Here is a 57,671-nt window from a genome sequence, read left to right as displayed (position 1 = left end):
TGTTTTCGGGCTCGGCGGTGTCCCGCCGGGCCAGATCATGCCAGCGCGGAATCCACCCGGCCAGCCAGCGGCCGCGGGCGCCGGCCAGAAGCAGGGCCGCCTCGCGCGTTCCGCTGTTACCCGAGGCGAATTCGAGCAGTGTTCCCACCAGCCGGTGCGGGGCGCGGTATTCGTGCGGCGCGGCGGCGGCGAACCATTCGGGCAGGAATTCGGGCCGGGATTCGATCAACAGGGCCAGCCGGTCGGCGGCCGCGCGGGGGAGTTCCGGCCGTGGGTCGTCGGCGGCCGGCGCACCGGATACCTCGACCCGGCGGGGCAGATAGCCGCCGCGCGCCCAGGCCGTTTGGAGCGCGGTGGTCGCGAGCAGGCGCTCGGCGGCGTCTCGCTCCGGAAGGGCCGCGACGGCCGCGGCGACCTGCTCGCCGATTCCCGCCGGAGTGGCCGTACCGCGCGCGGTGCCCAGCAGGGCGATGGACGCCGCCTCCGGTGTCGCTGTCACCGCGGAACCGGCGGTCTCCGTGGCGGGCCCGGCATCGTGGAATTCCCCGTCGGCGAGGACGGAGATCAGCTCGAGCCGCCGGCCCGTCCAGAGGCCGAAAACGCTCACCGGCCGGCCGCCGGACAGCGCGAGCAGTCGCCACGGTTGTGCGGGCTCGGCCAGCGGTAGCGCGGTACCGGCGGATTCGCCGATCAGCCAGTCCTCGCCCTGCCGGGCCGGTGTCACCCCGTGCAGCAGCACGGGCCAGGACTCCAGCCAGGGATCGGCGGCCACCGCCGTCGCGAAATCCGCCAGGGCCGCGGCGATGGTCCCCGCCCCGGTGGTTTCCGGCGGCTCCGCGGCAGCGGGCGCCGCGTCCTCCCGAACGGATCCGGCCACCGCGCGCAGCGGCGCCGCGACCGGATAGAAGTGCACCCCGTATTCGGCCGCGAGGCCGATCGGCGGGGTGCTCGCGGCGAATACGGGGGAGCCGAAGGAATGTTCCACCAGCAATGCCCAGCGGCCGGTGCGCATACCCAGGAGCCAGGTCCGGCGGGTGTGCAACCGGTCTTCTTCCTCGGTACGCATGCCCACGGTCAGCCACCGATCGGTCACCGCGGGCTCGGCCTGCACCGTCTCCGCCGGGACGGGATAACCGATATGACCCCGGACGGCGGCCGCCAGGGGCGCGGGTAGCGCGTCCGATCTCGTATGGGCGGTGATGAGCAGGTGCAGCCAGGCGAACCGGCCCAGCAGCACCTCCGGCCAATTCGCCCGGCGCACCACCGCGTCGGGCAGGCGGCGCACCGCGGCGGCCGGGCCGGGCGCCTGGGCGTCCACCAGCCGCGCTGCCACCGCTTCGAAGGCCGCGTGGGAACGATCTGTCTGGGCCAGACCGGTGCGGATCTGATCGGTGAGCCAGGTATCGAGTTCGGCCAGGCCTGCCTTCACCCGCTCCCGCCGCTGCTGTGCGGTGGCCGGATCGCCCCCGCGCGGCTGCTTCGGCGGTGCGGCCGCCTTCGCGGCGCGCCGGCCGATCCATTCGGCGGCGAAATCGGCGGTTTCGGCGGACTCCGCCACCGTGCCCGCCGACCAGATCAGCAGCAGGGACAGGGCGTGTTTGCAGGGGAATTTGCGGCTCGGGCAGGAGCAGCGAAACGCGGGCCCGGCCAGATCGACGATCGTCTGGTACGGGGTTTTTCCGCTGCCCTTGCACAGTCCCCACAGCGTGGTCGCGGACCAGCCGGTGCCGGACCATTTCCCGGCCAGTTTGCGGGCGGCGGTGAGCGAACTCGTATCGGGCGCGAGTGCGCTCACCTGGTTCTCGGTCCACCGCTGTGTCATCCGGCGGACTCGTTTCGATCGGTCATGATGCCCCCGTCTCTCGGTCGAGAGATTTCTATCGCACCGCACCGACAGAATCTCCCCGCGGCATGGTCGCCGATGGAAGAGCTTGTCGCCGAGTCGTATTCGAGCTCGCGGGCCTTCTCGTAAATGTTGCGGGATCCGTTCGAGTCTGGCATTCTGTCCTGTTCGGCCAGACCGAGCCACCCCTGAAGGGTGACACACCGACGAGCTGCCCGACGGGGTTGGCGAGGGGTGGCCATCGGCAGCCGGTCGGGTCGGCCGATGACCAGATCCCATCCCCGCGGGCATGTTCGAGCCGCCGGCCGTGCGTACTTCCCCGCGCTCGGTTCCGGCGCGGTGTACCGCCACCGTCCGGGACGGAGCCGCGAACCGGCTCTGTCCGGAACGGTGGCTATCGGGTAGCGTTTCGCACAGCTTTCGACCGTACGACCACACACGGGGGCTCGACAGGCGTGTGGCCCGAGGGGGTGGAGAACTTTCGTGAACGCTGTGCGTGAGGAATCCGGGGCGACGTTCGTCCGGCCCGCCGAGCTGATAAGCCGCCGTATCGATGAGGACCCCGAGATTCCCGCCCCGGTGGCGGCGCTGGTGCGTGCGGCCCTGGATCCGCCGCCCGGCTCCGCCGAATCGGTTCCGGGCGCGGCGGGTTCCGGCCTCGACGGCGTCTTCCTCAGCACCATCCGGGTTCGGGGGTTTCGCGGAATCGGTCCGGAGACCACGCTCGATCTGCCCACCGGCCCGGGGCTGACACTGGTGACCGGCCGTAACGGCAGCGGGAAATCGAGTTTCGCCGAAGCCGCGGAACTCGCGTTGACCGGAGGGAACCGCCGCTGGGACGGCCGTTCCAGCGCCTGGCGCGAGGGCTGGCGCAACCTGCACCTGTCCGGCCCGGTGCGGGTGGAACTGGAAATGCGCACCGACGGCCCGGAATCCGCGCTGACCGTCGCCCGGGAATGGGACGCCGAGGAACAGCTGCCCGGCGGCACCTGGACCCAGCGGCGCGGGGACGGACCCGAGCAGGTGTTCGCGAGCGGCGACTGGGTACTGCCCATGGAGTTGTACCGGCCGTTCCTGTCCTACAGCGAGCTCGGCGCGCTGGTGGACGGGAAGCCCAGCGAACTGTTCGACGCGCTGCACCAATTGCTCGGCCTGGACGAACTGATCATCGCGCATGAGCGGATCCGGGTCCGTCGCCTGGACCTGGAGCGCGCGGCCCGGACCGCGCGCCGGGACCGGCAGACCCTGCTGGCCGAACTCGCCGAGGTCACCGATCACCGCGCGCGGCGCGCGATCGGGCTGTTGCGCGAGCCGGTCCCCGATCTCGTCGCACTCGAGGAACTGGTGGGCGATACCGCCGGCGGGCCGGAACCGGCCGCGTTGCGCGCGGTACTCGCGCTGGAGTTGCCGTCGGCCGAGCGGGTCGCGGCGCTGGCGGACCGGATCTCCACCGCGGCGGCCGCCGTCGCCGCGGCAACCGTGCCCGAAGTGGCCGCGGATCTGCGCGTTCTCGAAGTGCTGCGTGCTGCGTACGCGCACGTCACGACACACGGGCGGGCCGCCGATCCGGCATCGTTCCCGGAGAGGGCGCGCCCGGGCCCCGATTCCGGCGATCACGACACCGCGCCGTGTCCTGTATGCGGTGGCGGCACCCTCGATCGGCAATGGTTGCGCGATACCGCGACCGCGATCGACGCGCTGTCGCTGCGGACGGCGGATCTCGTCCGGGCCCGCGCGGATCTCTCCCGGGCACTGGCGGAACTGCGGGTGCTCACCGGTGACCTTCCGCCGTCCCTGGCCGCGGCGGCCACGGCAGGCCTGGACACCGTCGCTCTGGGCGAAGCCTGGGCCCGCTGGGTCGCGCTACCCGAATCCGGGGAACCACGCGAATTGCCCGACCGGTTACGCGCCGAACACGAGCACCTCTGCGCCGAACTGGATTTCGCCAAACAATGCGCCGGTAAGGAGCTGGACCGGCTCGACGAGGCGTGGGCGCCGTTCGCGCCGCGCCTGCGGACCTGGCTCGAACTCACCCGTACGGTCACCGCCCAGGCTGCGGAACGGCAGACCGCCCGTGCGGCCGAGGAGTGGCTGAAAGCGGCCACCGCCCGAGTGCGCGACGAGCGGCTGGCCCCATTGGCCGGGACCGCCCGATGGGTGTGGCAGACCCTGCGCCAGCAGAGCAGCGTCGAACTGGGCGGAATCCATTTGCAGGGCAACGCGAACAGTGCGCGCCGGGTGCAGCTGGAGGTCACCGTGGACGATGTGGACGGCGCGGCGCTCGGGGTGATGAGCCAGGGTGAGTTGCACGCGCTCGGGTTGGCCCTGTTCCTGCCGCGGGCGACCGTCGCGGCGAGCCCGTTCCGTTTCGTGGTGATCGACGATCCGGTCCAGGCGATGGACCCGGCCAAGGTGGACGGGCTGGCCCGGGTTCTGGCCACCGTCGCCTGGGAACGCCAAGTGGTCGTGTTCACCCACGACGACCGGCTCGCCGAGGCGGTGCGCCGGATGCAGATCGACGCGCGGATCGTCGAGGTGCAGCGCCGGGAACGTTCGGTGGTGGAGGTGCGGCTGTCCAGCGACCCCGTCCACCGCTACCTCGACGACGCGCGCGCGTTGCTGCGCACCCCGCAGCTGCCCCGGACGATCGCCGACGAACTCGTCGCCACCTGCTGCCGTTCCGCGCTGGAGGCGGCGAGCCTGGCCCGGGCCAAACGGGTGCTGCTGGCCGGCGGTATGGACCACCGCGAGGTCCAGCGGCGGATCGACCGGGCCCAATCGACCCGTGCCATGGTCACCCTCGCGGTACTGGGTCCCGGGCACCGGATCGAGAATCTGAACAAACAGCTGGCCAAGGAGGGCCGGTGGGCGGTCGAGGTCGTACGCGACGCCACCGCCGGCGCCCATGTTCCGATCGACCGCGATCTCGCCGAGCTGATCGCCGATACCGAGCGTTTCGCCGAGTGGCTGGCGGAGTGAGTGGACGCCGGGGCCGGGGCCCGGGTGGGCGTGGCGGCGGCCGGGGCCGCGGCCCACGGACCGACGGCCGGCCGGTACGCCCGCGCTCCGCCGGTGACTCCGCACCGCGTCCCACCATCGGCGAGAGATTGGCGGTGGTGGATCGGCTGTTGGACGGTTCGGTGCCCGCCGCCGGCGGCGTCTGGTCGCGCGCGACCGCGTGGATCCTGCGGATCGCGCTCGAACAGTCGGTGGACGATCTGTGGTCGCGGACCGAACCCGATCTCGCCCGGTGTCCGATGCGGGCCCAGCTCCTGGCCCTGCGGGTGGTGACCGATCCGCTCACCGCCGCCCGGATCGCCGCCCTGTGGACCGCGCTGTCCCATGCCACCCATCACCACGACTACGAACTCGCACCCGGGGTCACCGAGCTGCGCCGCTGGCGCGACGACACTGCCCGGATCGCCGCCGAGCTGGCCGCGGTACCGGGATGAGTGGGCGGTCGCGGCGCCCGGCGCCCGCCGGGCACAATCGGGACGTGGACGATACGACACCGTGCCCGTGCCGCCGCGGCGATATCTTCGGCGCCTGCTGCGGACCGCTGCTGGCCGGTCGCCCGGCGCCCACCGCCGAAGCGCTGATGCGTTCCCGGTTCACCGCCTTCGCGGTGGGTGATACCGGCTATCTGCTGCGTACCTGGCACGCCGATGCGCGGCCTGCCGAACTGGAACTCGACCCCGCCCGGCGCTGGCTGTTCGTGGAGATCGCGCGGACGTCCGGGGGTGGTCCGTTCGACGAATCCGGGACCGTGGAGTTCACCGCGCACTACCGGGATCCGGGCGGCCGGGGCCGGTTGCACGAGACCAGCCGGTTCCGGCGGGTCGACGGCCGCTGGCAGTACGTCGACGGGGAGGTCGACCGATGGTGAACGCTGTCCGGCGGACAGCGGCGCCGGCCGGATGTGGCGATCGGCATCGTCGGGCGGCCGGAACTGCTGTCCATGGGCGCGGCCGGGCCGGTCACCCGGCCGCCGATGCCGTCCGCCGGTAATGTGCCTGTCGTGTCGCGTATCGCCATCGAATACTGCACCCAGTGCCGCTGGCTGCTGCGTGCGAGCTGGATGGCCCAGGAGCTGCTGACCACGTTCACCACCGATATCGGGGAGGTCGCGTTGATTCCCGGCGAGGGCGGCGTCTTCCGCATCACGGTCGACGACGCCCAGATATGGGAGCGCCGGGCCGATGGGGGATTTCCGGATATCGCGGTCCTCAAACAGCGGGTCCGTGATCGGATCGCCCCCCAGCGCGACCTCGGCCATATCGACCGTGACCGCGACAGCGCGGGCCCCGGCGCCGCGGGCTGAGCCGTGCGCAGGGCCGCCGCAGTCGAGACGCGCCGCCGTCGCACGGCCCCGCCGGGCCGGGACACGGGTCGCGGATCAGGCGCAGCAGCCACCACCGCAGCAGCCACCGCCGGTGGGCGCGGTCGGCGCGGATACGGCCGGAGCGGCCGCGCGGCCGGTGGTCGCGAAGGTGGTCAGCAATTTCACCGTGTCGTCGTGGCCGTGCGGGCAACGGGCCGGATCCGACGCCTGCGCCATCGGACGGTTGATCTGAAAGGTGTCGCCGCAGGTGCGGCAGCGGAACTCGTAACTCGGCATGGCCGAATTCTAGGGCGGCCCGCCGGACCTTTTTCGCGGTGCAACGCGACATTTCCGAAACCGAAGTGTAACCACTTCGGTCGTACCCTCGAATGCACAGGTAGAGGAGGTCTGTGATGAACGTCCAGTGCTTCGAGGTGACGTCGGCGGTGGGCGACGAGGGCGCCCCGGTGGCGCGGACCGAGTTCGGTGCGGTCCGCGGTAGCCGGGAGGGCGCGGTAGCGGTCTGGCGCGGGGTTCCCTACGCCGCCGCACCCGCCGGACCGCGCCGGTTCCGGCCGCCACGGGCACCGGAGCGCTGGGACGGGGTGCGCGACTGCCTGGTCGCCGGGCCGATCGCACCGCAGGATATGGCCAACACCGTGCCCATGGACCGCTCGCTGGTCATGGGCGAGGACTGCCTGTGGCTCAATATCTGGACCCCGGCCACCGCGTCGGAGGAGCCGCGGCCGGTGATGGTGTGGCTGCACGGCGGCGCGTACTGCCTCGGATCCGCGGCGCAGGGCGTCTATGACGGCCGCCACCTGGCCGAGACGGGTGACGTGGTGGTGGTGACGGTGAACTACCGGGTGGGCGCGTTCGGGTTCCTGGACCTGTCGTCGCTGTCCGATGAGTTCGTACCCAATCTGGGCCTCCTCGACCAGCTCGCGGCGCTGGAATGGGTGCGTGACAATATCGGCGCCTTCGGCGGCGACCCGGGGAATGTGACTCTCTTCGGGGAATCGTCCGGGGCCGGTTGTGTCACCGCGCTGCTCACCGCGCCGCGCGCCGCCGGCCTGTTCCAGCGCGCCATCGCGCAGAGCCCGCCCGCCACCACCGTGTACGGGCAGGAGCGCGCGGCCGGGGTGGCCGAACGTTTCCGTGAACTGATCGGTCTGCCCCGCGCCCGGATCGGCGAACTGCTCGAATGCCCGCTCGAGCGGATCGTGCGGGCCGCCGCGGTACTGATCGACGAGGTCCCGCTCCAGGCGCCCGGTACCCTGGCCGCCGCCCCGGTCGTCGACGAGGACCTGCTTCCCGGCTATCCCACCGACCGTTTCCGGGACGGGCGTTCGCATCGGGTGCCCCTCATCATCGGTACCAACAAGGACGAGGCGTCGCTGTTCCGGCTGTTCCGGTCGCCGATCATGCCGGTGACCCCGCAAGCGGTGAACACGATGCTCGAACAGGTACAGGCGGGGCATCCGGGGCTGTCGGCCGAACGACTCGCGGAGATCACCGCGGTGTACCCCGACCTGGCGAAGCCGCGGGGTGCGCTGGCCATGTCCACCGACGCGGCGTTCCGGATGCCGGCCCTGTGGGTGGCCGACGGCCACTCCCAGCACTCACGGACCTGGATGTACCGCTTCGACCACGCCACGCCCATGCTGCGGGCCGCCCGCGTCGGCGCCGGTCACGCCACCGAACTGCCATACGTGTTCGGTAACTTCGGCACCTTCGACCACGACCCCACCTTCTGGCTCGGCGGCCGTAAACAGGCCGCCGAGGTCTCCGGCCGGATGATGCGCCGCTGGCTGGCCTTCGCCGCCCACGGTGTCCCGGCCGCGCTGGACGGCTCGAAACACTGGCCGCCCTACCATCCGGAGTCCCGGGACACGCTTCTGATCGATTCGGTCGACCGCGTGGTCCCGGATCCCGAGGGCGACCTGCTCACCGCCTGGGGCGAGCGCGCCGTCGGGTTCGCTTAGTCCTTCATCGCGGCATTCGAAGCCATGTGGTTCGCCCGGCCGTTGGCGACCATGGAACCCGCGAGGGCCTGCGTCACCTCGCCTCCCGGTCCACGTGCCGACCCGGACATCGAATGCCGACGCAACCACATGTGTCGAGTGTTACGAGACACCTCCAAGGGTTGAGGCCCGTCTCGCCGTTTCGGCCTCGAAGCGCATGCGATGTGCGGTGTGCCGCCCATAGAGTGCGACCGTTGAGCACCTTCGGCCAAGGCTCGAGGCCGAAACGGCGAGACCAAGGGGGCCTCAACCCCGCGCGCGCCGGCGCGCCGAAAACACAGCGTCTAGACGTCGGTGGAGAACCTGATTCCGCCGTCGGGGATCTCCACTCCCGGCCACACCCGCGCGCCGCGTAGCAGTTCGCAGCGGGCGCCCACGCTGGCACCGTCGCCGATCACTCCGTCGCGGACCAGGGCGCGGGGGCCGATGCGGGCACCGAAACCGATGATGGAGCGTTCCACCGTGGCCCCGGCCTCCACTTTGGCGCCGTCGAACAGGATGGCGCCGTCGAGGCGGGCGCCGGCGCCCACTTCCGCGCCGCGGCCCACCACGGTGCCGCCGATGAGCAGAGCGCCCGGGGCGATCCCGGCGCCTTCGTGTACCAGGGATTCGCCACGTTGACCGGGGAGCGCGGGGGACGGGGCGATCCCGCGGACGAGGTCCGCCGAGCCGCGGACGAAGTCTTCGGGAGTGCCCATATCCCGCCAGTACGAGGTGTCGACGTGACCCTGGACACGGGCGCCTTCGGTGAGGAGCGCGGGGAAGACCTCGCGCTCCACCGAGACCGGGCGCCCGGCCGGGATCTTCTCGATGTATTCGCGCCGGAAGACGTAGCAGCCGGCATTGATCTGGTCGGTGGGCGGGTCCTGGGTCTTCTCCAGGAAGGCCGTGACCCGGCCGTCGGCGTCGGTCGGTACGCAGCCGAAGGCCCGCGGATCGCTGACCCGCACCAGGTGCAGGGTGACGTCGGCCCGGGTCTTCTCGTGCGTCTCCAGAATGGACGTCAGGTCGGTGCCGCCGAGGACGTCACCGTTGAAGACCATGACATTGTCCGCGGTGAGCCTGGACAGCACATTGCGGATCCCACCGCCGGTACCCAGCGGTTCGGTCTCGGTGACGTATTCGAGCTCGAGGCCGAATTCGGAGCCGTCACCGAAGTACTCCTCGAAGACCTCGGCCTTGTAGGAGGTGCTGAGCACCACATGGGTGATGCCCGCGCCCGCGATCCGGGTCAGCAGATGGGTCAGAAACGGCAGTCCGGCCGTCGGCAGCATCGGCTTGGGCGCCGACAGGGTCAGCGGCCGCAGCCGTGTCCCCTTTCCGCCGACCAGAATCACCGCGTCGGCGCCTGCTTGTGATGCCATGGAGCTCCCTTGTTCCCGTCCGATCATCGACCCGGCACGGTAGCGGTCGTTGTCTATCCGGCCTGCTCCCGCTCCCGTGCACGCAGAGCGGATCGAACCGCAATCCGGCAGCGCACCGCAAGTCCGGCCTTCAGTGCCCAGCGCAGCGGGGCCTGCCACCAGTGCGGATGCCGATCGGCCTGGAAGCGGTAGGCGCTGGCATGGTGGGCGGGCAGCATCTTCTCGGGGTGGCGCCCGGCCGCGTGCCCTTTGGCGTGGGTGACCTCGGCGTCGGGCACGAAGACGTTGTGCCAGCCGGCCCGGCCCATCCGGTCGCCGAAGTCGACGTCCTCCATGTACATGAAGTAGCGGGAATCGAAGCCCTCGATCGAGTCGAACGCCGCGCGCCGCACCAGCAGGCACGATCCGGACAGCCAGCCGACGGTGCGCTCGGAGATCTCCTCGTTCTCCTGGCGGTAGCGCCGGGTCCACGGGTTGCTCTTCCAGACGGCGCCGAGGATGGCGTGACCCGCGCCGTCCATGATTCCGGGCACCGAGCGGGCCGAGGGGTAGATGCTGCCGTCCGGTTCGCGGACCATCGGTCCGATGGCGCCGGCCCGGGGCCAGCGCTGGGCCGCCTCCAGCATGATGTCGATGGAATCGTTGCCCCAACGGATATCCGGGTTGGCGATCAACACGTATTCGAGATCGGGGTCCAGTTCGGCGACGGCCCGGTTGATGGCGCCGCCGTATCCGATATTGCCGCCGGTCGGTAGGAAACGCACATGGGCATTGGCGTCGGCCACGAGTTCGGGGACGCCGTCGGTGGAGCCGTTGTCGGCCAGGATGACCTGCGGCTTCTCCGCGGTGGCCGTGGCCAGGGTGCTGATGAAATGCTCGAGATGTTCGCCCGGCGAATAGGTGACCGTGACCACGGCCAGACGTGGCCGGTCGTGCGGGGTATCGGAAGCGCTCACAGCGCACCACCCTAACGGGCGGCCCGGGCCAGTGCCTCGGTCAGCGCGGATTCCCACGGGCGCAAAGGTGTCAGTCCGGCCTCGCGCCAAGCGGTCCCGGACAGCACCGAGAACGCGGGCCGGGCAGCGGGCCGGGGGAATTCCGCGGTGGTGCACGGCCGGACCCGCTCGGGATCGGCGCCGATACCGGTGAATACCGCGCGGGCCAGGTCGTACCAGCTGGCCCGGCCGGAGTTCGTGGCGTGCAGCACCGGGGGCGCGGTGGGTGTGGTGGCGAGTTCGAGCAATCCGGCGGCGAGGTCGGCGGCGAAGGTGGGGGAGCCGAGCTGATCGTTCACCACGGATACGGTGTCGCGTTCCTTTTCCAGCCGGCGCATGGTGGCCACGAAATCGGTGCCGGTCCCCGCGTACACCCAGGCCGTTCGCACGATATGGGCCTGCGGGCACAGTTCGCGCACCGCGCGTTCCCCGGCGAGTTTGGAGCGGCCGTACACCGTGGTGGGCCCGGTGGGGTCGGACGGTTCGTAGGGAGTGTCGGCGGTGCCGGGGAAGACGTAGTCGGTGGAGAGGTGGATCAGCCGCGCGCCGGCGTGAGCGCAGGCCGCGGCCAGTACCGCCGGGCCGGTCTCGTTACCGGCGAACGCGGCTCCGGGTTCCGATTCCGCCCGGTCGACCGCGGTGAACGCGGCACAATTGAGAACGATATCGCCGGGTCGGACCACTGATTCCACCGCTGCCCGATCGGTGATGTCGAGCTCGGACCGGGTGAACGCCCGGAGAGCGGGTATCAGCCGGAGGAGTTCACCACCCACCTGACCACCCGCCCCGGTGACGAGGAGACGGTCGGCGACTTCGGTTGCGGGCGGTCGAGCGGCGTTCACCGGCCCAGTCTGGCACGCCGTCGGTCGCCGAATCGGGGTCACCCGGGCTGCTGTTGGTTAGCCTGCGTGGTGCGGAAGGTGTTTCGACGGCATACGCGAAGTGGGTCGGGGTCCTCGACCGATCCGTAAGGGGAGAGGAAGTCCAAAGGTGGCGCAGCGTGGGGAGCCGACGTTGTGGAGCCCGGTGCGGGTACTGGTCGCATCGGTTGCTCTGATGGTGCTGGTGGCGACCGGGTTCGCCTGGCGCGGGGTGGATTCGCTGGTCTCGAATATCGAACGGATCAGCGATCTGGGCCTGGGCGGGCATACCGACGGCGCGGTGGACATCCTGCTCGTCGGCGTGGACTCGCGCACCGACGCCAAGGGCAACCCGCTCAGCGACGCCGAACGGGCCATGCTGCACGCCGGCGACGAGATAGGTACCAATACCGACACCATCGTGCTGGTTCGTGTGCCCAACGACGGCCGCTCGGCCACGGCCATCTCGATTCCCCGCGACGCCTACGTCGATATACCGGGCCTGGGCAAGGGGAAGATCAACTCCGCCTACGGGGTCACCAAGCAGAGCGTGCAGGACGATCTGCTGGCCGAGGGGGTTTCGGCGGACGACGCCGAGGACCAGTCGACGCAGCGCGGGCGGCAGGCCCTCATCGAATCGGTGGCCGGGCTCACCGGGATCACCGTCGACCACTATGCCGAGGTCTCGCTGCTCGGTTTCGTACTGCTCACCGACGCGGTCGGCGGGGTGGACGTCTGCTTGCGCCACGCGGTGGACGAACCGTTGTCGGGAGCGTATTTCCCGAGCGGGCGGCAGAAACTCGACGGTCCGCAGGCGCTGAGTTTCGTGCGGCAGCGGCACAATCTCGAACGCGGCGACCTGGACCGCATCGTGCGGCAGCAGGTGTTCATGGCCCAACTGGTCCATCAGGTCGTGAGCGCCGACACGCTGAGCAATCCGAGCCGGTTGCGCGAACTCAGCGACGCGGTGGGCCGCACCGTCGTACTCGACGAGGGCTGGGATCTGATCGGGTTCCTGAACCAGCTCCAGGACCTCACCGCCGGGGAGGTCACCTTCGAGACCGTGCCGGTCGCCGATCTCAACGGCACCACCACCAACGGGGAGTCGGTGGTGCGGGTCGACCCCGACGAGGTGCACGACTATGTCGCGGCGCTGGTCGGGGAGGAACCCACCCGCCGGCCCGCGACCGAGACCACCACCCCCGCGGTGAATCCGGAAAACGTCCAGGTGTCGGTGTACAACTCCAGCACGGTCTCTGGCCTGGCGAACTCGGTCGCCCAGGAACTGCTCGGCCTCGGTTACACCCAGGGGGCCGTGGGTAACTATTCCGGTGGGTCGGTGTCGCAGAGTCAGGTGCGCGCACCCTCGGCGTCGGATCCGGGCGCGAAGGCGGTCGCGGCCGCGCTGGGCGGGATTCCCGTCGTCTCGGATCCGTCGATAGCGACGGGAGCGGTGAGCGTGGTGCTGACGAGCGACTACGCTGGCCCCGGATCCGGTAGCGGAGACGTGATCGATTTCGGCTCTACGTCGACCTCGGCCACTCCGGTGCCGCCCGCGCCGCCGATCGCGGCGGCCGAAGACGGACCCACCTGTGTGAATTGAGCGCCGAAAGCAGACGATGCGTGACATAGACCAGGCAACGACCCTTCCCGAAGCGGTGCTCGAGCCGATTCTGGACCGCGAACCGGCCGCCCCCCGCGTCACCTGGTACGACGACGCGACCGGCGCCCGGATCGAGCTGTCCGGGCTCACCCTCGCCAATTGGGCGGCCAAAACCGGCAATCTGATCCGCGACGAGTTCGGGCTCACCCCGGGCGCCCGGGTCGCGGTGCTGCTGCCCGCCCACTGGCAGACCGCGGCGGTCCTGCTCGGCTGCTGGTGGGCGGGAACCGAAGTGGTGCTGCACGCCGACCCCGACGCGGATCTGGTGTTCGCCGCCGCGGACCGGCTGGCCGAAACCGAGGATGCGCCCGAGGTGGCGGCGTTGTCGCTGGATCCGATGGGCGGACCGGTCCGTGATCTGCCGATCGGGGTCACCGACTACGCGACCGCGGTGCGCGTACACGGGGATCAGTTCCTGCCCGGCGGCACCGGCGCGGCCCTCGACGGTATGCCGGTGGCGGAGGTACTCACCGAGGCCCGCAAGTCCGCGGCCCGGCAGGGTTTCGCCGAAGGCGACCGGGTGCTCTCCAGCGCTTCCTGGGATACGCCCGCCGAATTGATCGACGGCTATCTCGCGGTGCTCACCGCGGGCGCCTCCCTGGTGCAGGTCGCCAATCCCGATCCGGCGCTGCGGGAGCGGCGGGTGGAAAGCGAACGGGTCACCTGCATCCTGTGACGCGGCATCTCCTACCACGGTAGGGCCGGAGTTTCCGACTCGGGCAGGTTCCCCGGCCGCCGCGCGTTCCGTAACGTTCGTAGCGGTGGTCTTCCGGTGCCGGTGGACGTCGAACGCGACCGGGCCGACCGGCCGCCGGCCGCGCACCGCCCGGGATGCCGGGCGGTCGGGGCACCGGGAAGCCGTCGGCACGACAGGAGTGGGGAATGGGTGGGATGAGACCGGAATACGTGTTCCGCTGGGTGAATCAGCACGGGCTGATCCGGGCCGCGAAGAAGGCGCAGCTGCGCCGGGGGGATCTGTTCGCCCGCCTCAACGGCGGACCCGAGGGGATCACGAACCCGTATCCGCTGCTCGAGGAACTACGCGGCGACGGCGGAGTGCACCGCGTCGGGCCGCTCTGGATCACCATGGATCACGCGGTGGTCCGGGAAGTCTTGCGGGACAACCGCTTCGGTGTGGGTATGCCCGCGCTGGTCCGTCTGCCCGGGTTCGCCCGCCGTGCTCTGGCGCGGCGCCCGATCCCGGCCAATCCCGTCGACCCGCCCTCCATGCTGATGCTCGACCAGCCCGAACACACCCGGATGCGCAAACCGGTCGCGGCGGCCTTCACTCCGCGGGCCATCGGCCGCCTGCGGGACCGGGTCGTCACGGTCACCGACGAACTGCTCGCCGACCTGCCCGACGACGCGCCGGCCGATCTGGTCGGTCAGTTCGCCTCGCAGGTGCCGATCGCCATCATCTCCGAAATGCTCGGCTTCCCCGACCGTGATCGACAAATGTTCCTCAGCTGGGGCGATGCCATCAGCCCGCTGCTGGATATCGGGATCTCCTGGCGCGCCCACGAACGCGCCATGCGTTCCTCCGAAGCGGTCCAGGAGTATCTGCTCGGCCATATCGACCGGCTGCGCGCCGAACCCGGCGACGATATCCTCAGCAGCCTGGTCCGTCTGGGAGACCTGTCCACCCACGAACTCTGCGCCTCGGCGACCCTGTTGATGGGTGCGGGTTTCGAGACCACGGTCAACCTCATCTCCAAGGGCATCGTGCTGCTGCTCGAGCATCCCGATCAGCTGGCCCGTCTCCGGGCCGAGCCGGAGCTGTGGCCCGGCGCGGTGGAGGAGATCCTGCGTTTCGATCCCCCGGTGCAGACCACCGCGCGGCTCGCGCACACCGACGTGGAGATCGCGGGCCGGCCGTTGCGCAAGGGCGCGACCCTGGTGCTGTCACTGGCCGGCGCCAACCGGGATCCGGCGATGTTTCCCGACCCCGCCCGCTTCGACATCACCCGCGCCAACGCGAAGGAACACCTCGGCTTCAGCAGCGGTATCCACGCCTGCCTCGGTGCGAGTCTCGCCCGGATGGAGGCGGCCCACGCATTGCGCGCGCTCTTCGAACAGTTCCCGGACCTGCGGATCGACGGCACCCCGCGGCGGCGGCAGCTCTACACCCTGCACGGCTACGAGACCCTGCCGGTCCACACCGGTCCCCGGGTCCGGGCCGGGCAGTCCATCGCCTGACCCGCGACGGTGATGTCACACTCGGCGGGCGAGAATCGTCGGATCCTTGTCGAACAGTCAGCACATCGAGGAGATCCGGTATGTCCATCGAGATCAGCAATCCGGCCGCCCTGCACAATCCGGTCCCGTTCGGCTACAGCCATGTGGCCGTCACCCGCGGGGAACTGGTGTTCGTAGCCGGGCAATACGATTCCGACGCGCAGGGTGCCACCACGACCGATGATTTCGCCGGTCAGGTGGAGCGGGCGTTCGCCAACCTGGGCACCGCGCTGCGTTCGGTAGGCCTGGACTTCGCCGATATCGCCCAGTTGCGCACCCATATCGTCGACCACGGCCCGGAGAAACTGGCGGTGGTCGGCGCGAAGATCGCCGAGATCTGGGGCGACCGGCCGCCGGTCCAGACGCTGACCGGCGTCGCGGCGCTCGCGTTCCCGACCATGCTGTTCGAGGTGGACGCGGTGGCTGTCCGACCCTGAACCGGCCGAGAAGGCAGAATCGGGGGATGGCGGATGTCGTAGTGGTAGGTTCCGGCCCCAACGGCCTCGCGGCGGCGGTGACCATGGCCGCGGCGGGGCTCGAGGTCGAGGTGCACGAGGCCGCGGACACTCTGGGCGGCGGTTGCCGGACCGCGGAAACCACCCTGCCCGGGTTCCGGCACGACGAATGCGCGGGCGCCCACCCCATGGCCCTGGCCTCCCCCTTCTTCCAGGCGTTCGATCTCGCCGCGCACGGGGTCGAACTGCTCACCCCGGCGGCCTCCTACGCCCATCCGCTGGACGGCGGCACCGCCGGGATCGCGTGGCGGGATCTCGAGCGGACAGCCGACGGCCTGGGGGTCGACGGTAAGGCCTGGCGCTCGCTGTTCGAGCCGCTGGTCCGGGACTGGCAGCACGTCGTACGCACGGCGATGTCGGATATGCGGCGCATCCCCTTCGGCCCCGCCACCATCCGATTCGGCCTGCGCATGCTCGAACAGGGCTCCCCGCTGTGGAACACCCGTTTCCGCGGCAGGGTCGCGCCCGCGTTGTTCACCGGGGTCGCCGAACACGTCATCATCCCGCCCCGGCAGCTCCCCGCGGTGGGCGCCGGCCTGCTGCTGGCCACCCTCGCCCACGCGGGCGGCTGGCCCGTACCGCGCGGCGGCAGCCAGGCGATCATGGACGCGCTGGCCGCCGACCTGCGCCGGCGCGGCGGGCGGCTGCACACCGGTCACCGGGTGGACTCCCTGGCGGAATTCCCGGCCGCCCGTGCGGTGCTCTGCGATATCGCGCCGGCCGAACTGCTCCGGATCGCCGGCGACCGGCTACCCGCCGGATATCGCCGCCGGCTCGACCGCTACCGCTACGGCGGTGGCTCCTGCAAAGTGGATTTCGCGCTGTCGGGACCGGTGCCGTGGCAGGCACCCGGATGTGCCGAAGCCGGCACCCTGCACCTGGTCGGCAGCCGGGCCGAGGCGATGGCCGCCGAACACGCGGTAGCCGCCGGAATCCACACCGACCGCCCCTTCACCATGGTCATCCAGCCCGGCGTGGTCGACCCGACCCGGGCCCCTGCCGGACAGCACACTCTCTACACCTACGCCCACGTACCGCACGGCTCCGACCGCGACGTCAGCGAACTCGTCGCCGACCAGATCGAACGTTTCGCCCCCGGCTTCCGCGACCTCGTCCTCGCGAAACACGTGCGCACGGCCGCCGAAATGCCCGCCTACAACGCCAACTATGTCGGCGGCGATATCAACGCGGGCGCGATGACCCTCGCCCAGACCGTTTTCCGGCCGGTACCGCGCTGGAACCCGTACAGCACCGGGCTGCCCGGGGTGTACCTGTGCTCCTCGGCCACCCCGCCCGGCGGCGGTGTCCACGGAATGAGCGGCGTACACGCCGCCCGGCACGCGCTACGCACGGTCTTCGGCAATCACACCGACCCGTACCGGCTGCTCACCGCGGACACCGCGCCGAACCCGGCGCCCTAGGCTAGGCCTCGCGCGCGGTCTCCCGATACAGGTCCGGCTCCAGGTAGATGATCCGCGCGGCCGGGACCGCCGCCCGCACCCTGCTCTCCGCCGCGTCGATACCCGCGGCGATCCGGTCGATATCCAGTCCCGGCGTCACCGCGACCTTCGCCGCCACCAGCAGCTCCTCCGGACCGAGATACTGGGTCTTGATATGGATCAGGCGGTCGATCGTGGTCCCGTCCACCAGGTTCTCGCGAATCGCCCGATCCTCCGCGGGAGTCGCGCCCTCACCGATCAGCAGACTCTGCATCTCGATGATCAACACGATCGCGATCACGCCCAGCAGGCCGCCGATCGCCAGCGTGCCCACCCCGTCCCACACCGGATCGCCGGTCAACATCGTCAGCCCCACACCACCGAGGGCGAAGATCAGACCGATCAACGCGCCGGTGTCCTCCAGCAGCACCACCGGCAACTCCGGGCTCCGCGAATTGCGAATGAACTGCCACCAGCTCGCCCGCCCCTTGAGCGGCGCCGACTCCTTCACCGCGGTGCGGAAACTGAAGGTCTCCAGCGCGATAGCGATCACCAGGATCACCACCGCCACGATCGGCGAACTCAACTCCTCCGGATGCTGGATCTTGTGCACACCCTCGTACAGGGCATACACCGAGCCCAGCGTGAACAGCACCAGCGCCACCACGAACGAATAGAAATAGCGGCTACGCCCGTACCCGAACGGATGCAATTCGTCGGCCTGCTGCTCGGCCCGGTTCTGCCCGAACAACAACAAGCCCTGGTTGGCGGTATCGGCGACCGAGTGCACACCCTCCGCCAGCATCGACGCCGACCCGGTGATCGCGGCACCCACGAACTTGGCCACCGCGATCCCGGCATTCGCCGACAACGCGGCGAGAATCGCCCTCTTACTTCCACCAGCCGACATCCGCCACCCTCCTGCTACTCCGATGCCCGAACCATTGGTCCGATGCGACAGCCGCGCAACAGCCTATGCTGTGTTGGATTGCGCCGCCTCCGGCGGCGCGGGGTCGAGGCCCCCTCGGTCCCGCCGTTCAGGCCTCGAGGCCTGCGATGTGCGGTCGGCCGTCCATAGAGTGCGACCATGGAGCACCTTCGGCCAAGGGCGGGACGGGCCTCGACCCTTTCAGGGCCTCGTCGGACTCGGCACCAAGACGGTGCGGCCACGTGCGTGAAGACCCGGATCGGACGCCAGGGTCACCGAGGCGGTCGAGTCGGCATCCGATCAGGCCGTCGAATGCCGACGCAACCGCATGTGTCGAGTTTTACGAGACACCTGAAAGGGTTGAGGCCCGTCTCGCCGTTTCGGCCTCGAAAGCGCCCGCGCGAAGCGCAAGTCTCGAGGCCGAAACGGCGAGACACAAGGGGGCCTCAACCCCGCGCGCCGAAGGCGCGCCAAAAACACAGCACCTTCACGAGCGGGCCCGCACGCTCGCCTTCCCGTATCGGCCTGCCTCCGACCTTCGCCGGTAAGCCCATTTCCCACGTTCACCGGCCTGCCGCCGATCATCTCGGCATCGCTCGGGCAGTGCGAGCAAACCCCCGCCGCGAAGACTCCGGCACCCATCGCGTCACCGCACGTGCCCTACCCGGTCGATCGGCTCGCCCGAACTACACAGCGCCGACGCAGGCGCAGAACAAGGTGGCGGGTTCGTCCGTGGCCTGGGCGCGGATGTCCTTGTCCGCCGCGGACACCCAGGCGGCGGTGCCGCGGGTCAGCGTGACCTTCGAATCACCGTCCAACAGACGAGCCGAGCCGGACGTGCAGAGCACGATGCCCGGGCCCGCATCGGTCAGTGGGACCAGGGCGGATCCGGCGGTGAGGTCGAAGCGGCGTAGCGCGAATTCGGGGGCGGGGGTGGGGTAGCGGACAGATCCGTCGCCGGCGGGTTCGGGGAGTACCAGGGGCAGGTCGATCGGTTCGAAATCCAGGACCTTCAACAGTTCCGGGACATCGACGTGTTTGGGAGTGAGACCGCCGCGCAGCACGTTGTCGGAGTTGGCCATGATCTCCACGGCGACGCCGTGCAGGTAGGCGTGCAGATTCCCGGCGGCGAGGAACAGCCCCTGACCGGGGTGCAGGGTGATCCGGTTCAGCAGCATCGCGGCCAGCACGCCGGCATCGCCGGGATAGGCTTCGGCCAGTTCCAGGGTGGTGCGGGCCTCGGCGGCGAATTCGCGTTCGGATGCGGACAGGTACCGCACGCAACCGTCGAGCACGGTCGGCAGGAGTGTGTCCAGTACGGTCGGCGGGAGGGTGATCCAGCTGGTGAACAGGGTCCGCAGGCCGTCGGAATCGGGTTGCGCGGCGAGCAGGTCGGCGTACTGGGCCAGTTCGGCGACATCCAGCGCCCGGAACAGGTCCACGGTGCGCAGCGGGTCGCGGAAACCGGCGAGCGCCTCGAATCGCTCCAGCGCGACCACCAGTTCGGGTTTGTGGCTGTCGTCGCGGTAGTTGCGCATCGGGGAATCGAGCGGCACCTGGGTGCGGTTCTCCCGGGCGAATCCGGACCGTGCCTGTTCGGCGCTCGGATGTGCCTGCAACGACAGCGGTTCCTCGGCGGCCAGGATCTTCAGCAGGAACGGCAGCCGGTCACCGAACCGCGCGGCGGCCGCGCCGAGCTCCTCGCCGGGATTCTCCGACACCACCTCCAGCAGCGACCGGGTGCCGTCGTCGGTGCGCAGATAGGCGGGGTCGGCGGGATGGGCACCGAACCACAGCTCCGCTTCCGGATGGGCCGACGGGACCTGGCGTCCGCAGAGTTCGGCGAGCGCGGTGCGTGAGCCCCAGGCGTACGAGCGCAGCGCACCCACGAGTTCGTGCACTAGTAGTGTCCCCCGTCGTAGCTGTCCGGATCGCTCGCCGTGATCGCCCGGCCACCGATGAGCCGCAGATAGGCCGCGGCCATCTCCCAGCGCAGCGCGAGCACCGCGAGACGTTCCAGTTCGCCGCCGATCGGAGCGGGTACCGGTTGCGGGTCGGCCGATCCGATGCGGGCCGGGTCGGCGGGGATCGTTTCGAGCTCCGCGGTCACCAGGTCGGCGTCCACGGTGCCGCCGCCCGCCCCACCGAAGACCGCGATCCGGCGGCGTGCCGCGACGACATCGGAGTCGGTGCTGCATACGAAGATCCGCTTCTTCTCCACCGGCGGCGGCCCGTCGAGCTGCTCGTCGTGGAACAGCGGATCGTAGTCGGGAGCGGCTGCGGTGGCGGCGTTCACCAGGCGGGGTAGCGCTGTCACGGCGACGGCGAGGTCCACCGCGGTCGCCGTGCGGCCCGCCGATTGCAGCAGCACCTCGGCGGCGTGCACCGCCAGTCCGGTGGTGGCCTCGGAGTCACCGGCGAGGATGAGTCCGCGCTGCTGGGTGCGCGCGGCCAGATTCTTGGCGGGGTTGTGGAAGACCTCGTGCTGCGGACCGTCGCGCAGCGCCTCGGTGTCGAGGACATCGGCCAGCTCGGCCAGTTCCGGCAGGAAGCCGGCGCTGCGGTGCCCGTCTATGGTGCGCAGGACCGCGATCCCGACGCCGAGATAGCGCAGCAGCCGGTTCTCGTCGAGCACCGGGACACGGGGCGCGAGCAGCGCGGCCCGGCCGGCCGCGGCGGCGCGCAGCGGGCCTTCGTCCGGTGCCGCCACCACCACTTCCGCGCCGCGGCGCAGCGCGCGGTCGATCGCATCGATGAGTCGTGGATCGCCGGCGTCGTCACCGGCCACCAGCACCACATCGAGCGGACCGGCCCAGGAGGGCACGGTGGCGACCTGGACCAGGGGCAGGCCGGTCCGGTCGCCGAGCGCCGCGACCAGGAGCGCGGCCGCTCGGGCGGCCCGGCCGGGCCCGGAGACCAGCAGCAGACTGCGCGGGCGCAAACCGTCGAGCCGGGTGAGCGCGCCTTCTGCCACGGCTGCCGCGGTGGCACGCACCTGGGCGCCACCGGACGCGGCCGAACGGAGGGCGCCGCCGGTATCGGCGGCTTCGAGCATTGCGGCATCGTCCAGATCGAGTACCGGGGTATCAGCGATCATCGGGCGTGGCACCTCCCCTCATCGCGCTGTTGTCGGTCTCGGCCGCGACCGCCCGCGTTGTGGACACCGGGTCTGAGACGGGCGAATCCACGGTGTGTATTTCCACTATTCCAGTCAGGCGCGGACGATGCGCAGGATCTCGGTCACGAGTGCGTCTACTTCCTCCTGCGACCTGGCTTCGACGTTGAGTCGTAGCAGCGGTTCGGTATTGGAAGCGCGCAGGTTGAACCAGACATGGTCCGGTAGTTGCACGGTGACACCGTCGAGCCGGTCCACCGAGACCGCCCGCCCGGCGAACGCGTCGAGCACGGCGCCGGTCCGCGCGGCCGCGTCGTCGACGGTCGAGTTGATCTCCCCGGAGGCGGCGTAGGCGGTGTAGGAGGACATCAGTTCCGATACGGGCCGCTTGTCCTCACCCAGGGCCGCCAGTACGTGCAGGGCGGCCAGCATGCCGGAATCGGCGCCCCAGAAATCCCGGAAGTAGTAGTGCGCCGAGTGCTCGCCGCCGAATACCGCGCCCGAGCCGGCCATGAGTTGTTTGATGAACGAATGGCCCACCCGCGACCGCACCGGATTACCGCCCAGCTCGGTCACCAGCTCCGGCACCGACCGGGACGTGATCAGATTGTGGATGATGGTGGCGCCCGGCTCCTTGGCGAGCTCCCGTTCGGCGACCAGCGCCGTGATGGCCGACGGTGAGACCGGGTCACCCTGTTCGTCGACCACGAAACAGCGGTCGGCGTCGCCGTCGAAGGCCAGGCCGATATCGGCCCCCGAGTCGCGGACCAGCGCCTGCAGATCCACCAGATTCTTCGGATCGAGCGGATTGGCCTCGTGGTTGGGGAAGCTGCCGTCCAGCTCGAAGTACAGCGGCACGATCGTCACCTGCGGCAGCGCGCCGAGTACGGCGGGTACGGTATGCCCGCCCATCCCGTTTCCGGCGTCCACCGCCACGGTCAGCGGCCGGATGCCGCCCAGATCCACCAGATCGCGCAGGAAGGCGGCGTAATCGTCGAGCAGATCGGTCTCGGTGGCGGTACCGGGTTCGCCGTCGTAACCCGGCACCCCGGCCACCAGCTCCTCGGCGATGGTCGCCAGGCCGGTGTCCTGCCCGACCGGCAGCGCCCGCGGACGGCAGAGCTTGATGCCGTTGTAGCGGGCCGGATTGTGGCTGGCGGTGAACATGGCGCCCGGGCAATCGAGCCGGCCGGAGGCGAAGTACAGCTGATCGGTGGACGCCAGCCCGATATGGACCACGTCCAGGCCCTGCGCGAGCACGCCCTCGGCGAACGCCGCCACCAGCCCGGGAGACGAGGCGCGCATATCGTGTCCCACGACGATGCGCCGTGCCTGCTCACCCCGCATCAACCGGGCGAACGCCGCGCCGGTGTCCCGCACGAAATCGGCGTCGAGTTGGTCGGTGACCACACCACGAATGTCGTAGGCCTTGATCACCGCGTTCACGGACTCGGCAGAGCGGGCGACTGTCATGGCGACTACCCTAGTGCAGCGTCCGTCGGCGCCGGAGCGGTGCTGTCGAACACTGCTCAGCCGGGGGGATCCGGGAGTACCCGGAGATGGCCGCGGCGTCCGGTGCGGGTGGGCCGGGGCGGCGGAGTGTGGTCGCGGTAGCCGCGCTGATCGGGCTCCGGCGGGCGGCGGCGTAGCCCGGCCTCGCGGACGGCCTCGGCGAGCGCGGTCAGATCGTCGTCATCCGGGCTGGTGGAGAAGCCGCCTTCGTGCCGGACCATATCCCAGCCCTTGGGGGCGGTGATCCGGGAGGCATGGGTCCCGCAGAGGTCCCAGGAATGAGGTTCGGCCACCGTCGCCAACGGGCCCACCACGGCGGTGGAGTCCGAGTAGACATAGGTGAGCGTCGCGACGGCCGGATTCTTGCAGCCGGGTCGGCAGCAACGACGCATGGAGATCACGCCGATGAGCGTAACCCGCCGCACCCACCCGAGTGGGGCAGACACGCTCATGGATCTGCCCGCATACGGCGCGTCGCAGTGTGATTCGTGTCTAATTGCCCCGCCTCCGGCGGGGCGGGGTCGAGGCCCCCTCGGTCCCGCCGTTCAGGCCTCGAGACTTGCGATGTGCGGTGGGCCGTCCATAGAGTGCGACCATTGAGCACCTTCGGCCAAGGGCAGGACGGGCCTCGACCCTTTGAGGGCCTCGCTGAACTCGGCACCGAGAAAGCGCTGCTGTTCGTGAAAGCGATCAGACGCCAGGCCGGCCGGGGCGGTCGAGTCGGCATCCGATCCGGACCTCGAGTGCTCACGCAACCACATGTGTCGAGTTTTGCGAGACACCTGAAAGGGTTGAGGCCCGTCTCGCCGTTTCGGCCTCGAAGCGCATGCGCCGAAGGCGCGAGTCTCGAGGCCGAAACGGCGAGACACAAGGGGGCCTCAACCCCGCGCGCGCCAGCGCGCCAAAAACACAGCACCTTCGCGGGTGGGTTCCGTCTTCTCGGCGTTCGCGGGTGAGTCCGCGCCTCCCCACCTTCCCCGGCGAGCCCACCCCTCCCCATCGTGGTTTGGCTCGTTCGGCCGACCGATCCACCCGTACGGAAGGAGGGACCCCGTCGACGACCCTATTCCGGTTCCGGATCTATGACGTCCGGGTCGACACCGAGGTACGTCGCGATCTGCTGGACCAGTACTTCGCGGAGAAGTTCGACCAGGTCGTCCGGATCGCCGGCGCGCAGTTCCAGAGGCTTGCGGAACAGCACCACCCGGGCGCGGATGGGGGTGCCGTGCCGGTCGACGCCGGCTGGGATGAGCCGGGACAGCGGGACCGGGCCGTCGGCGACGACCTCGTCCGGCCAGGTGACCGAGTCCGGGTGCAGCGGGCGGATTTTGGGCACGTCGTCGACGGCGATATCGAGTTTGGTGAGCCGATCGTGCCAGCGGGTGTCCAGGGGTGCGAAGGCCTCCAGCACCAGCCGGTCGAATTTCTGGCCCCGGGTGCGCCAGGCCGGGACGGTCGGCGGCAGCATCGGTCCGCGGACACCGCGGCCGCGACGGCTGACCGACCGGGCGGTCGGGGGTCTGCGGTTGCGGGATCGTGCCATGACCGCCAACGTTAGTCAGTGAGCGCCGACCGCGACGGCCCGCCCCGGCCACATGCTCCGGGGCGCACCGACGCGAGCGGTGTCGTCAGCCGATACCGCGCTTGAGGCGCCGGCGCTCCCGCTCCGACAGGCCGCCCCAGATTCCGAAGCGCTCATCGTGCGCGAGCGCGTATTCCAGGCATTCGTCGCGGACCTCGCACCCCATGCAGATGCGTTTGGCCTCGCGGGTGGAGCCACCCTTCTCCGGGAAGAAGGCCTCCGGGTCTGTCTCCGCGCAGAGTGCGCGTTCTTGCCACTGTTCTTCGATGGAGCCGAACATCTCGTCGAAACCGGTCACGATCAGGCTGAGCCGGGGAGTCGATTCACCCTCGCTCCGATCGAGCCCGGACCAGCCGTTGTCAGCAGCGACGCCTCGTGCTGCGCCTGCTGTGAAATCGGTTCGCGATACACCCACCGGAATGCCGGCCGGGGCCAGATCATCGGCCATCGCTCCGCCTCCTCACTGTGTGTTAGCGCAGAAGAATTCATTTCCGTCGATCAACGCGCATACCGACGGCCAAACTCCGCGACGTTGTCTCGCGGACTTCCCCGAACCTGCCATTCCAATTCGAACATCCGTTCGAGTTTCCGTACGCGCCTTGCACTTCCCGCGCGACCCGGAATGACATGTCTGTGATTAGACACGCCGCCGGTGGCGATGGTCAAGCCACCGTCACTATTCCGTTACTATCCCGCGCGGCATTCCGAGTCGATCTTGTGACCCGAATAGCAAATGAGCGGCAAATATAGCGGAAGACGCACCATTTCTCGCGCGGCATAGTGTGTACAGATGTGACTTCACAACAAGCGGACAGCGCACCCGCCAATGGTCCCCGCATCGTCGTCCTGGTCGGCGGAGTCGGTGGCGCGCGGTTCCTGCTGGGCGTCCGGGAGCTTCTGCCCGAGGCGGAGGTTTCCGCCATCGTCAATGTGGGCGACGATGTCTGGATGCACGGGCTGAGAATCTGTCCCGACCTCGATACCTGCATGTATACGCTCGGTGGCGGAATCGACCCGGAGCGCGGCTGGGGCCGGCTGGGGGAAACGTGGCACGCCAAGGAGGAGCTCGCGAAATATCATGCCCAGCCCGACTGGTTCGGACTGGGGGACCGGGATATCGCGACGCACCTGGTTCGGACCGAAATGCTGCGCGCCGGGTATCCGCTCTCGGCGGTTACCGAGGCTCTCTGCAATCGATGGCAACCGGGTGTGAAACTCGTCCCGGCAACCGACGATCGCTGTGAAACGCATGTTGTTATCAGCGACCCGGAGAGTCCTGGCGAACGCCGCGCGATCCATTTCCAGGAGTGGTGGGTTCGCCACCGCGCCGCCGTCGAAACCCACGGATTCGCCACAATCGGGGCGGATGACGCCAAACCGGCACCGAATGTGACCGAACTCATAGCCGATGCCGATATTGTATTACTCGCTCCCTCGAACCCCGTTGTGAGCGTCGGATCCATCCTCGCCGTGCCCGGAATTCGGGGCGCGCTGCGCACCACGAAGGCCCCGGTGATCGGGGTATCGCCGGTGATCGACGGCAAACCGCTACGCGGTATGGCCGACGAGTGCCTGTCGGTGATCGGTGTGGAGACGACGGCGGAGGCGGTCGGCCGCCACTACGGATCCCGTTCGGCCACAGGGATTCTCGACGGATGGTTGATCCATACGACCGATACCGCCGAGGTACCGGGTGTGCAGGTGCGCAGTGTTCCCCTTTTGATGACCGATCCGCCCACCACCGCCGAAATGGTGCGTGAGGCCCTCGATTTGGCAGGAGTAAAGCCGTGACCAGCGCAAACCCGTTGGCCGAGACAGTGGCCGCGGACCACGCCGCTGCGCAATTGCAGATACTTCCGATCACCGGGCTACCGGAATTCCGCCCCGGCGACGATCTCGCCGAACATATCGCCGCGCGGGCGCCGTGGCTGACCGACGGTGATGTTCTCGTGGTCACCAGCAAGATCGTCGCCAAGGCCGAGGGCCGGATCGTGCCGGCGCCGACCGATCCGGAGGAGCGCGACGCCGCGCGGCGGCGGCTGGTCGAACAGGAGGCGGTGCGGGTGGTGGCGCGCCGCGGCCGGACTCTGATCACCGAGAACCGGCTCGGTATCGTGCAGGCCGCATCCGGTGTGGACGGATCCAATGTGGAAAACGGCGAATTGGTGCTGCTGCCCGCCGACCCCGACGGTAGCGCGAAAGGATTGCGCGCGGCGGTGAACGCGCGACTCGGCGTCGATATCGCGGTGGTCGTCACCGACACCATGGGCCGCGCCTGGCGCAACGGGCAGACCGATGTCGCGATCGGTTCGGCGGGACTGCCGGTGCTGCACGATTACGCGGGGGCTGTCGACGGGCAGGGCAACGAACTGCAGGTCACCCAGGTGGCGATCGCGGACGAGCTGGCCGCCGCCGCCGATCTGGTGAAGGGCAAACTCGGCGGGATCCCGATCGCGGTGGTGCGGGGTCTGTCCGTGGCCGACAATGGCTCCCGCGCAGCGGATCTGGTGCGGCCGGGTACCGACGATCTCTTCTGGCTCGGCACCGCGGAGGCGATCGCGCGCGGACGCGGGGAGGCGGTGCTGATGCGCCGCTCGGTCCGGAGTTTCGCACCCGACCCCGTCGACCCCGAACAGATCCGCGCCGCGGTCGCGGTGGCGCTCACCGCGCCGGCGCCGCATCACACGCGTCCGGTGCGTTTCGTCTGGTTGCGCGACCGGGCCCGGCGGCAGCAACTCCTCGAGACGATGGCCACCAGATGGCGGGCCGATCTCTCGGCGGACGGTCTGGATCCCGAGCGGGTCGAACGGCGGGTGAACCGCGGCCGCATCCTGTTCGACGCCCCCGAGGTGATCATTCCGTTCTGCGTTCCCGACGGCGCCCACGACTACCCGGACGAACGCCGCCGCGCCGCCGAACGCACCATGTTCACCGTCGCGGTCGGAGCCGCCGTCCAGGGACTGCTCGTCGCGCTGGCGACCGAAGGCCTGGGCAGTTGCTGGATCGGGTCGACCATCTTCGCCCCGGACACGACCCGGGAGGTACTCGGCCTGGATGGTGAATGGATCCCGCTGGGCGCCATCGCGATCGGGCATCCCACCGAGGAACTGGGCCCGCGTCCCCCGCGCGACCCGGCCGCGGGCCTGGTGGAACTGTGACCGCCGAATCACTGCACGCGTCGGCGACCGAACTGCTGACCGCCTGGCGGCCGGACTCCGGTGCCGACGCCTCACTGCGGGAGGCGATGCTTGCCTTCCTGGGCTCGGCGCCGCGCGGGTGCCTGCGTGAGCACGCGCCCGGGCATATCACCGCCTCGGCCGTGGTGTTCTCCGACGACGGCCGCGAGGTACTGCTGACCCTGCATCCGCGGGTCGGGCGCTGGATCCAGCTCGGCGGGCACTGCGAGCCCGGTGACGACACCGTGGCCGCCGCCGCGCTGCGCGAGGCCACCGAGGAATCGGGGATTCCCGGGCTGCGGCCGGAGCCCGGTCTCTACGGCGCCCAGGCCCATCCGATCACCTGTTCACTCGGCACCCCGACCCGGCATCTGGACCTGTTGTTCCGGATCACCGCGCCGCCCGGAGCGGTCCCGGTGCGCAGCGCGGAGTCGGCCGATCTGCGGTGGTGGCCGGTCGACGGGCTGCCCGCGGACGCCGACGTGCTGATCCGCTGAGGTGACCGCCGCCCGGCAGATCACGGCCGGGCGGCGGTTCAGTTCGCGGACGGCCTCGGGAACGTGCCGCCGCATAACGGTATGCGTGAACCCGAACCCGTTCTTTACCGAAGTCATAAACGTCTCCGCTTCGGGCCTTCTGCGCGCTTACCGTCAGAGGTGAGTGTGGTGCGCACACCAGGTGCGCCCGGCGTGAGGAAGTCAGACAGCAGGCCGAGCCTGCCCAGCCCAATCAGAAATGAGACGGAGATGTCTGCCGAGCCCTACGAATCCACTCCGCCCGAATCCTGGCGTGACCCCAAACGGTATCTGTGGCTGTGGGGCCTGTTGGCGCCCACCGGGCTGTTCGTCATCGGAATTCCACTGGTCTGGGCCCTTGCCGCCGTGGGTCGTCCCGGTCTGATCCATATCGTGTTCTGGCTCGGACCCATCCTGCTCTATCTGGTCATCCCGATAGCCGATCGGTTGGTCGGGCGGGACGGCTCCAACCCGCCCGATGCGATCGTGGCGGCTCTGGAACAGGACAGGTACTACCGCTACCTCACCTATCTGTATCTGCCGTGCCAGTACGCGACCCTGCTCGCGGGTGCCTACCTGATCACCGCCGACGGCCCGCGGCTGCCGGTGGCGGGCGGACTGCAGCTGATCGACAAGATCGGCCTGGCCGTCACGATGGGGGTGGTCGGCGGAATCGGGATCAATACCGCGCACGAACTCGGGCACAAGAAAGTGGGCCTGGAGCGGCGCCTGTCCCGGATCGCGCTCGCGCAGAGCGCGTACGGTCATTTCTACATCGAACACAATCGCGGCCATCATGTGCGGGTCGCGACCCCCGAGGATCCGGCCAGCGCCCGATTCGGTGAGAGCTTCTGGGCGTTCTTACCCCGATCGGTCCGGGGCGGCGTGCGCTCGGCGTGGGCGCTGGAACGCACCCGGTTGCAGCGGCTCGGGTTCGGTCCGTGGAACCGGCGTAACGATGTGCTGACCGCCTGGCTGCTGACCGTGGTGTTGTTCACCGCGCTGGTCGCGGTGTTCGGGCTCGAACTGCTGCCGTACCTGCTGCTGCAGGCGGTGGTGGGATTCGGCTTGCTGGAGGCGGTGAACTACACCGAGCACTACGGTCTGGCGCGGCAGCGCACTTCCTCCGGGCGCTACGAGCGCCCCACCCCCGAGCACAGCTGGAACAGCGATTTCCTGGTCACCAATATCTTCCTGTACCACCTGCAACGGCACAGCGATCACCACGCGTTCCCGACCCGGCGATACCAGGCCCTGCGCACCTGGCAGCAGGCCCCGGCGCTGCCCGCCGGCTACGCGGGGATGATCACGCTCGCCTACGTGCCGCCGCTGTGGCGGCGGGTGATGGACAAACGGGTGCTCGCGCACTACGGCGGCGATATCACCCGTGCCAATATCCATCCGCCGGTGCGGGACCGGGTGCTCGCGCGGTACGGCGCGGCCACGGTGGAGGCCCCGGAATGAGCGAGTATCGCTGCCCGGTGTGCGACTACGTCTACGATGAGCGCTCGGGCGCCCCGCGTGAGGGCTTCCCACCGGGCACGCCCTGGTCGGAGGTGCCCGACGACTGGTGCTGCCCGGACTGCGCGGTCCGGGAGAAGATCGATTTCGAGCCGTTGCCCGCCCGGCCCTCAGGCCGGCGGTAGCCCGATCGACCGAAAGGCCGGTGAGCTCAGTGACCGATTACAAGCTGTATCAGTGCGCCCAGTGCGGATTCGAATACGACGAGGCGCTGGGGTGGCCGGAGGACGGAATCGCGGCCGGTACCCGTTGGGCGGATATTCCCGAGGACTGGACGTGCCCGGACTGCGGCGCGGCCAAGTCGGATTTCTTCATGATCGAAATCGAGCGAACTTGAAACTTTGACTCACGCGGTGAGTTCGTGCAAGTGTCGCTGATATGCCGAGCACCAGAGCCCGGAACGCCACCCAGGAATCTGCGCGTGAGCTGCTGCGCACAACCGTTCTCGACGCGATGCGAGACCTGCTGGTGCAGCGCGACTGGTCCAAGATCACGCTCACCGATGTGGCGGCCGGCGCCGGGGTGAGCCGCCAGACCCTGTACAACGAATTCGGCTCGCGCTCCGGGCTCGCCGAGGCCTACGCGGTTCGCCTCGCCGACCACCTCGTCGACCACGTGGAAACGGCGCTGGCCGCCAATGTGGGCGATGCCCAGGCGTCCATCCGGGACGGCCTGGCCGGCTACTTCCACGATTCGGCGCAGGACCCGCTCGTGCAGTCGCTGCTGTTGGGCGAGGTGAAGCTCGACCTGCTCCGGCTCATCACCCTCGACGCCGGGACGCTCATCGCCCATGCCACCGAGCGGCTGTCGACGGTGATGCAGCGCAGCTGGATCGCGCTGACCCAGGCCCAAGCCCGCACCTTCGCCCACGCCCTGGTGCGCCTGGCGATCAGCTATATCCCCACCCCGCCGCCGCCCGGTCACGATGCGCCGACCGAACTCGGACGAGTGTTCAGTCCCTACGTCGCCGCCGTGCTCGCCGAACGTGGATTGCGGTGAATTCGCTGAATCGACCTCGACATGACTCGATGCCTCCTGGCCTGCCTATTGGCAGGTAGCGGAGATTGAACCGCACTGCGCGCAGGGGAGGCTGCTGGACCCCGGTACGATACCTGCGTGTAACGGTGCCCACGTTCGCTGCGAACAAGGACGCATCAGTGACACAGGTCGGGTAAATATGTAGGCCGCTGTCGGTCCGGGTTCTCAATAGCGGGGCAAAAGTGCAATTGGTCGGTAAGTCGGCTGGGTCGGCCGATCCCAAACGGCATCTGTGGATTCTCGGACTGATCGCCCCGGCCTGTGCGCTGTTGCCGTCACAGCTGGTGCTGCACACCGGGGTCGAGGTGTTCTGGTGGCTCGGGCCGATCGTGGTGCTGGTGATCATTCCGTTGCTCGATGTGCTCGTCGGTGACGACGGCACCAATCCGCGCGACGAGGACTACGAAGCTCTGTCCAACGATCGCTTCTACCGGTGGTGCACCTACCTCTTCCTGCCTTTCCAGCTGATCGGCCTCACCCTGGCCGGTTACCTGTGGGCCGGTTCCGAGCTGAGCGTCCTCGACAAGATCGGACTCGCCACCACCCTGGGGCTGGTGTCGGGAATCGGTATCAACGCCGCACACGAACTCGGGCACCGGGTGGAACACCTGGAACGCTGGCTGGCCAAGGTCGCCTTGGCGCAATCCGGCTACGGGCATTTCTTCGTCGAACACAACCGTGGCCACCATGCCCGGGTCGCGACCCCCGAGGACCCGGCCAGTGCCCGGCTCGGCGAGAATCTGTGGACCTTCCTGCCGCGCAGTGTGGTCGGTGGATTCCGCTCCGCGATCACCCTCGAACGGGAACGGTTGCAGCGGGCCGGCCGTGGCTGGTGGAGCCCCCGCAACCACATCCTGCAGGCGTGGTCGATGACCGTGGCGCTCTTCGGCGCCCTGATGCTGGTCTTCGGCTGGGAGATCCTGCCGTACCTGCTGTTGCAGGCGGCGCTCGGCGCCGGGCTGCTGGAAACGGTGAACTACATCGAGCACTACGGGCTGCTCCGCGAACGCCGGGCCGACGGCCGCTATCGCCGGTGCACTCCACGCGACAGCTGGAACAGCGACCGGCTGGTCACCAATATCTTCCTTTTCCATCTCCAGCGCCACAGCGACCATCACGCCAACCCGGGGCGCCGGTACCAGACCCTGCGCAGCTCGGAGGAGGCCCCGCAACTGCCCGCCGGCTACGCGGCGATGGTGGTGCTGGCCCTCGTACCGCCGGTGTGGCGGCGCGTGATGGACAAACGGGTCCTGGCCCACTACGACGGCGATATCACCCGCGCCAATCTGTCTCCCGGTCGGCGGCGCCGGCTCCCGGCGGTGACCCAGGGGCCTGTCGCGGCCTGATCACCGGACCCGCCGGGAGCGTTACCGATCGGCTATCGCGCCGACCGGCACACCCGCACCACAGTGCGCGGCCAACCGGCTAGCCTTGCGGTCGAGACCGTGTTTATCGGGCATGAGCGAGGGCCCTGCGTGGTGACGCTCCGCTACCGCCTCCGGGCCTGACTCGCTCATGCCCTAACCGAGAGAAGGCTGATCCACGCTGATGACGACCTCCGAACTGCCTCGAACCTCGCTGAGCACCGATACCCGCAACGGTGTCGAATACAAGGTCGCGGACCTGGCGCTGGCCGATTTCGGCCGCAAGGAGATCCGGCTGGCCGAGCACGAGATGCCCGGATTGATGGCCCTGCGCCGCGAATACGCCGATGTGGCCCCGCTGAAGGGCGCCCGGATCTCCGGTTCGCTGCATATGACGGTGCAGACGGCTGTGCTGATCGAGACCCTCACCGCGCTGGGCGCGCAGGTGCGGTGGGCCTCCTGCAATATCTTCTCCACCCAGGACCACGCGGCCGCGGCCGTGGTGGTGGGCCCGCACGGCACCGTCGACGCGCCGCAGGGCACTCCGGTCTTCGCCTGGAAGGGCGAGACGCTGGAGGAGTACTGGTGGGCGGCCGAGCAGATGCTCACCTGGCCCGGTGAGCCGGCCAATATGATCCTCGACGACGGCGGCGACGCCACCATGCTCGTCCTGCGGGGGGCCCAGTTCGAGAAGGCGGGAGTCGTTCCGCCGGCCGACGAGGAGCATTCCGCCGAGTACACCGTGTTCCTGAACCTGCTGCGTGAGCGGTTCGAGAGCGACAAGGGCAAGTGGAGCGCGATCGCCGAGAGCGTCAAGGGCGTCACCGAGGAGACCACCACCGGCGTCCTGCGGCTCTACCAGTTCGCCGCCGCCGGTGAGCTGTCCTTCCCGGCGATCAATGTCAACGACTCGGTCACCAAGTCGAAGTTCGACAACAAGTACGGCACCCGGCATTCGCTGATCGACGGCATCAACCGTGGCACCGATGTCCTCATCGGCGGCAAGAAGGTGCTGATCTGCGGTTACGGCGATGTGGGCAAGGGCTGTGCGGAATCGCTGGCCGGCCAGGGCGCCCGCGTCCAGGTCACCGAGATCGATCCGATCAATGCACTGCAGGCGCTGATGGACGGCTACGACGTGGTCACCGTCGAACAGGCGATCGCCGACGCCGATATCGTCGTCACCTCCACCGGCAACAAGGACATCATCACCCTCGAGCATATGAAGGCGATGAAGGACCAGGCCATTCTCGGCAATATCGGCCATTTCGACAACGAAATCGATATGGCGGGCCTCGAACGCTCCGGCGCGACGAAGTTGAATATCAAACCTCAGGTCGACCTGTGGACGTTCGGCGATTCCGGTAAGTCCATCATCGTGCTGTCGGAGGGCCGTCTGCTCAACCTCGGCAACGCCACCGGCCACCCTTCGTTCGTGATGAGCAACAGCTTCTCCAACCAGGTGATCGCGCAGATCGAGCTGTGGACCAAGCCGGAGGAGTACGACAACGAGGTCTACCGCCTGCCCAAGGTGCTCGACGAGAAGGTCGCCCGGATCCACGTGGAGGCGCTCGGTGGCACCCTGACCAAGCTCACCAAGGAGCAGGCCGAGTACATCAATGTCGATGTCGAGGGCCCGTTCAAGCCCGAGCACTACCGGTACTGATCGGGTAGTTCATGGGAGGCCGCCGGTGCCGAGAGGCGTCGGCGGCCTGTCCACCGATTCCGGAGTCCACCGGGCTCCGGCAAGGTCGTCGACCTGCACGGGCAGAAATGGAAGATCGTCGGTGTGACCGGTAACGGGCAGGCGTACGTCCTGACCGACGACTACGGCCGGACGCGGCAGGTCTCCTGCGCATACGCACGTAGGTGGTGCCGTCGCGGGGTCGGCGGCCCGGTTTCGGTCCGGCCGTCCGTGCCGCTCCGGCGGGTCTGCGGATGAGTCTCTGTGGATCGTCCGGTTGCGATAGGGCGGTCGCACCCGAACCGGGCGCGAAGTGGCGATCGGCCAGATAGCACTCTTCGTTCGCCGCGGGGCGCGGCCGGGGGAACCGGCGAGGGGAGCCGTGCACGCCGGAGTATCCTCCCTGGATATGGGAGTGTTGATAGCCATCGAGGGCCTCGACGGTGCGGGTAAACGTACGCTGATCGGCAATCTCGTGGGGACACTCGAACAGCGCGGACTCCGGGTGGACACCCTCGCTTTTCCGCGATACGGCCGGTCCGTGCACGCCGACCTGGCCGCCGAAGCCCTGCGCGGCGAACACGGCGATCTGGCCGAGTCGGTGAACGGCATGGCGGCGCTGTTCGCGCTGGACCGGGCCGGGGCTGCCGACGAACTGGCAAAACTCCTCGCCGGCAACGATGTGGTCCTGCTGGACCGTTATGTGGCTTCCAACGCCGCCTACAACGCCGCGCGGCTGTGCCAATCCGCGGACGGGGAAATTGTGCGCTGGGTCGGAGAATTGGAATTCGGCCGTTTCGAGCTTCCGGTGCCGCGGGTGCAGGTGCTCCTCGATGTACCGACGGAAGTGGCGGCGCTGCGCGCCCGCCGGCGGGGCGAGCTCGACGAGTCCCGTGCGCTCGACGCCTATGAACGCGACGGCGGATTACAGGAACGTACCGCCGAGGTGTACCGTGATCTTGCTCGGCGTGATTGGTATGGAACCTGGTGGGTTTTCCGATCCACCGAAGAAGACGGTTCCGGCCGGCTCGCCGGGGAAATGAACTCATTGGCCGCGCGGCTCGCCGCATTGGTCGCGAATTAGTGTTGGATATCCGGCGGGAACGCGCCACTGTGTGGCGTGGCGGCCCGTTACGAGCGCGGGAGATGACAACATAGTAACTATGAAGCCGAAGATTCTGGTCGTCGACGACGATATGGCGCTCGCGGAGATGCTCACCATCGTCCTGCGGGGCGAGGGTTTCGATCCGCACGTGGTCGGCGACGGCACCCAGGCCCTGTCGGCAGTTCGTGAGATCCGGCCCGATCTGGTGCTGCTCGATCTCATGCTGCCGGGGATGAACGGCATCGACGTGTGCCGGGTGCTGCGCGCCGACTCGGGTGTGCCGATCGTGATGCTCACCGCCAAGACGGACACCGTCGATGTGGTGCTCGGCCTCGAATCCGGCGCCGACGACTACATCGTCAAACCGTTCAAGCCGAAGGAACTGGTGGCCCGGGTCCGGGCGCGGCTGCGCCGCACCGAGGAAGAACCGGCCGAGCTGCTCAACATCGCCGATATCGTGATCGACGTGCCGGCGCACAAGGTCACCCGCGAAGGTGCGCAGATCTCGCTCACGCCGCTGGAATTCGACCTGCTGGTGGCGCTGGCCCGCAAACCCCGCCAGGTGTTCACCCGCGAGGTGCTGCTGGAGCAGGTCTGGGGTTACCGGCACGCCGCCGACACCCGCCTGGTGAACGTCCATGTGCAGCGACTACGAGCGAAGGTCGAGAAAGATCCGGAGAACCCCGAGATCGTACTGACCGTCCGCGGTGTGGGGTACAAGGCCGGTCCGCCGTGATCCGGCTCGCGTTCCCGGGTCCGGAGGCGCTACCTTGCGTGACCACGTAGGGTCGGACGCCGGTCGGAAAGTCGGACAGAACGGGCGTCTCGCCGATGTGCGGGAAGCGTTGGCCCCGGTCAACGAATGGTTTCAGCACGTCGGTAGATCACTGGGCCTACTGTGGCGGCGGTCGCTGCAGTTGCGCGTCATCGTATCGACGCTCACGCTGTCGCTGATCGTCATCACGGTGCTGGGCGTCGTGCTGACCAGCCAGATCACCGACCGGCTGCTCGATGCGAAGATCAATGCCGGGGTCGAGGAGATGGACCGCGTCCGCAACACGGTGGAGACCCAGCTGACGGGGGTCCACGACCTCACCAGCCAGCAGCAGCGGCTGACCGATGCCCGGGACTCGCTGTCCAACCGGCGCGATTCGAACCGGACCGGTGGCGCGGCGGGCAGTTTCGATTCGGCGCTGAGCATGATCGGCGGGACGCCGCAACAGGTGATCACCGCCGGGCCCATCAAAGAGGTGCCCGACGCGCTGCGCCGGTTCGTCCAGCGCAACCAGGTCAGCTACCAGTTCGCGACGGTCGCCGATCCGGACGGTTACCACGGCCGCGCGCTCATCATCGGCAGCCCCAGCGCCGAGGTGCCCACGCTGGAGATCTACCTGATCTTCCCGCTGGGCAACGAGGAACGCAGTCTGGCGCTGATGCGCGGAACCATGCTGGTCGGCGGTGTGGTGCTGCTGATCCTGCTGGCCGCCATCACGGCGCTGGTGACCCGGCAGGTGGTACTGCCCATCCGGTCGGCCGCCCGGATCGCCGGCCGGTTCGCCGACGGCCGGCTCAAGGAACGCATGCTGGTGCGCGGCGACGACGATATCGCCCGGCTGGCGAAAGCCTTCAACGAAATGGCCGAGAGCCTGTCCAACCAGATCAACCAGCTGGAGGAGTTCGGCAATCTGCAACGGCGTTTCACCTCCGACGTCAGCCACGAGTTGCGTACGCCGCTGACCACGGTGCGGATGGCCGCCGATCTCATCCACGGCAGCAGCGACGATCTGGATCCCGCGCTGGCCCGCAGCGCCGAACTGCTGGTCACCGAACTGGACCGGTTCGAAGGCCTGCTCAACGATCTGCTGGAGATCTCGCGCCACGACGCCGGTGTCGCCGAACTCCAGGTGGAATCGCTGGATGTGCGGATGTGCGTCCGCGCGGCCATCTCCACGGTGCGGCATCTGGCCCGCGACGCCGGAATCGAGGTGGTGATCGATCTGCCCGAGGAGCCGGTGGTCGCCGAGGTCGATCCGCGCCGGGTGGAACGGGTACTGCGCAATCTGCTCGCCAATGCGATCGACCACAGTGAGGGCAAACCCGTCCTGATCCGGATGCGCGGCGACACCGAAGCCAATGCCCTCGCCGTGGTGGTGCGGGACCAGGGTGTCGGTCTGCGGCCGGGGGAGGAGAAACTGGTGTTCAGCAGGTTCTGGCGTTCCGACCCGTCGCGTATGCGCCGGTCCGGTGGGACCGGGCTCGGTTTGTCGATCAGCGTCGAGGACGCCAACCTGCACGACGGCAAACTCGAGGCCTGGGGACGACCCGGGGTCGGCGCGAGTTTCCGGCTGACGCTCCCGCTGATCCGCGGCCAGAAGCTGGGCAAGAGCCCGCTGCCGTTGGAACCCGGTATGCGCCGGGCGCCGCGGCGGCCGCACGCCGACAGCGACCGGGCCGGCGGCGAACGGGTGGAACTCGGTCCGCCGGTCACCGACACCGAACCGTGGGCGCCGCTGCCCACAGAGTCCGCCGAGCCGGCTACCGGCACTGCGGAACCGGAGGCGTCGACGCCGGAAAACCCGGCGCCGGGAGAGCCCGCGACCGGGACGCAGGCCGCCGGTCCGGACTCGGGGGCCGCGGCCGAACCTGCACCCGAACCCGGCGATATCGCGAACCCGGGACCGTCCGGCCCGCCCGGCGACTCGGTGCCCACCGACCGCGGGGACAAGAAGTCATGAGTGCGCGCAGGCGGTGGTTCCGGCGGTTGCTGGTGGCGGCGGCGGTGATCGGCCTGGCCGCCACGGGCGGTTGTGCGAATCTGCCCGATTCCTCGCAGCCCCAGGCCCTCGGCACGATCAATCAGGAACCCATCGCCGAGGGGCCCCCGCTTCCCACCAAGGATCGGGATCCGGATCTGTTGCTGCGCGATTTCCTGCAGGCCACCGCCGACCCCGCCGACGGTCACCTCGCCGCTCGTCAGTACATGACCCCCGCCGCGTCGACCCAGTGGAACGACACCGACTCGACCGTGATCGTGGAGCGGGCGGACACCCTGCGCGAATCGCGGACCGAGAACGAGGCCACCTACGTGCTGCGCGCGCGCAAGGTCGGCGAGCTCTCCGCGGACGGGTCGTACCACACGGTGGACGGAACCATCGAGAACAAGATCGAGATGACCAAAGTCGACGGCCAATGGCGTATCGACGAACTGCCCGACGGCGTGGTGATGGAGTACAGCGCCTTCACCCAGTCCTACCGCCGGCATGCCCTGTACTTCGTCACCGCCGACGGTCAGCATGTGGCGCCGGATCTGCGCTGGGTGGCGGGACGTCCGGACCAGCTCGCACAGCAACTGGTGACCATGCTGATCGCGGGTCCGCAGCCCTATATCGCTCCGGTCGTACGCAATTACCTGGCCCCGCCGGTCGCGGTACGCGGGGCCGTCACCAAGGCCAACGGGGACCCGGTCGGGGTCGGCGTGGGCCTTGGTGGGGTGCGGATCGACTTCACCGGGATAGGTGAGCCGAGTCCGCGCGACCGCGAATTGTTCGCGGCCCAGGTGGTCCTCACCCTCGCGGGCGCCGATGTGCTCGGCCCCTACATGCTGCTCGACGACGGCCGGCCGCTGGACGAGCGGTTCGCCGGGAACGGCTGGTCGGTCGACGATCTGGGACCGATCGCCGATTCCGTGCAGCCGGACGCCCTGATCGGGCTGCACGCGCTGCGGGACGGCAAGCTGGTCAAGGTCGAGGACAATCGCGCCCCGGCTCCCGCCCCGGGTTACTTCGGCGAGGTGCAGAACCTGCAATCGGTGGGTCTGTCGCCGGACGGGAAACTGGTGGCCGCCGTCGCCGACGCGGGTCGTCAGCCGCCGCAGCCGCAGCGCACGCTGATGGTGGGCAGTTACGGGGGCAACGCGTTCCCGGTCGCGGAGGGCGGGACCATCACCCGCCCGTCCTGGACCGCCGACGGCAGCGCGGCCTGGGCGGTCATCGACGGAAACCGGGTGATCCGCGCGGTCACCAACCGGGATACCGGCACTGTCTCGGTCCAGGAGGTGGACACCGCCCAGCTTTTCGCCCCGGATTCCGGGCCGACCTTCGAACTGCCCATCACCGAACTGCGGATCTCGCGCAACGGGGTCGGCGCGGTGCTGATCGCCGATGGCAAGGTGTATGTCGCCATGGTGCTGCGCCGGCCCGACGGTACCTTTGCGCTCACCTCACCGCGGCAGATCGCCATGGAACTCAGTGCCGCCGCGACCTCGGTCGACTGGTTCAGCGACGATACGGTCATCCTGGCCACCGCGGGCAATGTGGATCCGGTACGGACGGTGAAGATCGACGGCTCCGGCATGGCTTCGCTGGGTGGCCGCAACCTCACTCCGCCGGTCCGCCAGGTCACCGCTTCCATCGAGCGCCAGTACGTGGCCGATTCACGCGCGGTACTGGAACTCACCCGGACCCCCGAGGGCGGCGACCCCTACTGGCGAGAGGTTCCCGGGCTCGGCGCGGACGCCGTACCGGTGCTACCCGGCTGATTCCGATCGCCGTGTCGGTGCCCCCCGGCACACTCCGCTCATGCGGATACTGCTCGATCTGGTCGTACCGCCGGAATGCGGCGGCTGCCGCCGGCCCGGCACATCGTGGTGTGCCGAGTGCGCGCGCAGCGTCTCCGGCCCGCCCCTGCGGGTGTATCCGCGCGCGGATCCAGGGGTGCCGTGCTGGGCGTCGAGCCGCTACCACGGCCCGGCGCGGCAGGCCGTACTGGCGGCCAAGGAACGCAACCGGCGTGATCTCGCCGGGCCGCTGGGACACGCCCTCGCCGCCGGACTCGCCGAGTTGCGGGCCCCGGATCGGCCCCTGATACTTGTACCCTCGCCGAGCCGGCGGGCCGCGGCGCGGCGGCGTGGTGGCGACCCGGTACTGCGGTGCGCGCGGATCGCGGCCCGATCGCTGGGCAGTTGCCAGGTTCTGTCATGTCTGCGAGTCTGGTGGGGAGTCCGCGATTCGGCAGGTTTGTCGGCGCGCGAGCGCGACCGCAATCTACGCGGCCGGGTCAGCGCTGCGCCGCTGCCGTCCTACGTGGCGAACGCGCAGGTCGTCTTGGTCGACGACGTGTTGACGACAGGCGCCACGGTATGCGCGTGCGCCCGGGCCCTCGTTGCCGCAGGAACACGCCTGGATGGCGTATTCGTGACGTGCGCTGGGTGAATCCGGGAAATTTGCGTGAACAGTGGCGAACCTCCGATCCGCGTACTAGCGTCGCGTGCACACACCCGATCCGGGAGTTTGGAGGTGGGCCTCGTACATCACGTGCCGGCCGACTTGATCCGACATGGCCGGCACCGTTTCATCCCGCCGCATGCGACGACAAGTGTGCGGCCGAATCCGGGAGGTACGCGTGACGACTACTTCACGACCTTCAGCACAGGACACAGCCCAGACGCAGCTGGACGACCGGCTCGACCGCCCACGGGACACCCGGTCGGATATCGTCGTCAAGGGCCGCAATGTCGAGGTTCCCGACCATTTCCGAATCTATGTGTCGGAGAAGCTGTCCCGGCTGGAACGCTTCGATCCATCGATCTTCCTCTTCGACGTGGAACTCTTCCACGAGCGCAACCGTCGTCAACGCAAGGCCTGCCAGCGGGTGGAGATCACCGCGCGCGGCAAGGGCCCGATCGTCCGCGCCGAGGCCTGCGCGGACAGTTTCTACGCCGCATTCGAGGCCGTGACCGCCAAACTGGAGAGCCGGCTGCGCCGCACCAAGGATCGCCGCCGTGTCCACTACGGCGAGAAGACTCCGGTCTCGGTACACGACGCCACCGCCGACCTGGCCGAAGAGCCGCTACTCGGCGACCTCTCCGGAATTCCGCACGATCACTCCCCGCACAGCCGGAAGCGGTCCGATTTCGCGGCCGATTACCCCGAATACGAGGGCCCCGGGCATATCGTGCGGACCAAGGTGCACTCCGCGATACCGATGACAGTCGACGATGCCCTCTACCAGATGGAGTTGGTGGGCCACGATTTCTTCCTGTTCCAGGACAAGGAAACCGATCGGCCGTCGGTGGTCTATCGCCGGCACGCATTCGACTACGGCCTCATAAGGCTCGCCTAGCCGGCACTGCAGCCGACCGGTCCGCACGATGGGCCGGTCGGCTTTATCGTTGCCGGTTCGCGGAGGTGTACCGCTCCTGATGCACCGCGGCATTCAGCGGTCGCCGGTCGCGCCAGCCGAAACGTTCCAGATCGGGAACATCCTGTAATCCGGTGACCGGCCCGATACAGAGCCAGGCAATTGGTCGGACCCCCGCGGGCAGGCCGATCAGCCCGGCGAGAAACGGTTCCTCATAGAAGGACACCCAGCCGACTCCGACCTGTTCGGCGGTGGCGGCCAGCCAGAGATTCTGGATCGCGAGAACCGTGGAATACACCCCGGTTTCGGGAACCGTCGCCCGGCCCAGCACCTGCGGACCGCCCCGCGCATCATCGTGGACCACCACGATGCCGGTGCCGCTCTCGGTGATTCCCTCGATCTTGATCGGTGCGAAGGTGCAGGCCCGTTCGGCGGGCAGCGATCGTGCGAAATCCAGCCGTCGCTGCGCCACATGCGCCGCGAAGGTCCGCAGCGTCGCCGGGTCACGAACGACAACGAAATCCCAGGGCTGCGAATTACCGACACTCGGCGCGCAGTGCGCCGCCCCGAGAATTCGCCAGAGCGTGAGGTCGTCGATGGGCTCGCCGGTGAATTCCGCCCGCACATCCCGGCGGGTTCGGATGGCCTCGTACACGCTCATCTCCGCTGCACACACGGGGCCATTGTTCTTGCCCGGTTCCCGGTCGGGCCGGCCGGGGCTGTGTTTATTGGCGGCGCCTTCGGCGCCGCGGGGTCGAGGCCCCCTTGGTCCCGCCGTTCAGGCCTCGAGACTTGCGCCTTCGGCGCGGGCGCTTTCGAGGCCTGAACGGCGGGACGGGCCTCGACCCTTTCAGGGCCTCGCTGAACTCGGCGCTGAGGGGAAGGAGTGTCTGCGGTGGTCGGGATCGGCTGGAGCCGTGGGAGCGTGGCCCGGTCGGTGGTGGGTGCGCCGGGTGCGGCGGGATCGCAGGGGCGAAGCTCGGACTCGTGATCCTGCCCGTTCATGTCTGGAGACTCGCGGCTTCGCCGCATGTGATGTGCGGTGGGCTGTCTATGGAGTGCGACCGTTGAGCACCTTCGGTCAAGGTGCGGGAGGGGACTCGACCCTCTGTGGGTCTCGCTGGAACTCGGCGACGAATGGGTTGTCCGCGGTGATCGGGGCTCGCTGGGGCCGTGGGAGCGTGGCCCGGTCGGTGGTGGGTGGGCCGGGTGCGGCGGGATCGCGGGGTGGAAGCTCGGGCCCGTGATCCCGCCGTTCAGGCTTCGAGACTCGCGGCTTCGCCGCATGTGCTGTGCGGTGGGCCGCCAAGAGGGTGTGGCCCCTCGAGCACCTTCGACCACGGGGCGGGACGGCCTCCACCTACTCGGCGCCGAGTAGGTGCGCGGTTGTCCGCGGTGAGCGGAACCCGCTGGAGCCATGAGAGCGCTGCCAGGTCGGTGGTGGGTGGGCCGGATGCGGCGGGATCGCAGGGTCGAAGCTCGTTCCTGCGATCCCGCCGCGGTGACTCAGCCCGCCAGGGCGACCGAGCGGCGGCGGAGTCGGCGGCGGCCTTCGGCGATTGCCGTCCGCAGTCCCCGGCGCTTTCCGGTGATCGGATCGAACGTGGAAACCGCCTGGCCGTTGAATTTCCGCTCCGAGGCCGTTTCGGGGGCGTCGTCGGCGGTGTGGCGGAGGTATTTGTTGGGCAGCGACAGTTTCAGGATGGTGCGCCAGGCCTTGAAGTACTGCACCGGCAGCGAGCCGGTGGTGTACGGCAGGTCGTATTTGTCGCACAGCTCGCGCACCCGGACCGCGACCTCGGCATAGCGGTTACTGGGCAGATCGGGGAAGAGGTGGTGTTCGATCTGGTGGCTGAGGTTGCCGGTCATGAAGTGCATGAGCTTGCCACCGGAAATATTGGCGCTGCCCAGCATCTGCCGCAGGTACCACTGGGCCTGGGATTCGTTGTCGATATCGGCTTTGGTGAACTTCTCGGCGCCGTCGGGGAAGTGGCCGCAGAAGATCACCGCGTTGGACCAGACATTGCGGATCACGTTCGCGGTGAGATTGGCGGTGAGGGTGTGGAAGAACGAGGGTCCGGTCAGCAGCGGATAGACGACGTAGTCCTTCACCGCCTGCTTCTTGACCTTGGCCACGACCTCCTCGACCTTACGGTCGAATTCCGCCCTTTCCGGGGTGCCGGGCTTGAACTTTCCGGCCGCCAGTTTCCCGAGTTCCAGGTGCTGGATCGCGACGCCGTATTCGAACAGCGACTGCAGTACCAGGTTGTAGACCGGGTTACCGATGTTGAACGGCTTCCAGCGCTGATCGCGCGTTACCCGGAGCAGGCCGTAGCCGATATCGTCGTCCATTCCCAGGACGTTGGTGTACTTGTGGTGCAGGTAGTTGTGGGTGTGCTTCCAGTGTTTGGACGGGCCCGCGTTGTCCCATTCCCAGTGGGTGGAGTGGATCTCCGGATCGTTCATCCAGTCCCACTGACCGTGCATCACATTGTGCCCGATCTCCATGTTCTCGATGATCTTGGCGGTGCCCAGCAACGCCACGCCGGCCAGCCAGGCCGGGGGCAGGAAACTGGCGAACAGAACCGTCCGGCCGCTGATCTCGAGTGCGCGCTGCAACCTGATGACATTGCGAATGTATCGGGCATCGCGCTCGCCCCGCGTCGATTCGATGTCCCGGCGAATCGCGTCGAACTCTGCTCCGAGAGCCTCCACGTCCGCCTCGGTGAGATGCGCGTATTCCTTGACATCCGAGATAGCCATGGCGGCTACCCTACCGTAAGTTACGACACCGTAGGTTTGGAGATTTACGTAAAAAATGTGGCGTGCGCCCTATTGCGTGTCCCAAAGGCGAATGATAGGCGCGACGAAACAGCGCGATCGTGTGTCACACTCGGGCCTCGGTGGGAATGATCGCCTCCGGCGGCGGTCCCGTTACACCCCAACTCGATTACTTTTCTCCGGAATCGGACCGCCCGCTCAGGCCGAGTACGAACGCTGCGATTTGCGTAGCGCGTGCCGGGCCCGCCGGAGCAGATCCTTCTCCTGCTGCGCCTTGGCGCGCAGGGTGCGCTCGGCGTTGCGCAGCATTTCCTTCTCCTGCTCGGCTTTCGCGCGCAGCGCGATTTTCGCCTCGTGCAACGCCCAGCGCAGGCCGCGGCGCTTTCCGGTCGCCGGGTCGATACTCCACGGCCGGTTCTCCGGCTCCGCGTGCGAGGTGACCCCGGCGAACTTGCGTTCGGAGGAGGTCTCCGGCGCATCATCGGCGGTGCGCCGCAGGAATCGGTCGGGCAGGGCGAGCTTGTGAATGGTGCGGAAGGCCAGCAGATATTGCTTGCTCAGGGATCCCGTTGTGTACGGCAGGTCGTATTTGTCGCAGAGCTCGCGGACTCGCCGGGCAATCTGCGGATAACGGTTGCTCGGTAGATCGGGGAACATGTGATGTTCGATCTGATGGCTCAGATGTCCGCTCATGAAACCCATCACCGGGCCGGCGGTGAAGTTCGCGCTTCCCAGCATCTGCCGGAGATACCATTCCCCGCTGGTCTCGGTCGTCAGCTGGTCGGGAGAGAACTTCTCCGCACCGTCCGGAAAGTGCCCGCAGAAGATCACTACGTTCGACCACACATTGCGGATCAGGTTCGCGGTGATGTTCGCCGCGAGTGTGTACTTGAAATTCTTGCCGGTCAGCGCCGGATAGATCAGGAAGTCCTTGCTCAGCTGGCGCGACGCCTTGCGGAGGAACTCGATGTTGTGCCGGGACGAGTCCCAGAGGCGAACCTCCGCGTGATCACGCTGGATCTTCCAATCGTGCAGGGCGATGCCCCAGTCGAACATCGAGGCCAGCAGAAGATAGGACACCGGCTGCGCCAGATGGATCGGTCGCCATTGGTTGTCCCTGGTCATCCGCAGGAAATTGAAGCCGAGATCCTCGTCCATGCCGAGGATATTGGTGTAGGTGTGGTGTGTGTAGTTGTGCGCGGTCTGCCACTGCGCCGAAGGGCCCGTCATATCCCATTCCCAGGTGGTGGAATGGATCTCCGGGTCGTTCATCCAGTCCCATTGCCCGTGGCTGATGTTGTGACCGAGCTCCATGTTCTCGACGATCTTGGCCAGCGAGAGAAGGGCCGTCCCGGACAGCCAGGCCCAACGGTTCCGGCTGCCGACCAGCACCAGGCGGCCGGCGATCTCCAGTACGCGCTGTGCGGCGATGGTCCGCCGGATGTACCGGGCATCCCGTTCACCCAGGGACTGCTCGACCTCCCGGCGGAGCGTGTCGAGCTCCTGCCCGAGGGCCTCGACATCCTCGGCCGTGAGGTGGGCATAGGCTCTGATGTCGGTGATTGCCACCGGCGTCCCTTCTGTAGGCGCTGTCTGCGAAGACGGGAGCGGACCGGGCGGTGCTTCCGCCTTCGCTCCGGCCGTGCGGGTTCATATACTGCACATCACCCGCACGCCCGGTTTGTGTTGACCCTGGGTCGGAAATAAAACGGGTTTCCGTGATCTCCCCGGATCCGGGAAATGACCTGCGGTCCACCCCGAGCGTACCTGTCGGAGTCCGTCGCCGGGTGGACCGTCTCCGGTCACATATCCAATGTGCAGTCGCCCGCCGCGGCGGAGATGCACGTCTGTACCTTTTCTCCTTCGAACCGCTCCGTGCCGTTGCGTAGATCGCGGGCATGTCCCGAACTCAAGGTGACCACACAGGTCTGGCAGATACCCATCCGGCAGCCGAACGGCAGCTGAACGCCGGCGGATTCCCCGGCTTCCAGCAGGGTGGTGGCGCCGTCCACGGTGACCGTGCGGCCGCTCTTGCCGAAGGTGACGGTGCCGCCCTCCGTGGTGGCGGACCGCTCCACCTCGAACCGCTCCACGTGCAGCGCCGATTCGAGACCGGCCTCCTGCCAGTGCTTCTCGACCTCGTCCAGCATGCCCAGCGGACCGCACGCCCACGCCTGACGCTCCCGCCAATCCGGATAGAGCTCGTCCAAGGCGGCGGTGGCGAACTTGCCCTTCTCGCCGGTCAGGTGGATATGGGAGACGAATCCGGGATGCCGCGCGTGCAGTGCGTCGAGTTCGTCGGCGAAGATCACGTCCTCGGCGGTGCGCGCCGAGTGGATGTGCACCACATCGGTCACCGCGTCGCGACGGTCCAGTGCGCGCAGCATCGACATGACGGGAGTGATGCCGGACCCGGCGGTCAGGAACAGCACCTTCGGCGGCGGCGGGGAGGGCAGCACGAACGCGCCCTGCGGGGCGGCCAGCCGCACGATCGTCCCGGACGACACCCCGTTGACCAGGTGGCTGGACAGAAAACCCTCCGGCATCGCCTTCACCGTGATGGCGATGACCTTCTTGCCGTAGCGGGGATCGTCCCAGTCGGGCGGGCTGGTGAGCGAATAGGAGCGCCAGTGCCAGCGACCCTCCACCAGGATCCCGATACCGATGTACTGCCCGGGTTCGTAGCGGAAGTCGAAGCCCCAGCCGGGCTTGATGACCAGCGTCGCGGAATCGGCGGTTTCCTTGCGGACGTCGACGACCCGGCCGCGCAGTTCCCGGGCCGACCACAGCGGGTTGGCCAGATGTAGATAGTCGTCGGGCAGCAGGGGCGTGGTGACCCGCGCCACCGCCCCTCGCAGCAGATTCAGTTTGCCGCCGCGTTCGGCGATACCGGCCGCCGGTGCCTCCAGCCAGTTCTTGACACCGCGCACCGTCATCGCGTTCGGTTTCCTGCCCATTTGCGTTGTTCGTCTCCTGTGGTCTCACGCGCCCGGAGCGCGCCGTGGCACCAGGTTACGGCATCGTAGGTTGTCGCGGGGAGCCCAGGTGAACAGCGCCCGCGGACCCGGTTGCGGCTCACAGCGAGCGGCCGCGTCGGCGGTTCCCGGTCACAAGGGCCGGTTCAGAGCAACTCGACGAGGAACGGCAGCTCCTGAGTGGCATACCAGGCCAGCTGATGGTCCTCGGCGTCGCCCAGGACGAACTCGGCGTCCTCGTCACCGAGGTCGGCGGCGTCGATGATCTCGACCGCCCGGGCCACTGCCGGCTCGGCTTCGGCGAGGTCCACATGAACCGAACCGACCCGCTCGTACTCGATCGGTCCGTCCAGTTTCACCACCGCGTCGTCCAGGTCCGGGCGCAGGGTCGCGCCGTCGACATCGACCGCGATCACCGCGCGGCGGTACATCGGGGTGGTGGAACCGTGCACCTCCTCGGCCAGCAGTCGCAGGGCCGCGCGCGCCGCCTCGGCCATGGCGACCTCGGCCAGCTCTTCGTCGTCGCCCGAGGCGTAGGCCTCGCGGAGCGCGGGCGTGAGGGCGAAAGCCGTCCCGCCGACCGCGTGCAGTACGCGTTTGTCCACGAGCTCGCGCAGCATCGGCACGGTGGCCGGCACGTACACGCGCATGGTCTTGCGGTCAGAGGCAGGCACCGAGTAACTCCTCCATCGATTCGGGTACCGACGCGGCCAGAACTCCGATATCGGCCATCGCCTCGCGGTCGGCGTTGAGTCCGTAGCAGACCCGCCCGTCATAGGACGTGATCCCGATACTCGTCGCCTGATTGCGCAGCAGTGGCGAAACCGGGTACATCTCCAGCATCCGCGCGCCGCCGACGAACATCGGCGTCTGCGGGCCCGGCGCGTTGGTGATCACCAGATTGAACGTATGGTCTGCGAACGTACTCGCCGCCCGCACGCTCATCGCGTGCAGGCTGGCCGGAGCGAAACCGGCGAGGTGCACCAGGGTCGAAGCCCGCACGGCGTGCCGGCCGCGAGCGTCCTCGGCCGTGGCATGGGCGATATGGGACAGCCGCATCACCGGGCTGGGCTCGCCGACCGGCAGGTCGATCAGGAACGGGGTGATCCCGCTGGGCAGGGTGCGTCCGGTGCCCGGCTCCCCGCTGTATCCCGACATCGGCACGACCGCGCGCAGCACGCTCGATTCGGTCAGGCCCTTGTTCCGCGACAGCAGCCAGTTGCGCAGCGCGCCGGTCACCACCGTCAGGACGACATCGTTGATCGTGCAACCGGCCTGCTGGTGCACCCGTCGGTAACCGTCGAGCTCGGTGACCGCGACGGTGAATCTGCGCTGCCGGGAGGTACGCGCGTTCAGCGGACTGTCCGGCGTGCCGCTGGCCGCCGATCGCACGGCCGCCAGCGCGCTGTCCACCGTCCGTCCGGCCGTCCCGACGAAACCGGCGGTGCCCGCGCCCACCTCGCGCAGTACCTCGACCGCCGAGCGGGGCTGGGCCACCAGGTGTCCGAGGGCACCCAGCAGGAGATCGGCGTCACTGGGCTCGCGGCGCGGGATCCACGCGTCGTCGGCCACCTCGCGCGGGGACTCGGCCCCGTCCACGACCACATGGCCGATCTCCAGCGCGGCGTGGCCATCGACCAGGGCCGCGTGCGATTTCGTGTAGATCGCGCACCGGCCCCCGCTCAGCCCCTCGATCAGGTACATCTCCCACAGCGGGCGGCCGGGGTCCAGCGGCCGGGAGCCCAGCCGGGCGGTCAGTTCGTAGAGCTGGTCGTCGCTGCCCGGTGAGGGAAGGGCGGACCGGCGCAGATGGTAGGTGATGTCGAAGTGGCTGTCCTCGACCCAGACCGGCCGGCCCAGCGACAGTGGGATCTCGCGGACCTTGCGGCGGTAGCGGGGCACCAACGGCAGGCGTGACTCGACCAGGTCGACCAGGCCCTGGTAGTCGAGGATCGGCCCGCCGTCGTCGCCGGTGTTGTCGAGAACGGCCAATGACCCGATATGAACCGGGTGGGTGGTCGCTTCCAGCCGGAAGAAGTCCGCGTCCTGCGGTGTCAGCTTCGCTATCACCCTGGTGTCTGCCCCTTCGGAGTCCGGAAACCGGTCTCCATTGTGACCAGGTAGTACCTGTTCCCGCACCATTGTGTGTGATATTCCGATATGTAATTCGAAGGCTTGCGCGTGAGCGCGAGGTGATATAGCCGGCGCGGGCCCGACCGGCCGCCGAATGTCGAACGAGGCACACTGGCCGGGTACGCGGCGGCGCCTACCATGGGAGCCGCATTACCATGAAGCAAGCTGCGGCTTCGTGGCCCGTCGCCGGGCCGCGCGCCGCCGACATCGGAGCCGAAACCGACCCAGAGGACTGACGAGACTCGTGCCTGCGCTGACACTGACGAGGTTGCTACGTTTTGGTGAGGGTCGCATGGTCAAGCGCCTCTCCCATCTCGCCGACGAGGTGATCGGACTCGAAGGCGACTACGAGGACCTCACCGACAACGAGCTGCGCGCCAAAACCGACGAATTCCGCGAACGCTACGCCGATGGGGAATCGCTGGACGACCTGCTGCTCGAGGCGTTCGCCGTGGCGCGGGAGGCCTCGTGGCGGGTGCTGCAGCAGAAGCACTACAAAGTGCAGATCATGGGTGGCGCGGCGCTGCATCTGGGCAATATCGCCGAGATGAAGACCGGTGAGGGCAAAACCCTGACCTCGGTGCTGCCGGCCTACCTGAACGCGATCGGCGGCGACGGCGTGCATATCGTCACCACCAACGACTACCTGGCCAAACGCGACTCCGAGTGGATGGGCCGGGTACACCGCTTCCTGGGCCTCGAGGTCGGCGCGATCCTGGCCGGTATGACGCCGCCGCAGCGGCGCGAGGCGTACGCCGCCGACATCACCTACGGCACCAACAACGAATTCGGCTTCGACTATCTGCGCGACAATATGACCCATTCGCTGGACGATCTCGTTCAGCGCGGCCACAATTTTGCAGTGGTCGACGAGGTCGACTCGATTCTGATCGACGAGGCGCGTACTCCGCTCATCATCTCCGGCCCCGCGGACGCCTCCAGCAAGTGGTATGCCGAATTCGCCCGGATTGCACCGCTTCTGAAAAAAGATCTCCACTACGAGGTCGATATCAAGAAACGCACCATCGGCGTGCACGAGGCGGGCGTGGAATTCGTCGAGGACCAGCTCGGTATCGACAATCTCTACGAGGCCGCCAACTCCCCGCTGGTGAGCTATCTGAACAATGCCGTCAAGGCCAAGGAGCTCTACACCCGCGACAAGGACTACATCGTCCGCGACGGTGAAGTGATCATCGTCGACGAGTTCACCGGGCGCATCCTGGTCGGCCGCCGCTACAACGAGGGCATGCACCAGGCGATCGAGGCCAAGGAAGGGGTGGAGATCCAGCCGGAGAACCAGACCCTGGCCACCATCACGCTGCAGAACTACTTCCGTCTCTACGACAAGCTCTCCGGTATGACCGGTACCGCCGAGACCGAGGCGGCCGAGCTGCACCAGATCTACAACCTGGGCGTCATCCCGATCCCGACCAACAAGCCGCCGATCCGTATCGACCAGGCCGACCTGATCTACAAGACCGAAGAGGCGAAGTTCAACGCCGTGGTCGACGATGTGGTGGAACGCCACCAGGCCGGGCAGCCGGTGCTGATCGGTACCACCAGCGTGGACCGTTCGGAGTATCTGTCCAAGCAGCTCACCAAGCGCGGTGTCCCGCACAATGTGCTGAACGCGAAGTTCCACGAGAAGGAAGCGCAGATCATCGCGGAGGCGGGCCGCCCCGGCACGGTCACCGTCGCGACGAATATGGCCGGCCGCGGTACCGATATCGTGCTCGGCGGCAACCCCGACATCATCACCGACACCCTGCTGCGCCAGCAGGGCCTGGACCCGGTGAACACTCCCGAGGAATACCAAGCGAACTGGTTCCACGCGCTGGAGAAGGTGAAGAAGCAGGTCGCCGAGGACGCCGAGGCGGTGAAGGAGGCCGGCGGTCTGTACGTGCTCGGTACCGAGCGCCACGACTCCCGGCGTATCGACAACCAGCTGCGCGGCCGGTCCGGCCGCCAGGGCGACCCGGGTGAATCGCGGTTCTACCTGTCGCTCGGCGACGAGCTCATGCGCCGGTTCAACGGCGCGGCGCTGGAGTCGATCATGACCCGGCTCAACCTGCCCGACGATGTGCCGATCGAGGCGAAGATGGTCTCCAAGGCCATCAAGAGCGCGCAGACCCAGGTCGAGCAGCAGAACTTCGAGATCCGCAAGAATGTGCTCAAGTACGACGAGGTGATGAACCAGCAGCGCACGGTCATCTACAACGAGCGCAACCAGATCCTGCGTGGTGAGGATATGGAAGGCCAGGTCCAGAGCATGATCACCGATGTGATCACCGCCTACGTGGACGGCGCCACCGCCGAGGGCTACGTGGAGGACTGGGATCTCGACAAGCTGTGGGGCGCACTGAAAACGCTCTATCCCATCACACTGAACCACCGCGACATCACCGGCGAGACCGAGGTCGGCGAGGCCGGTGAGATCACCCGCGAGGATCTGCTGGAAACCCTCCTCGACGACGCGCACAGCGCCTACGAGCAGCGCGAGGCCGAGATCGACGGTCTGGCCGGCGAGGGCAGTATGCGCACCCTGGAACGCCAGGTGCTGCTGTCGGTGCTGGACCGGAAGTGGCGCGAGCATCTCTACGAGATGGATTATCTGAAGGAAGGTATCGGCCTGCGCGCGATGGCCCAGCGCGATCCACTGGTGGAGTACCAGCGCGAGGGCTTCGATATGTTCGCCAACATGCTGGAGGGCTTGAAGGAGGATGCCGTCGGCATCCTGTTCAACGTCCAGGTGGAGGTCCAGCAGCCGCAATCGGACGGGGTCCAGGTGGGCCAGGGCCTGCGTTCCCCGATCGGCTCGCAGCCGGTGCCGCCGGAGAGCCAGTACCCCACCGAGAAGCTGCCGATCATCAACGGGGCGCCGCCGGCACTGCGCGCCCGCGGTATCGACGAATCGGGGCCGCGGGGCCTGAGCTATTCGGGCCCGGACGAGGGCGGCCGCACCGCGGTGCACAGCGACGCGGAGGAGTACGGTTCCGACGCGCCGACGCAGGGCACCCGGCGCGAGCGTCGCGAGGCGGCCCGGGCGCAGACGAAACAGGGCAGGGGCCCCAAGACTCGTCGTAAGCACTGATCTCGAAATCGACGGCGCCGCTCCCGTGAACCGGGAGCGGCGCCGCCGTATGGGAGAGGGCTCCCGGAATGCCGGGTGGGGGTGCGGCTCAGCCCAGCCGGGAGTGCTGCGGGCAGTAGGCGCCGACCGCGGCTTCCAGGAACAAGTAGGGGTATTCCACGAACGGCCGGGCTTCCTCGGCGAGGTAGGTGCGGTTCGCCGTGGTGTTGCCGGAGGTGCCGAGGTAATCGCACTGGGCGTGGGCGAGAGCGATCGCCGCGTCCTGGAGTGGGCGGGTTTCGTCGTCGAACGCACTGGCGCGGAGGAATTCCCGGTCGGCGAAAGGTAGCTGCGCGACGGAATCGTCCTTGCCCGCCGGGCTGTGCACACCCGCCGAACCCGGTCGCGAGGCGCCGGAGGGGTGTGCCGAGGCACTGGAGAAGCTGCCGAACACGAGCGCGGCGGTGACCGCGCCGATGACCAGAATTTTGAGCATCGTTCCTTCTGCGTTCGTTGGTGCGGGACGGGATAGTGGGGCAGCGGGCCCGCCACGACCGCTCGGACCCGGACTGTCGCGCCGACGTCTCGGTGCCGTCTCGGCCGAATAACGTCGGTGCGTGCCGCATGTTAACGCGGTGCGAAGCCAGTGGTTTGCTGATTCGCCGTGCGTCGCCGAACATCCCATCAATTTGCGTGATCGATTTTCGGAAATATGCGTTGACCGGCCTGTTCCGCTGGTCGGGCGCGTTCCGGAACGGCACACGGTTGTGCTCGGCTCGAGGCTAAGGGTTCGCAGCCACGCTCGCGGACCGCACGATAGCCGGGCAGCGCAACCACAGCACAAGGGGCAGAACCCATGCCAGTACGTCCGGAAATGATCCGAAGTCACCGACGGCCGCGGGCCGCCGGGTGCATCGCGGCGGTCACCGCCCTCCTGATGCTGCTGTGTGCGTGCGGTGCGGGCGGGCGGGCCGCCGAGACGGCCGACGGGAAGGCCATTCTCCGCTACCAGGGCTGGGCCGGGAAGGTGGGCTTCCACGAGCTGGCCGCCGACCTCGGCTACTACGACAAGATCCAGCTGGAGTGGGTGGGTGACACCACCAGCGGGCCGCAGGACATCCAGTCCGCGGCCACCGGGGATATCGAATTCGGGTCGGCGTTCAACGGCGCCGTCGTCAAGCTCAATGCGGCCGGTGCGCCCATCACCTCGGTGCTCAGCTCCTACGGTGCCGACGCGCACGAGTACACCGGGTACTACGTGCTGGAGAACAGCCCGATCCGGTCGGCCCGCGACCTGATCGGCAAGAAGATCGGTATGAACACCCTCGGTGCGCATCACGAATTCCTCACCCGCGAATGGCTGGCCCAGCAGGGACTCAGCCCCGACGAAATCAAGTCGGTACAGCTGGTGGTGGTGCCGCCGGTGAACACCGAGCAGGCACTGCGCGAGGGACAGATCGATGTCGCCACGCTGAACTCGATCCAGCGGGAGAGCGCGCTCGAGCGGGGCGGAATCCGGGCGCTGTTCACCGACCGGGATCTGTTCGGCGCGTTCAGCTACGGCACGTATGTGATGCGAGACGATTTCATCGCCGCCAACCCTGAGGCGGTGCGTGATTTCGTCCAGGGCACCGCGCGGGCGATCCGCTGGACCCAGATCCATCCGCGGGAAGAGGTGGTGGCCCGGTTCCTCGACATCATCCACAAGCGGGGCCGCACCGAAAGCGCCGAACCCGTGAAGTACTGGCGCAGTCCCGGTATCCCGGTGCCGGGTGCGGTGATCGTCGAACGCGAATTGCAGATCTGGATCGACTGGCTGGTCCGCAACGGCGAACTCGAAGAGGGCAAGCTGGCCGCCCGCGATCTCTACACCAACGAGTACAACCCGTACGCCAACGGGACCTACCCCGCCGACGGCGGGCCCGATGGACAAGCGGCGGCCGGTGCGAGATGAGCACTGAATCGCGGCCTGCCTCCGGAGCGAGTGCGAGAGGCAGGCGGCGTGGGCTCTACTCCTCGTGTTCCATATTCCGGTCCAACCGCAGGAGCACCTCGGCGATCTGATCCTGGGCCCACTCGATCATTCGTCTGGTGCCCATCCCGGTCGCCACCTCGACGTCCTGGTTCATCGGGATCACATAGCGCCCGTCGTCGGGCAGATCCCGCCAGCGCATTCCCATATCGACTCGGCCGCGCGGCCCGAACATGGATCGGCCCTGCAAGACCTGGATCGTCCCGGCCGCGGTCGCCGGTGCCGCGAGGAAGGCCGCGCTACGGTAGACCTCGTCGTCCTCGTATTCGTCATCGTCGGAGATCAGCGGGACGTAGGGCCGGGTATCCGGTGCGGTCGCCGGATCGACCAGCGTGACCTGCGGCATCCGCCCGGCCGCCGCCTCCGGCAGCGCGGCCAGGACCGATTCGGCGAGGGCGTGTGGATCGCAGGCGGTCACATCGAAACCACCGCTGTGCCAGAAGGTTTCACCGGGACGCTGGACGATCACGAAACCACGCGCCCGCTGCCGGACCGCGTGCACCCTGATCCAGCCGGTGGCCTCCTCGGGGTCCTGATCGTTCCAGGCCTTCGCCGTGATGGTGACATCCGGACGCGAGTTGGCGTCGGCCATGGCGTAGAGATCGTAATCGTCGCGGTCGTGTAGCGCGCGCAGCGTGGCGGCTTTCTCGATGCGGTAATCCGCGGCGAGCCGGGTCCGGCTGGTGTAGGTGAACGGCTTGTGGCCCCCGCGTCGATGGTTGCGGGTCGTATCGGCGGCGCACCGGGCCGGCATGTTCGACTCGCGGTGACGCAAAGGGTTCAGAGTTCACGGCCACGGCCGCACCATGGCGGGGAGCCCCAGCACCTGACGGACAAGCATTGGCCGGTGACATATGAGCAACACACCCAAACTTCGCCTGGCTCAGGTGAGTAAGAGTTTCCCGATCCGGGGTCGGCAGACCGAATTGACCGCTGTCGAGGACATCACCCTCGACCTCGCCGCGGGTGAGTTCCTGGTACTGGTCGGCCCCAGTGGTTGCGGTAAATCCACCCTGCTCGATCTGCTCGGCGGTCTCAGCACCCCGACCTCCGGCCAGATCCTGCTCGACGGCGCCCCGATCAGCGGCCCCGGCCTCGACCGCGGGATCGTCTTCCAGCAGTATGCCCTGCTGCCGTGGCGAACCGCCCGCCGCAATATCGAGTTCGGGCTCGAAGCCAAGGGGGTGCCGCGTGCCGAACGCCGGGAGCGCGCCGAGCACTACCTGGAGCTGGTGGGTCTGGCCGGGTTCGCGGACCGGTACCCGCACGAACTGTCCGGCGGGATGAAACAGCGGGTGGCGATCGCCCGCAGCCTGGCCTTCGACCCCGAAGTACTGCTGATGGACGAGCCGTTCGCCGCGCTCGACGCGCAGACGCGGGAATCGCTGCAGGACGAACTGCTGCGGATCTGGGAGCGCACCGGCAAGACGATCCTGTTCATCACCCACGGCATCGACGAAGCGATCTACCTGGGGCAGCGGGTGGCGGTGCTCACCTCCCGGCCCGGCCGGGTCAAAACGGTGGTCGACGTCGATATCGACCGCACCGCCGAGGACATCCGCTCCGGCGCGGAGTTCCGTGCGCTGCGCCACCGGATCTGGTCCCTGCTGCACGACGAGGTCGAACGCGCCCATTCGCTCGAACTCGCCGATATCTCGACAACCGAAGAGGTTCAGCATGTCTAGCGCACTCGCCACCGGCACCCTCGACGCGCCGCACGCCGCCGGGCCCGAGCCCGCCCTCGCCCGGCCCACCGCACCGGTGGGTATCCCGGCCCGTGGGCTGGGCAGGCGGCTGGCCGGGCTGGCCTGGCGGGTGGCGAAACCGTGGGTCGCGATCCTGGCCTTCCTGGCTCTCTGGGAGATCGCCCCCCGGGTGGGTCTGGTCGACAAGGTCTTCTTGCCGCCGTTCACCGAGATTGCCGCCACCTTCTTCGAGTTGGCCGGCAACGGGCAGCTCTGGGAGCACGTATCGACCAGCCTGTCCCGCGCGCTCACCGGATTCGTGCTCGCGGTGGCGATCGCCGTCCCGCTGGGAGTCGCGATCGCCTGGTACCGGCCGGTGGCCGATTTCCTCGAGCCGGTCCTCGAACTGTTCCGCAATACCGCGGCGCTGGCGCTGCTGCCGGTCTTCATTCTGGTGCTGGGCATCGGCGAGACCTCGAAGGTGGCGCTGGTGATCTACGCCTGCACCTTTCCGATCCTGCTGAACACCATCTCCGGGGTGCGCACGGTCGATCCGCTGCTCGTCAAATCGGCGCGCTCGCTGGGTTTCTCCCAGGTCGCGCTGGTCTACAAGGTGGTGCTGCCGGCCGCCGTACCCACCATCTTCACCGGTCTGCGGATGGCCGCGGCGTCCTCGATCCTGGTGCTCATCGCGGCCGAGATGGTCGGGGCCAAGGCCGGGCTCGGGTACCTGATCACCGCCGCGCAGCTGAATTTCCAGATCCCCGATATGTACGCGGGGATCATCGCCATCGCGCTGGTCGGCCTGATCTTCAACGCGATCCTGGTGTTCGTCGAGCGTCGGCTGTCCGGCTGGCGTGTAGCTCTCTAGACAGGTAGTGATGTCGCACCAACTCCATCTCAACGCGTTCCTCATGGGTGTCGGCCACCACGAAGCGGCCTGGCGGCATCCGCGCACCGAGGCGCGCAATGTGCTGCGGGTCGGCCATTTCCAGGAACTGGCGCGGATCGCCGAACGCGGCAAACTCGATTCGGTGTTCTTCGCCGACGGCCTCGCGGTGGGTCCCCGGATCGAACGCAACACCCAGGCGGTGTTCGAACCCATCACTCTGCTGTCGGCGATGGCCGTGGTCACCGAGCGCGTCGGACTCATCGCCACCGCGTCCACCGGCTACAACGAGCCCTACAACCTCGCCCGCAAATTCGCCTCCCTCGATCAGATCAGCGGTGGGCGGGCAGGCTGGAACATCGTCACCTCCGGAACCGCCGACGAGGCCGCCAACTTCGGCTACGACGAGGTCCCCGACCACGACGGCCGATATGTGCGGGCGGCGGAGTTCGTCGACGCCGCGACGGCGCTGTGGGACTCCTGGGAGGACGACGCGGTCGTGCTCGACGCCGAGACGGGGATCTTCGCCGATCCGTCGAAAGTGCACCCGATCGATCACCACGGGGAACGCTTCAAGGTGCGGGGTCCGCTCAATGTGCCGCGCTCGGCGCAGGGGCGACCCCTGCTGGTCCAGGCCGGATCCTCGACCGCCGGTAAGGATTTCGCCGGTCGCTATGCCGAGGCGGTTTTCACCGCGCAACGCTCCATCCCGGAGGGTCAGGAGTTCTATCGCGAGGTGAAGGCATTGGCGGCCGGCCACGGCCGTGATCCCGGCGAGGTATTGATCCTGCCCGGGATCGTGCCGTTCATCGCCGAGACCGAGGAGGCGGCGAAGCGGCTCGAGCAGGAGTTCACCGATCTGATCTCCCCGGAGTACTCGCTACGCCAGCTCTCCCAGATGCTCGGTCTGGACCTCACCGGCCACCCCCTCGACGCGCCGCTGCCGCCGCTGCCCCCGATCGAACAGATCCGGGGGAACAAGAGCCGCTACCAGCTGGTCAAAGATCTGGCCGCCAGGGAGTCGCTGACCGTGCGGAGCCTCATCGCCGCGCTCGGCGGCGGCCGCGGACATCGCACGATCGCCGGGACTCCGGAACAGATCGCCGACGATCTGCAGGCCTGGTTCGAGGCGGGTGCCGCGGACGGCTTCAATGTGATGCCCCCGTACC

General features: G+C 68.4%; 50 protein-coding genes (1 of these 50 running past the window's edge). 30 read left to right on the top strand and 20 right to left on the bottom strand.

The window, feature by feature from the left end:
* On the bottom strand, window positions 1–1,822 hold the 5' portion of the coding sequence (locus tag ON38_RS19680; protein WP_039826344.1) for an SWIM zinc finger family protein. The gene continues 1,043 nt to the left of window position 1, outside the view; 1,822 of the gene's 2,865 nt are visible here — the first part of the coding sequence; the start codon lies at window positions 1,820–1,822; the stop codon falls past the left edge of the window.
* 504 nt (window positions 1,823–2,326) lie between these two features.
* Between ON38_RS19680 and ON38_RS19675 the strand changes: the two genes are divergently transcribed.
* The 4 genes from ON38_RS19675 (at window position 2,327) to ON38_RS19660 (ending at window position 6,164) form a co-directional block, all read left to right on the top strand.
* Entirely contained in the window at window positions 2,327–4,822 is a 2,496-nt protein-coding gene (locus ON38_RS19675; RefSeq protein ID WP_051164983.1) for an AAA family ATPase, read from the top strand.
* Between the two features lie 137 nt (window positions 4,823–4,959).
* Complete coding sequence (locus ON38_RS19670; RefSeq protein WP_245564115.1) at window positions 4,960–5,295, top strand: hypothetical protein; 336 nt, start codon at window positions 4,960–4,962, stop codon at window positions 5,293–5,295.
* Window positions 5,292–5,729 (top strand): YchJ family protein, encoded by a 438-nt coding sequence (locus tag ON38_RS19665; RefSeq protein ID WP_083872857.1) that lies wholly within the window; start codon window positions 5,292–5,294, stop codon window positions 5,727–5,729. Before ON38_RS19670 ends, ON38_RS19665 begins: the two co-directional genes overlap by 4 nt.
* A 105-nt stretch (window positions 5,730–5,834) precedes the next feature.
* Window positions 5,835–6,164 carry an Rdx family protein gene (locus ON38_RS19660; protein ID WP_039826357.1) on the top strand — a complete coding sequence of 110 codons (330 nt, stop codon included), beginning with the start codon at window positions 5,835–5,837 and terminating at the stop codon, window positions 6,162–6,164.
* Window positions 6,165–6,239: 75 nt separating this feature from the next.
* Here ON38_RS19660 and ON38_RS19655 read toward each other — a convergent pair whose 3' ends face one another.
* Window positions 6,240–6,461 carry an FmdB family zinc ribbon protein gene (locus ON38_RS19655; RefSeq protein ID WP_039826342.1) on the bottom strand — a complete coding sequence of 74 codons (222 nt, stop codon included), beginning with the start codon at window positions 6,459–6,461 and terminating at the stop codon, window positions 6,240–6,242.
* 116 nt (window positions 6,462–6,577) lie between these two features.
* Here ON38_RS19655 and ON38_RS19650 point away from each other — a divergent pair, with 116 nt between their 5' ends.
* Window positions 6,578–8,149 (top strand): carboxylesterase/lipase family protein, encoded by a 1,572-nt coding sequence (locus tag ON38_RS19650; RefSeq protein WP_039826356.1) that lies wholly within the window; start codon window positions 6,578–6,580, stop codon window positions 8,147–8,149.
* Between the two features lie 323 nt (window positions 8,150–8,472).
* On the opposite strand, the gene manB is transcribed toward ON38_RS19650, so the two are convergent.
* From manB to rfbD, 3 genes are read right to left on the bottom strand one after another with little or no spacing between them, the layout of a single operon-like run.
* Window positions 8,473–9,552, bottom strand: coding sequence for a mannose-1-phosphate guanylyltransferase (gene manB, locus ON38_RS19645; RefSeq protein ID WP_039826341.1), 1,080 nt, complete (start codon window positions 9,550–9,552; stop codon window positions 8,473–8,475).
* Between the two features lie 53 nt (window positions 9,553–9,605).
* Window positions 9,606–10,508 (bottom strand): glycosyltransferase family 2 protein, encoded by a 903-nt coding sequence (locus ON38_RS19640; RefSeq protein ID WP_039826340.1) that lies wholly within the window; start codon window positions 10,506–10,508, stop codon window positions 9,606–9,608.
* Window positions 10,509–10,519: 11 nt separating this feature from the next.
* Complete coding sequence (gene rfbD, locus ON38_RS19635; protein WP_039826339.1) at window positions 10,520–11,389, bottom strand: dTDP-4-dehydrorhamnose reductase; 870 nt, start codon at window positions 11,387–11,389, stop codon at window positions 10,520–10,522.
* Window positions 11,390–11,603: 214 nt separating this feature from the next.
* On the opposite strand from rfbD, the gene ON38_RS19630 reads away from it, so the two are divergent.
* The 5 genes from ON38_RS19630 (at window position 11,604) to ON38_RS19610 (ending at window position 17,241) form a co-directional block, all read left to right on the top strand.
* Window positions 11,604–13,010, top strand: coding sequence for an LCP family protein (locus ON38_RS19630; RefSeq protein ID WP_083872855.1), 1,407 nt, complete (start codon window positions 11,604–11,606; stop codon window positions 13,008–13,010).
* A gap of 16 nt (window positions 13,011–13,026) precedes the next feature.
* Complete coding sequence (locus tag ON38_RS19625) at window positions 13,027–13,746, top strand: TIGR03089 family protein (RefSeq protein ID WP_039826337.1); 720 nt, start codon at window positions 13,027–13,029, stop codon at window positions 13,744–13,746.
* Window positions 13,747–13,961: 215 nt separating this feature from the next.
* Complete coding sequence (locus ON38_RS19620; RefSeq protein WP_039826336.1) at window positions 13,962–15,266, top strand: cytochrome P450; 1,305 nt, start codon at window positions 13,962–13,964, stop codon at window positions 15,264–15,266.
* An 80-nt stretch (window positions 15,267–15,346) separates the two neighbouring features.
* The gene (locus ON38_RS19615) at window positions 15,347–15,742 is read left to right on the top strand and encodes a RidA family protein (RefSeq protein WP_039826334.1); all 396 of its coding nucleotides are present in this window, start codon (window positions 15,347–15,349) and stop codon (window positions 15,740–15,742) included.
* A gap of 26 nt (window positions 15,743–15,768) precedes the next feature.
* A complete protein-coding gene (locus ON38_RS19610; protein ID WP_039826333.1) occupies window positions 15,769–17,241 on the top strand; it encodes a phytoene desaturase family protein in 1,473 nt (490 codons plus the stop codon).
* Window position 17,242: 1 nt separating this feature from the next.
* On the opposite strand, the gene ON38_RS19605 is transcribed toward ON38_RS19610, so the two are convergent.
* The 7 genes from ON38_RS19605 to ON38_RS19570 all read right to left on the bottom strand — a co-directional run bounded on the left by ON38_RS19605 (window position 17,243) and on the right by ON38_RS19570 (window position 24,676).
* Window positions 17,243–18,169 carry a cation diffusion facilitator family transporter gene (locus tag ON38_RS19605; RefSeq protein WP_039826332.1) on the bottom strand — a complete coding sequence of 309 codons (927 nt, stop codon included), beginning with the start codon at window positions 18,167–18,169 and terminating at the stop codon, window positions 17,243–17,245.
* A gap of 704 nt (window positions 18,170–18,873) precedes the next feature.
* Window positions 18,874–20,088: a mannose-6-phosphate isomerase, class I gene (gene manA / locus ON38_RS19600; RefSeq protein ID WP_039826331.1), complete on the bottom strand. Its 1,215-nt coding sequence runs from the start codon at window positions 20,086–20,088 to the stop codon at window positions 18,874–18,876.
* Window positions 20,088–21,284 carry a hypothetical protein gene (locus ON38_RS19595; RefSeq protein WP_039826330.1) on the bottom strand — a complete coding sequence of 399 codons (1,197 nt, stop codon included), beginning with the start codon at window positions 21,282–21,284 and terminating at the stop codon, window positions 20,088–20,090. Before ON38_RS19595 ends, manA begins: the two co-directional genes overlap by 1 nt.
* 114 nt (window positions 21,285–21,398) lie before the next feature.
* Complete coding sequence (locus ON38_RS19590) at window positions 21,399–22,775, bottom strand: phosphomannomutase/phosphoglucomutase (protein ID WP_039826329.1); 1,377 nt, start codon at window positions 22,773–22,775, stop codon at window positions 21,399–21,401.
* Window positions 22,776–22,831: 56 nt separating this feature from the next.
* Window positions 22,832–23,206 carry a DUF3499 domain-containing protein gene (locus tag ON38_RS19585; protein ID WP_174372439.1) on the bottom strand — a complete coding sequence of 125 codons (375 nt, stop codon included), beginning with the start codon at window positions 23,204–23,206 and terminating at the stop codon, window positions 22,832–22,834.
* Between the two features lie 671 nt (window positions 23,207–23,877).
* On the bottom strand, window positions 23,878–24,357 hold the full coding sequence (locus ON38_RS19575) for a metallopeptidase family protein (protein ID WP_168165638.1): 480 nt from the start codon (window positions 24,355–24,357) through the stop codon (window positions 23,878–23,880).
* An 85-nt stretch (window positions 24,358–24,442) separates the two neighbouring features.
* Window positions 24,443–24,676, bottom strand: coding sequence for a WhiB family transcriptional regulator (locus tag ON38_RS19570; protein ID WP_039826355.1), 234 nt, complete (start codon window positions 24,674–24,676; stop codon window positions 24,443–24,445).
* 512 nt (window positions 24,677–25,188) lie between these two features.
* Between ON38_RS19570 and cofD the strand changes: the two genes are divergently transcribed.
* The 15 genes from cofD (at window position 25,189) to hpf (ending at window position 40,919) form a co-directional block, all read left to right on the top strand.
* The gene (gene cofD, locus ON38_RS19565; RefSeq protein WP_083872852.1) at window positions 25,189–26,187 is read left to right on the top strand and encodes a 2-phospho-L-lactate transferase; all 999 of its coding nucleotides are present in this window, start codon (window positions 25,189–25,191) and stop codon (window positions 26,185–26,187) included.
* Complete coding sequence (locus ON38_RS19560; RefSeq protein ID WP_051164981.1) at window positions 26,184–27,554, top strand: coenzyme F420-0:L-glutamate ligase; 1,371 nt, start codon at window positions 26,184–26,186, stop codon at window positions 27,552–27,554. Before cofD ends, ON38_RS19560 begins: the two co-directional genes overlap by 4 nt.
* Window positions 27,551–28,069 (top strand): NUDIX hydrolase, encoded by a 519-nt coding sequence (locus ON38_RS19555; protein ID WP_039826326.1) that lies wholly within the window; start codon window positions 27,551–27,553, stop codon window positions 28,067–28,069. Before ON38_RS19560 ends, ON38_RS19555 begins: the two co-directional genes overlap by 4 nt.
* A 249-nt stretch (window positions 28,070–28,318) precedes the next feature.
* Complete coding sequence (locus ON38_RS19550; protein ID WP_039826325.1) at window positions 28,319–29,551, top strand: alkane 1-monooxygenase; 1,233 nt, start codon at window positions 28,319–28,321, stop codon at window positions 29,549–29,551.
* The gene (locus ON38_RS35015) at window positions 29,548–29,733 is read left to right on the top strand and encodes a rubredoxin (RefSeq protein ID WP_083872850.1); all 186 of its coding nucleotides are present in this window, start codon (window positions 29,548–29,550) and stop codon (window positions 29,731–29,733) included. Before ON38_RS19550 ends, ON38_RS35015 begins: the two co-directional genes overlap by 4 nt.
* Before the next feature lie 29 nt (window positions 29,734–29,762).
* Window positions 29,763–29,945 (top strand): rubredoxin, encoded by a 183-nt coding sequence (locus tag ON38_RS19545; RefSeq protein ID WP_039826324.1) that lies wholly within the window; start codon window positions 29,763–29,765, stop codon window positions 29,943–29,945.
* 41 nt (window positions 29,946–29,986) lie between these two features.
* A complete protein-coding gene (locus ON38_RS19540; RefSeq protein ID WP_039826323.1) occupies window positions 29,987–30,607 on the top strand; it encodes a TetR/AcrR family transcriptional regulator in 621 nt (206 codons plus the stop codon).
* 221 nt (window positions 30,608–30,828) lie between these two features.
* Complete coding sequence (locus tag ON38_RS19535) at window positions 30,829–31,992, top strand: alkane 1-monooxygenase (RefSeq protein WP_039826322.1); 1,164 nt, start codon at window positions 30,829–30,831, stop codon at window positions 31,990–31,992.
* Between the two features lie 202 nt (window positions 31,993–32,194).
* Window positions 32,195–33,676 (top strand): adenosylhomocysteinase, encoded by a 1,482-nt coding sequence (gene ahcY, locus ON38_RS19530; RefSeq protein WP_039826321.1) that lies wholly within the window; start codon window positions 32,195–32,197, stop codon window positions 33,674–33,676.
* A 427-nt stretch (window positions 33,677–34,103) separates the two neighbouring features.
* Window positions 34,104–34,778 (top strand): dTMP kinase, encoded by a 675-nt coding sequence (locus tag ON38_RS19525; protein WP_039826352.1) that lies wholly within the window; start codon window positions 34,104–34,106, stop codon window positions 34,776–34,778.
* A gap of 79 nt (window positions 34,779–34,857) precedes the next feature.
* Entirely contained in the window at window positions 34,858–35,535 is a 678-nt protein-coding gene (gene mtrA / locus ON38_RS19520; protein ID WP_033243239.1) for an MtrAB system response regulator MtrA, read from the top strand.
* 97 nt (window positions 35,536–35,632) lie between these two features.
* Window positions 35,633–37,534: an MtrAB system histidine kinase MtrB gene (gene mtrB, locus ON38_RS19515; RefSeq protein WP_039826320.1), complete on the top strand. Its 1,902-nt coding sequence runs from the start codon at window positions 35,633–35,635 to the stop codon at window positions 37,532–37,534.
* Window positions 37,531–39,336 carry an MtrAB system accessory lipoprotein LpqB gene (gene lpqB / locus ON38_RS19510; RefSeq protein WP_039826319.1) on the top strand — a complete coding sequence of 602 codons (1,806 nt, stop codon included), beginning with the start codon at window positions 37,531–37,533 and terminating at the stop codon, window positions 39,334–39,336. Before mtrB ends, lpqB begins: the two co-directional genes overlap by 4 nt.
* Window positions 39,337–39,376: 40 nt before the next feature.
* Complete coding sequence (locus ON38_RS19505) at window positions 39,377–40,009, top strand: ComF family protein (RefSeq protein ID WP_039826318.1); 633 nt, start codon at window positions 39,377–39,379, stop codon at window positions 40,007–40,009.
* Between the two features lie 238 nt (window positions 40,010–40,247).
* Window positions 40,248–40,919 (top strand): ribosome hibernation-promoting factor, HPF/YfiA family, encoded by a 672-nt coding sequence (gene hpf / locus ON38_RS19500; RefSeq protein WP_051164984.1) that lies wholly within the window; start codon window positions 40,248–40,250, stop codon window positions 40,917–40,919.
* Window positions 40,920–40,962: 43 nt separating this feature from the next.
* Here hpf and bluB read toward each other — a convergent pair whose 3' ends face one another.
* The 6 genes from bluB to ON38_RS19470 all read right to left on the bottom strand — a co-directional run bounded on the left by bluB (window position 40,963) and on the right by ON38_RS19470 (window position 48,763).
* Window positions 40,963–41,598, bottom strand: coding sequence for a 5,6-dimethylbenzimidazole synthase (gene bluB, locus ON38_RS19495; protein ID WP_039826315.1), 636 nt, complete (start codon window positions 41,596–41,598; stop codon window positions 40,963–40,965).
* 845 nt (window positions 41,599–42,443) lie between these two features.
* Window positions 42,444–43,700, bottom strand: a complete 1,257-nt coding sequence (locus tag ON38_RS19490) for a fatty acid desaturase family protein (protein ID WP_039826314.1) — start codon at window positions 43,698–43,700, stop codon at window positions 42,444–42,446.
* 216 nt (window positions 43,701–43,916) lie between these two features.
* Window positions 43,917–45,287: a fatty acid desaturase family protein gene (locus ON38_RS19485; protein ID WP_051164980.1), complete on the bottom strand. Its 1,371-nt coding sequence runs from the start codon at window positions 45,285–45,287 to the stop codon at window positions 43,917–43,919.
* A 233-nt stretch (window positions 45,288–45,520) separates the two neighbouring features.
* On the bottom strand, window positions 45,521–46,675 hold the full coding sequence (locus ON38_RS19480) for a ferredoxin reductase (protein WP_373281236.1): 1,155 nt from the start codon (window positions 46,673–46,675) through the stop codon (window positions 45,521–45,523).
* 164 nt (window positions 46,676–46,839) lie between these two features.
* Entirely contained in the window at window positions 46,840–47,343 is a 504-nt protein-coding gene (locus ON38_RS19475) for a DUF6912 family protein (RefSeq protein ID WP_039826312.1), read from the bottom strand.
* Between the two features lie 10 nt (window positions 47,344–47,353).
* Window positions 47,354–48,763, bottom strand: a complete 1,410-nt coding sequence (locus ON38_RS19470; RefSeq protein WP_039826311.1) for a WS/DGAT/MGAT family O-acyltransferase — start codon at window positions 48,761–48,763, stop codon at window positions 47,354–47,356.
* 307 nt (window positions 48,764–49,070) lie between these two features.
* On the opposite strand from ON38_RS19470, the gene secA reads away from it, so the two are divergent.
* Window positions 49,071–51,917, top strand: a complete 2,847-nt coding sequence (gene secA / locus ON38_RS19465) for a preprotein translocase subunit SecA (protein ID WP_039826310.1) — start codon at window positions 49,071–49,073, stop codon at window positions 51,915–51,917.
* Window positions 51,918–52,005: 88 nt separating this feature from the next.
* On the opposite strand, the gene ON38_RS19460 is transcribed toward secA, so the two are convergent.
* Window positions 52,006–52,392: a DUF732 domain-containing protein gene (locus ON38_RS19460; RefSeq protein ID WP_039826309.1), complete on the bottom strand. Its 387-nt coding sequence runs from the start codon at window positions 52,390–52,392 to the stop codon at window positions 52,006–52,008.
* 378 nt (window positions 52,393–52,770) lie between these two features.
* Between ON38_RS19460 and ON38_RS19455 the strand changes: the two genes are divergently transcribed.
* The gene (locus ON38_RS19455) at window positions 52,771–53,850 is read left to right on the top strand and encodes an ABC transporter substrate-binding protein (RefSeq protein WP_039826308.1); all 1,080 of its coding nucleotides are present in this window, start codon (window positions 52,771–52,773) and stop codon (window positions 53,848–53,850) included.
* A 55-nt stretch (window positions 53,851–53,905) separates the two neighbouring features.
* Here the strand turns inward: ON38_RS19455 and ON38_RS19450 are convergent, their stop codons facing one another.
* The gene (locus tag ON38_RS19450) at window positions 53,906–54,682 is read right to left on the bottom strand and encodes an ESX secretion-associated protein EspG (protein WP_039826307.1); all 777 of its coding nucleotides are present in this window, start codon (window positions 54,680–54,682) and stop codon (window positions 53,906–53,908) included.
* Between the two features lie 100 nt (window positions 54,683–54,782).
* On the opposite strand from ON38_RS19450, the gene ON38_RS19445 reads away from it, so the two are divergent.
* The 3 genes from ON38_RS19445 to ON38_RS19435 all read left to right on the top strand — a co-directional run.
* Window positions 54,783–55,613: an ABC transporter ATP-binding protein gene (locus ON38_RS19445; protein ID WP_039826306.1), complete on the top strand. Its 831-nt coding sequence runs from the start codon at window positions 54,783–54,785 to the stop codon at window positions 55,611–55,613.
* The gene (locus ON38_RS19440; protein ID WP_039826305.1) at window positions 55,606–56,484 is read left to right on the top strand and encodes an ABC transporter permease; all 879 of its coding nucleotides are present in this window, start codon (window positions 55,606–55,608) and stop codon (window positions 56,482–56,484) included. The genes ON38_RS19445 and ON38_RS19440 overlap by 8 nt, the downstream gene beginning before the upstream one ends.
* A gap of 10 nt (window positions 56,485–56,494) precedes the next feature.
* On the top strand, window positions 56,495–57,671 hold a 1,177-nt coding region (locus tag ON38_RS19435), incomplete at its 3' end, for an LLM class flavin-dependent oxidoreductase (RefSeq protein ID WP_039826304.1).

It is taken from the genome of Nocardia testacea NBRC 100365 (assembly GCF_000308775.1).
Taxonomy (GTDB): domain Bacteria; phylum Actinomycetota; class Actinomycetes; order Mycobacteriales; family Mycobacteriaceae; genus Nocardia; species Nocardia testacea.
The sequence above is the reverse complement of the archived record's forward strand: the minus strand, read 5'-3'. Positions and strand labels throughout refer to the sequence as shown.

Bases quoted from the DNA above. Each gene is read 5' to 3' on its own strand.
- ON38_RS19665 (WP_083872857.1), top strand. From the start codon at position 5,292: ATGAGTGGGCGGTCGCGGCGCCCGGCGCCCGCCGGGCACAATCGGGAC.
- ON38_RS19660 (WP_039826357.1), top strand. From the start codon at position 5,835: ATGCCGTCCGCCGGTAATGTGCCTGTCGTGTCGCGTATCGCCATCGAA.
- ON38_RS19655 (WP_039826342.1), bottom strand. From the start codon at position 6,461: ATGCCGAGTTACGAGTTCCGCTGCCGCACCTGCGGCGACACCTTTCAG.
- ON38_RS19650 (WP_039826356.1), top strand. From the start codon at position 6,578: ATGAACGTCCAGTGCTTCGAGGTGACGTCGGCGGTGGGCGACGAGGGC.
- manB (WP_039826341.1), bottom strand. From the start codon at position 9,552: ATGGCATCACAAGCAGGCGCCGACGCGGTGATTCTGGTCGGCGGAAAG.
- ON38_RS19630 (WP_083872855.1), top strand. From the start codon at position 11,604: ATGGTGCTGGTGGCGACCGGGTTCGCCTGGCGCGGGGTGGATTCGCTG.
- ON38_RS19625 (WP_039826337.1), top strand. From the start codon at position 13,027: ATGCGTGACATAGACCAGGCAACGACCCTTCCCGAAGCGGTGCTCGAG.
- ON38_RS19620 (WP_039826336.1), top strand. From the start codon at position 13,962: ATGAGACCGGAATACGTGTTCCGCTGGGTGAATCAGCACGGGCTGATC.
- ON38_RS19615 (WP_039826334.1), top strand. From the start codon at position 15,347: ATGTCCATCGAGATCAGCAATCCGGCCGCCCTGCACAATCCGGTCCCG.
- ON38_RS19610 (WP_039826333.1), top strand. From the start codon at position 15,769: ATGGCGGATGTCGTAGTGGTAGGTTCCGGCCCCAACGGCCTCGCGGCG.
- ON38_RS19605 (WP_039826332.1), bottom strand. From the start codon at position 18,169: ATGTCGGCTGGTGGAAGTAAGAGGGCGATTCTCGCCGCGTTGTCGGCG.
- ON38_RS19595 (WP_039826330.1), bottom strand. From the start codon at position 21,284: ATGATCGCTGATACCCCGGTACTCGATCTGGACGATGCCGCAATGCTC.
- ON38_RS19590 (WP_039826329.1), bottom strand. From the start codon at position 22,775: ATGACAGTCGCCCGCTCTGCCGAGTCCGTGAACGCGGTGATCAAGGCC.
- ON38_RS19585 (WP_174372439.1), bottom strand. From the start codon at position 23,206: ATGCGTCGTTGCTGCCGACCCGGCTGCAAGAATCCGGCCGTCGCGACG.
- ON38_RS19575 (WP_168165638.1), bottom strand. From the start codon at position 24,357: ATGGCACGATCCCGCAACCGCAGACCCCCGACCGCCCGGTCGGTCAGC.
- ON38_RS19570 (WP_039826355.1), bottom strand. From the start codon at position 24,676: ATGTTCGGCTCCATCGAAGAACAGTGGCAAGAACGCGCACTCTGCGCG.
- ON38_RS19550 (WP_039826325.1), top strand. From the start codon at position 28,319: ATGTCTGCCGAGCCCTACGAATCCACTCCGCCCGAATCCTGGCGTGAC.
- ON38_RS35015 (WP_083872850.1), top strand. From the start codon at position 29,548: ATGAGCGAGTATCGCTGCCCGGTGTGCGACTACGTCTACGATGAGCGC.
- ON38_RS19540 (WP_039826323.1), top strand. From the start codon at position 29,987: ATGCCGAGCACCAGAGCCCGGAACGCCACCCAGGAATCTGCGCGTGAG.
- ahcY (WP_039826321.1), top strand. From the start codon at position 32,195: ATGACGACCTCCGAACTGCCTCGAACCTCGCTGAGCACCGATACCCGC.
- ON38_RS19525 (WP_039826352.1), top strand. From the start codon at position 34,104: ATGGGAGTGTTGATAGCCATCGAGGGCCTCGACGGTGCGGGTAAACGT.
- mtrA (WP_033243239.1), top strand. From the start codon at position 34,858: ATGAAGCCGAAGATTCTGGTCGTCGACGACGATATGGCGCTCGCGGAG.
- lpqB (WP_039826319.1), top strand. From the start codon at position 37,531: ATGAGTGCGCGCAGGCGGTGGTTCCGGCGGTTGCTGGTGGCGGCGGCG.
- ON38_RS19505 (WP_039826318.1), top strand. From the start codon at position 39,377: ATGCGGATACTGCTCGATCTGGTCGTACCGCCGGAATGCGGCGGCTGC.
- bluB (WP_039826315.1), bottom strand. From the start codon at position 41,598: ATGAGCGTGTACGAGGCCATCCGAACCCGCCGGGATGTGCGGGCGGAA.
- ON38_RS19490 (WP_039826314.1), bottom strand. From the start codon at position 43,700: ATGGCTATCTCGGATGTCAAGGAATACGCGCATCTCACCGAGGCGGAC.
- ON38_RS19480 (WP_373281236.1), bottom strand. From the start codon at position 46,675: ATGGGCAGGAAACCGAACGCGATGACGGTGCGCGGTGTCAAGAACTGG.
- ON38_RS19475 (WP_039826312.1), bottom strand. From the start codon at position 47,343: ATGCGCGTGTACGTGCCGGCCACCGTGCCGATGCTGCGCGAGCTCGTG.
- ON38_RS19460 (WP_039826309.1), bottom strand. From the start codon at position 52,392: ATGCTCAAAATTCTGGTCATCGGCGCGGTCACCGCCGCGCTCGTGTTC.
- ON38_RS19455 (WP_039826308.1), top strand. From the start codon at position 52,771: ATGATCCGAAGTCACCGACGGCCGCGGGCCGCCGGGTGCATCGCGGCG.
- ON38_RS19450 (WP_039826307.1), bottom strand. From the start codon at position 54,682: ATGCCGGCCCGGTGCGCCGCCGATACGACCCGCAACCATCGACGCGGG.
- ON38_RS19445 (WP_039826306.1), top strand. From the start codon at position 54,783: ATGAGCAACACACCCAAACTTCGCCTGGCTCAGGTGAGTAAGAGTTTC.
- ON38_RS19440 (WP_039826305.1), top strand. From the start codon at position 55,606: ATGTCTAGCGCACTCGCCACCGGCACCCTCGACGCGCCGCACGCCGCC.